Here is a 57,671-nt window from a genome sequence, read left to right as displayed (position 1 = left end):
CTAATAATAAGTCACTTGACTGAACTCCTGAAATGCTTATTTTTTCACTTGCATTAGGATCAGTTGTTCCTCCTGTAGTAGTGTTTGTTACTGAATTGTCTGTGTTGTTGATAATAATATCAGCTGTGTCATCTTCTCCACAAGAGATAAATAATGCTGAAGCTATAGCCAAAGTTAAAAATGTATTCTTCATCGTTTTTAAATTATTAATGTTCATATTTTGTTTTAAAAGTTATATTTGAATTGAAGGCCTATGTTTAAACCTTTTTTGTAGCTTTCTAATACTACTTCTTGGTTATTAGATAATTCTCTGAAAATTTCTATTTCTGGATTTAAAATGTTTTTTGCACTGAAGTTTATTTCAGTTTTCTCTCCAATTTTATTTTTCCAAACAAAATCTAATGTTGCAAATCCTTTTTCTATTTTGTTTCCTAATTGACCAGAACCTAATGCGAAAATTCTATCAGAAAAATAGTTGGCTACTAAGTTTATTGTTGGCTCAACCTTTTCACCAAAATTTGGTCTAAAGTTTAAATCTGCATTTACTAATAACGGAGATGCTCCTTGAAGCTCATCACTATCTCTATTAAATGCTGTACTGTATGTACCTTGAATTGTATTAAATAAGTCTTGTTTTGTATGCATATAAGAAATGTTGAAACCTCCAGATAATTTAGCTTCATCATCTTCATTCATTAAAATATCTTTTTTCACTTCAACCTCAACACCATATACTTTTGCTTTATCTCCAGTTCTAAAAAAACGTTGAGTACCTGTTGCATCATTTGCAACAACTAAGTTTACAGGATCTTTAATTTCTTTTGCAAATGCACCTAATGAAATAATTTCACCTCTTGAAACAAACCATTCGAATTTAAAATCTACATTTAAAATATCTGAGTAAGAAACATCTTTAACATTTACATAGTTAACACCTTCTTGATGACCTAATAAATCTGGATTACCACCAATTCTTTGTGTTACACTTTCGTATACATAAGGCGCCATTTCTTTAAATTCTGGAAATGAAACTGTATTACTAACTGAAAAACGTAAGTTAATATCATCATTCAGCGCATATTTTACATTTAATGTTGGTAATAACAACTCTTCGGTTACCTCAGCAACTCCCGGGTTTTTAATTAAGTTTACAACATCGTAGTTAATTGTTTGGCTAAACCATTCAGATCTTACACCTGGAACTATTAACCATTTTTCGCCTAAATTAATTTCTGCTGAAGTATACATAGAATAGGTTTCTAACTCTCCTTTATAGGTGTTCTCGTATTTACCAGGAAAATTTGTTGGCCCTATATGAAATACGCCTTCACCTTCAGGATATAAAGCTTTAAACACATCAGTATCATACAATCCATCTGCCCAGTTATTGTAATTAAAAATTGCGTTGAAATTATTAGGGTCTACATTAAAAGAACTATCAATGTTTTTGTAACCGTATCTAATATTCTTAAAATTACGCTCCTTTGCTCTATGGTTTGCTCCAAAGTTTAATTTAAAATCATCCGAAACCGTATACTTTAAATTAAAACGACCATTTAATTCTTCATCTATAATTTTTTCGAAATAACGTTGGTTGTCAAAAGAGTTATTTGTGTATAAAGTTGCATATGTATTTGGATCACTATCTAAATGGTTGTAATATTCCTCTAAAGAAATTCTTTTTCTATCTGGTTCGTGAGAGTACACATTGTTATAACCTAATCCCCAATCTAGTTCCAATTTATCTTCAACTAACGTATGTTCTCCTAATAATTGGTTTACAAATACTAAATCTTGATTAAATTGTACATTCATTTGGTAAAAACCAGCATCTGTATCAATTCGAGCATCACGATTAGATCCTAAACCTTTTACACCATAGTAACCAACCTCATCACTAGAACTATTAATAAATAATGAGTTATAAGATATTTTGTTGAAATCGTTAATTTTATAAATAGCACTTCCCATTACTGTAGAATTAGTTGAGTAATTGTAACGATCTACATTTGGAAAAGATTTTTTCTCAACATTTGTATAATCAGTTTCTCTACCTTCAAAAAAAGTATAATTATTATCAAAGCTTCCAGTTATAAATAAACTTAACCTTCCTGCATCACCAACATCAAATGATTTTCCTGCAGATAAACTTACACCCGTATTAATTGGCGTTTGTGCAGAAATTGGATCAACACCGTGAGATAATACCACTGCATAAGGATTATGTTCGTATCTACCGTAGAACCCAAAAAATCCAGTTCCATCACTTTTTACAAAATCTTTATCAGCTGCATTTGTGTTAACACTTGTAGAAACCGATACATCTAAAAAGCTATCGCCTGTAAACTCTTTTGAAGTAACATTTACATTACCTGCAGCAAAATCTCCGTAAAAATTAGCAGCGTATGCTTTACTTACAGAAACATTTTGAATAACATCTGAAGAAAATAAATTTAAATCTATATTCTTTTTATTAATGTTATTAGAAGGCATTGATAAACCGTTTAAAGTAGTATTTAAATATCTATCTCCCAATCCACGAACGTATACATTACTCGAACCTTCTTTAGAAATACCTGATATTTTTGTAATTGCAGCAGCTGCATCACTTACACCTTTTCTATTTAACTCATCAGCACCAATACTTTGCTTAATTTCAACAGCTTTCTTTTGCTCCGTTAACAAAGCAGTTTCAGATTCTTTTTTAGTAGTACCTGTAATAAGTACCTCATCTAAAGAAACTCCTTGACTAGCATTTAATGTTTTATCAATTACCGTATTCCCATCTGCTGTTACAACAACATTTGGTACTTCTATAGTTTGATAACCTATAAAACTGAATACCAAAGTGTATGTTCCAGGGTCTACTTGTAAAGTATAAGTTCCTTCAAACTCTGTAGTTACCCCAATGGTAGTATCTTTAATAAATACATTGGCAAATGGTAATGGTGCGTTTGCAGCTTCTTTATCATAAACTGTTCCGGTAATAAGTCCTTTTGATTGACTAAATGCAACCGCACTTATAAGGATCAAAATTGCTGTTATTATTCTTTTCATTTTTTGTTTTAATTTCTTGCTGCAAAGAAACTGTTACAACGTAAATGAAAAGTTAACCCGTGTTTATAAAAACTTAATTATAACGTTAATTAAACGTTACTAGCATTTTTCGGTTATTTTTCTGAAAGCGTAATCGAAGACATTGAGCTTACCTCTAAAGCTTTTAATTTTTGATTTTTTACTGTAGTTAAATTAGAGCTTACTTCAATCTTACTAACCACAACAGAGTCGTAACCAATAAAACTAAACTCCAATGTATAAAAACCTGGCTTTAAGTTAAATGAAAAAGTACCATCTAACTCTGTTTTAATTGTAGTGTTTGTTTCCTTAATGGTTACAGAGGCAAAAGCCAAAGGCTCGTTACTAACCTCGTTATCTAGAACAACACCTTGTAGTACACCGTTTGTGTTTTCTTTAATTAAAGATTCCATTTCAAATGTTTGACCAAATGAAAACGTACTTACCATTAAAAATAAAACAACTAAAAACCTCATAACTACTATTATTTTTTATGCTACAAATATCTATTCTCAATGTTAATTAAAGGTTATTATAGCTTTACACTTATGTAACTCAATTGTTAAATTTATTCCCTTAACTAAAATTATAATTTAAGTATATTGCGATACTTAATATTTCTGAAATAAATTATGAACTGGATTCAATTATTATCTCTTAAAAGACATGGAGATACACAACCAAGACCAAGAATAAATCAAAACGAAACTCGATTAGGTTTTGAAGTAGATTACGACCGTATTATTTTTTCTGACTCTTTTAGAAGTCTTCAAGATAAAACACAAGTTGTACCATTATCTAAAACAGATTTTGTTCATACTCGTTTAACTCATAGTCTAGAAGTAAGTGTTGTTGCCAGATCTTTAGGTAGAAATGTTGGTGAAAAAGTATTAGAAAAACACAGTAATTTAATTGAACACGGTTATAAAATGAATGATTTTGGTGCTATAGTTGCCACAGCAGCTTTAGCACACGATATTGGAAACCCTCCTTTTGGTCATAGTGGAGAAAAAGCAATTGGTGAGTATTTTGCAAACAACAAAGGGCAAAAATATAAAGAGCATTTAACCGATAAACAATGGCAAGATTTAATTGATTTTGAAGGAAATGCCAACGGATTTAGAATTTTAACACAAAGTAAACAAGGTTCTATAGGTGGTTTACGATTATCGTATGCTACTTTAGGTGCATTTATAAAATACCCAAAAGAATCTTTACCGAAAAAACCAACATCAAATATTGCAGATAAAAAATATGGTATATTCCAATCCGAGGTTCCATATTTTAATGAAATAGCCAATGAGTTAGGATTAATTTCAACAGGAAAAAATGGAGATATTGCATATAAAAGACACCCATTAGCTTATTTAGTTGAAGCTGCAGATGATATTTGCTACACTATTATAGATTTTGAAGATGGAATAAACCTTGGCTTAATTGATGAAGAGTTTGCTTTAGAATACCTTATAAAATTAGTAAAAGATACTATAGATATTAAAAAGTATCATCAACTTCAATATAAAAAAGATAGACTTAGTTATTTAAGAGCCTTAGCAATTGGAACATTAATTAATGAAGCTGCAACCATTTTTCTTGAAAACGAAGATGCAATTTTAAAAGGTGAATACCCCTATTCCCTTCTAGACAAGTGCAAATATGAAGCTCAAATAAACGACATTATTAAAATTAGTGTCGAAAAAATATATAGATGTAGAGAAGTTGTTGAAAAAGAAATTGTTGGATATTCTATTATTTCAAAACTTTTAGATGTGTTTCTAAACGCTTCAAACAATAAGTATAACAATACAATGTCTAATTACGATAAGCTTATAATTAACTTACTTCCAGAAAGTTTACAACTTCCAAAAGATAATTTGTATGATAGACTTATAACAATTTGTGGTTTTGTAGCAAGTTTAACAGATGGCTATGCTTTTCAATTATATAAAAAAATTAACAGCTAAATACCATATAATTTATAATAAAACAGTCATTTAATTACGAAAACGTATATTTGTGTTATTCAATTCAATTTATAATAACATGAAAAACAAAATTACTTTTCTATTAGGTTTATGCTTAATACTAGGTATAGGTTTATTTGTTTTTAACAAAAAACAAGAATCTAGCAATGGTAAAATGGCTGAGTTAAGAAAACAACACGAGTATTTCTTAAAAAACAGTCCTTTTAAAAAAACTCTTTTACTTTCTAAAAAAGAAAGAAAAGCAATGGGGTTATCTCCCAACAAATATTACGAGCGTGAATGGGAATTAAACATGGATCCTGCTACAGGAAAACCACACCCAGAGCGCTTATTTAAATTACAAGAAACTTTAAATGCAAACAAAGTACCAGGAGAAAATGGCTTAGCTTGGGAAGAAAGAGGCCCTAACAATGTTGGTGGTAGAACAAGAGCCGTAATGTACGACCCTAATGATTCTACGCATAAAAGAGTATTTGCAGGTGGAGTTAGTGGTGGTTTATGGGTTAATAATGATATTACTAGTGCATCATCTGCTTGGAGTTTAGTTGATATGCCAAATAATTTAGCTATTAGCTGTATTACTTACGACCCAAATACGCCAACTACTTTTTATGTTGGTACAGGAGAATCGTATGTTCAAGGAGATGTTAATGGTAATGGTGTATGGAAATCTACAGATGCTGGTGTTACTTGGACAAAAGCTTTTGGTGGTGTAACTGGCGAAACTACTTTTGAATCTAACGCTAAACTTACTGTAAACTCACCTGGGTCAATTGCTGGTGAATATGTAATTACTACAGCTGCTTTTGGACCTGATTTAACAACAATAACGGACGATTTAATATTAGCAATTGATAATACTGGAGATTCTGATGCTTGTACAGCTATTACAAATAACCTTACAGGCAAAATTGCTGTTGTTAGACGTGGAGATTGTACGTTTGTTGAAAAAGTAAACTTTGCACAAACTGCTGGAGCAATTGCTGTATTAGTAGTTAACAATGTTGGTGGGTCGCCAATTTCTTTAGGTGGTGACGATGCTGGTATTACAATTCCAACTGTTATGATAGCTAAAGATGAAGGGGAAGCAATTATTGCTCAAATTTCTAGTGGTGTAAACGTAACTTTAGAAGCTACAGACTCTCCTTTTCAAGGAAACTTTGTTACTCCAGGTATTCAACATATAAATGATATTAAAATAAGAGATAATGGAGGAACTTCTGAAGTTTATGTAGCTGTAGGAGAAACTGGATATTTCGATTCTAGTCCTGCAAGTATTTTAGGTTCTCAAGAACATGGTTTATATCGCTCTTTAAACGGAACAAGTTGGTCTAAAGTTTCCCTTCCCCTTACTGCAGATGGAGCTGTTTACGTTCCAAATGATATTGAAATTAGTGCTGATAATACTATTTGGGTAGCCACTACGGGAGACCTATTAGAAGGTGATGGAGGAGGAACAATTCTTTCTTCAACAAACGGAAGAGATTTTACCGTTAAACATACTATTACAGATGGGGATAGAACACAAATTGCAGTTTCATCATCTAATCCAAATAAAATTTATGTACTAGCGCAAATTAATACGGGTGTATTGGAAGAACCTGTACCAATTACAATGTTTAGAACTGAAAATGGATTTACTAGTACAACTGCTTTAGCTCTACCTGAAGGTACAGGTGTTCCTGCAGATGATTTTACAAGAGGACAAGCATTTTACGACTTAATGTTAGAAGTTGACCCTAGTGATGATACTATCTTATATGCTGGTGGAATTGATTTATTTAGAGGTGTAGGTTCTGGAATGATTTGGTCTCAAATTTCTGAATGGACAGGATCAGGATTTAGCTATGTTCATGCAGATCAGCATGCTTTTGTATTCCATCCAACAAATTCTAATACCGCTATTGCAGGTACTGATGGAGGTTTGTTTTTATGTGAAAATAAACTTTCTACTGCTGCTACAAACAGCAATGCCTTTGTTGAAAGAAATAAAAACTACATTACTACGCAATTTTATAAAGCTGCAATTGGGCAAGAAGAAGCTTCTGAGAAATTATTAGCAGGAGCTCAAGATAATGGATCCCACTTAATAAATAATGCCTCTGCAGGCGTTAACAGTTCAAATAGAGTTACTGGTGGAGATGGTGCTTATGTTTTTATTGATAAAGACAATGAATATATGATTTCTTCATATGTATACAATGTTTTCTATTATTTAAATTACACTACGGGCTCACAACAATATACAATTGTAAACAACCAAAATACTGGAAATTTTATAAACCCAGCGGTACTAGATAGTACTGAAGATGTATTATTTACAAATGGGTCTTCTGGTACAACATACCAAATTAATAGATACTCGCTTGGTAATAGTTCTGCATCTGCAGGTACTGTTACAGACCCACTTTTAACTGGAGCTCCTTCGGCTTTTAAAGTTTCTCCATTCCCTGGTGATACTCCATTTGGTGGTTCAATATTATTTGTTGGAACTGACAATGGAAAACTTTTTAAAATTACTAATGCGAATACAGCCTTTAGCAGTTGGGAAGAATTAACTGGTAATGAGTTTTATGGAAGTATTTCTTGTGTAGAATTAGGTGAAAATGCTAATGAAATTTTTGTTACTTTCCATAACTATGGTGTAACCAACATTTTTTACACTGAAGATGGAGGTACGACTTGGTTAAACAAAGAAAATGATTTACCAGATTTACCTGTAAAAGCCATTTTACAAAATCCTTTAAATAGTAATGAAGTAATTATTGGTACTGAACTAGGTGTTTGGGGAACTAAAAACTTTAATGATGCTAATCCAAACTGGCACAGATCTCAAAACGGAATGAAAGATGTTAAAGTAACTAGTTTTGATTTAAGAACTTCAGACAATACTGTTGTAGCTTCTACTTACGGTAGAGGAATGTTTACAGGTCAATTTACATCTGACGCAAGTACTCTTGCCGTTGATAATTTCACTAAAAACAACTTAGTTAAACTTTACCCAACTGTTTCTAACGGAGAAATTAATATTTCTAAAGCAAGTGATGTTTTAGAAGGTACACTAGTTATCTACGATTTAAATGGAAAACAAGTTTACAATACTAATGTTAATTTTAATAATGGTTCTACTAAACAATTAAATCTTAATTTATCTAGCGGAGTTTATATTACTAAATTTAATAGTGAACAACAACAATCAACACAGAAAATAATTATAAAATAAATAGCTGTTTTATAAATTAATGCATAAAAAAAGAGGCTTTTAAAAAGCCTCTTTTTTTTATTTTATATTATTAAAAATTATACGAAAACCCGACCCCTAATAATTGCTTTATTTGAACTTTAGGCCCCAAAATATCTAACGTTCCATCATTATCAACATCTTCTTTATGTAAAATATCATCATCAAATCTTAAATGAGAACCAACATTTGCTGTTACGTGCTTATTAATAGTCAAATCAAAATTAATCTCCCAGTTAATATCTACATTTCCATAGTCGTGTAAATAATCTGAATATAAGATAAGCTTATTAGCCATTTTTATATTCTCCATTACATTAGTTTTCCATTCACCAGTTAACAATGTCCCAAACTCCATTTTAGTTTTTTCTCCTTTTTCAATTATATTACCTTCATCATCTTTAACTGCTGCATCCACACCAAAAGCTCCTTCATCTGCTAAAACTTCACTAAAAACAAACGTTGTTTTATTTGTTATTGGTGATAAATAAAATTTTAATGATTTTTTCTTTGATGAATATTCAGATCCAACTCCAAGAAACAAATATGCAGGAGCAAATAACCTAGAAATTGGTTTATCTGTATTCGGATATTTATATCCATTGGTAAACTGTGTTCTAAAGTTAAATTTAGCAGAAGTATACCAATTAGACTCTGTATTTTTTCTGTAACCAAAAGTAGAGTTTACTTCAAATCTATCCTCTGTTTTTCTTAATTCTCTAGATTCTTCTTTGTTTAAACCGTAGTTTCCTTTTAACTCATTAGACCAAACAGTATGTTCATTTTTGTAGTTACGTTGTAAATACAATTTAATTATTCCAGAAATAGAGTTATTACCCCCTGCACTCCAATTTACAAATGAGTTTTGTGTAAATAATAAACTAACATTGTTTTTCACTTTCCAATGACTTATAGAATCTGGCTTAACAACAGCCAGAGAATCTTTACTAAAAGTAGGATTTGCAAAAGAATTTAAACTGATTAATAGCGTAAGGAGTGCAACTAATTTAATTTTCATTTTTTCTAGTTTTATAACCAACTAATAATTCCTTTATTTATTCAGTAAGAATATCTAACAATACACTTTTTATGTGTTTTTTAGATAAATAAACTTCATTTAATAACTCGTTCATTTCTCCATGCTCAATAAATTTATCTGGAATACCTAATTGCTTAATGGGTTTGTTTTTATAATTATGTTTACTTGAAAACTCTAAAATTGATGAACCAAAACCTCCAAAAATTGTGCCATCTTCAATTGTAACTATATTTTTATACTTTTTAAATATGCTATGTAACTGTTTTTCATCTAGTGGTTTAATAAATTTCATATTGAAATGACCTACCTCATTTTCAGGTAATTCGGCAATAACACTATTAATTGCATTGCCTATTGTACCAATGCTTAACACTGCTATTTTTGTTCCTTCAAATAGTGTTTTAGCCTTCCCAATTTCAACTTTTTTAAATTCTTTTTTCCAGTTTAAGGTTACACCTCTTCCTCTAGGGTAACGGATTGCTAACGGGTAATTAATACCTAATTGAGCTGTGTAAAGAATATTTCTTAAATCAATTTCATTCATTGGAGCATAAATTACCATATTTGGTATGCTTCGTAAATAAGCAATATCGAACACACCGTGATGTGTAGCTCCATCTTCTCCAACTAAACCTGCTCTATCTATACAAAAAACAACAGGTAGATTTTGCAAAGCAACATCGTGTATAATTTGATCGTATGCTCTTTGTAAAAATGTTGAATAAATATTACAAAAAGGAATTAATCCTTGAGTAGCCATACCAGCAGCTAAGGTAACCGCATGTTGCTCAGCAATACCAACATCAAAAGCTCTATCAGGAAACTCTTCAATCATATATTTTAAAGATGAGCCTGTAGGCATTGCGGGTGTTATACCTACAATTTTTTTGTTTTTTCTTGCTAGCTCTACAATAGTATCACCAAAAACATCTTGATATTTTGGAGGTTGTATTACATTTTTCTTCGGAAGAATTTCGCCAGTAATTTTATCAAATTTTCCAGGCGCATGATATTTTACTTGATCTTGTTCTGCTTGCTCTAGACCTTTTCCTTTAGTAGTAATAATATGTAAAAACTTAGGGCCTTTTACATTTTTTAATCGTTCTAACTCTTTAACCAATGCATTTAAATCATGACCATCTACTGGCCCTGAATAATTAAAATTTAATGCTTTAATTATATTGGTTTTGCTAACAGCTTTACCTGCTTTAACATTTGTAAAATAGTTTTTTAAAGCTCCTACACTTGGGTCAATTCCCATAGCGTTATCATTTAAAACTATTAACAAATTAGCATCAGTAACACCCGCATGATTTAAACCTTCAAAAGCCATACCGCTAGCAATTGAAGCATCTCCAATAACAGCAATATGGTTTTTAGCTACATCTCCTTTTATTTTTGAAGCAATAGCCATACCCAAAGCAGCCGAAATTGATGTTGAAGAGTGTCCCGTTCCAAACGCATCATATTCACTTTCGCTCATTTTTGGAAACCCAGAAATTCCACCAAACTGCCTATTTGTATCAAACTTATCTCTTCTTTCAGTCAAAATTTTATGTCCATATGCTTGATGGCCAACATCCCAAATTAATAAATCATTTGGTGTGTTAAACACGTAATGCAGTGCAATTGTTAATTCTACAACTCCTAAACTAGCACCTAAATGCCCTTCTTTAGTTGCCACAACATCAATAATAAAATTGCGCAGTTCTTTAGCAACTATTGGTAATTGTTCTAACGGAAGTTTACGTAAATCCTTTGGATTGTATATTTTAGAAAGCAAGTTTTGCATTGCTACAAAACTACAATATTTAAATTGTTCGTTGTTTAAAATTAATTACTTTTGGTTTATGATGAATCCGTTTGACGATAATTACTTTATGAAGCGAGCTTTACAAGAAGCTGAACTAGCTTTTGAAAAGAATGAAGTTCCTGTAGGTGCTGTAATTGTTATGAATGATCAAATTATTGCTCGTGCTCACAATTTAACTGAAACGCTAAATGATGTTACTGCTCATGCAGAAATGCAAGCTTTTACGGCTGCTGCAGATTTTTTAGGTGGTAAATATTTAAATAAATGTACGTTATATGTAACACTAGAGCCTTGCCAAATGTGTGCTGGCGCTAGTTATTGGACTCAAATTGGCAAAATAGTTTATGGTGCTTCCGAAGAAAAAAGAGGTTTTAAAGCTATGAATACAACGTTGCATCCAAAGACTAAAGTTGTAAGTGGAATTTTAGAAAATGAATGTAGCTTGCTATTAAAAAAGTTTTTTATTGAAAAACGAAATTTAAATTAACCGTCTTTCTTTTTTTCTTTTTCTAAGTGTTCTTCTAAATCTTTTCGGTAATTGTCGAATTTAAAATCTTCAATATTTTTGTTTTTATACCTATGGTAAATAAATAAAGGCATAAATATAAAAGCAATAGCCAATACGCAAATACCAATAACAACATCAGCCTTAGGGTTACCCGAACTTTTAACATAAAAACCGTAGCCTAAACCACCTAAAATTGCAATCAAAATTACTGTTATAATATACTTCATCTTCTTTCTTTTAAATTAAATTTTATGCAGTTACGTCTATCAATTTTCTTCTATAAGCTGTTAACAATCTAGACTTTGAAATAAATCCGTGATACTTTCCATCTTTTATTACAGGTAAATTCCAAGCAGCAGTGCTTTTAAATTTATTCATAATTACTTCCATAGTATCCTTATCATAATCAATTACCTCAGGTGCTGTTTGCATTAAACTTCTAGCCTCAACTTTTTTATAAAGTTTCTTTTCAAACATAATACTTCTAATATCGTCTAACCTTAGTATACCTAAAAACTCATTTTCATTATTTACTACAGGAAAATGATTTCTGCTAGATTTTACTACGGCCTTTTGAACAATATCACCTAAATTCATACCTGGGTAAAGTATAATAAAGTTGGTTTCAATAACTTTATCAACATCCATTAACATAAGTACATTCTTATCTTTATTATGCGTCATTAATTGTCCTTTTTTGGCCAATTCGGTTGCATATAAATTATGAGGTATATAATATCTAGTTATTAAAAACGAGATTGAAGCAACAATCATTAACGGTATAAACAGCTCATAACCACCCGTAAGTTCTGCAATTAAAAAAATAGCTGTTAAAGGCGCTTGTAAAATACCCGCCATTAAACCTGCCATACCAACCATTGCAAAATTGGTTGATGATAGTTGATGACTAAATAAATTACTATTGTTTATAATTAAAGCTAAAACATAACCCGAAATACTTCCTGTAAAAAGTGTAGGGGCAAAAACACCTCCAACACCTCCAGCTCCAAAAGTTAATGCGGTAGCTATTACTTTTAACAAAACTAAGCCTAATAAAAATGCAATTATAACAAGTATGTTATCTACTTCAATATTAAATATATTGTTAGAAATAACACCTTCAACATTACCTTTTAAAATATTATTTATGGTTGAATACCCTTCTCCAAATAATGGTGGCACCAAAAACACCATAACTCCTAATAAAATACCTCCAAAAAGTAATCGTTTATGCGCTCCTTTAAAATCTCTAAAAAATGCGCCAATACCTAAATATATTTTACTAAAGTAAATTGAGACTCCTGCAGAAAAAACACCAAGTAAAACATAAAAAAACACATCATTTAATTGAAATTTATCTTCAATATTAAAGTGAAGCAATACATCATCTCCAAAAAAGAAATACGATGTTAGTACTGCTGTTATTGATGCCAACAATAACGGAATCATTGATGCTAAAGTTAATTCTAAACTAAATATTTCAACAGCAAAAACAATTGCTGCAATAGGTGCTTTAAATATCGAAGACATTGCTCCTGCAGCAGCTGCACCAATTAATAACGTTCTAGTAGTTTGATTTAAGTGCATTAAACGTGCAAAATTAGATCCCAAAGCTGCACCAGTTGCAACTGTTGGACCCTCTAACCCAACCGAACCTCCAAAACCAACTGTTAAAGGAGCCGTTATAATCGAAGACCACATTTGATGCCGTGGAAGAATACCTTTTAGCTTAGAAATTGCAAATAAGGTTGAAGGTATACCATGGCCAACTTTCTTTTTAATCACATACCTTTTAATCATACGTACCAAAAACAACCCAATTAATGGAAAAATAAAGAAAAAGGCAATATGCACATCCTTTATAAATTCTAATTCTAATAAATGCTGGATCCAGTGTGTAAAGTTTTTTAACAATACGGCACCTAAACCTGCTAATAAACCAATTATTGCACTTGCAATACGTATAAATTGTTTATCGGAAATGTGTTGATATTTCCAAATAAGGAATTTTTTTAGTAATATTTTAAATCTCTTAGACATCATCTATTTTTTGTAAAAAAGAAGTTGCAAATTATTGATTTAAAGAAAATCACTAACGGTTAGGACAACTTTTACATTTTTTTTCACCCTTCTTTTTATATTTTTCACAACAAACATCCTTAACCTTTTTCTTTGATTTTTTTTTCAGAAGTTTCTTCCAATCAAATTCGTAGTTAAAAATATCCTTAGCCAATTATAAAGTTGAGTTTAAATTTTAAGTGCGCACAAAAATACAAATTGTTTCATTAAGAATTATTGTAAATAAAAACAATAAACATCTTATTTTAAATAAAGTAACTATTTCTAGAAAAAAATATTTTGTAACTTTAACCAACCAAGCTTATTAAAAAACAAAAATTAGTTTAAAAGTTAACTGTACACATTATGGAACTTTCAATTTTTATAGCAAAAATAATAGCTGTTATTTATTTAGCTTTTGGTGTTGGTTTAATTGTAAATAGCAATTACTATCGAAAAGTAATTCTTAAACTTTTAAATGATGCTACTTATATTATTTTAGGTGGTATAATTGCCATTATTATTGGCTTTTTTATTGTTGAAAATCATAATTATTGGGTAAAAAATTGGACCGTAATTATTACAATAATTGGTTGGGTAGCATTAATTAAAGGGGTTTTACTTTTAGCATTTCCGAGTACAATCACTTTTTTTAAGCCTTTATTTAATAATGGAAACGTAACAAAAATATTAACCCCATTAGTGCTAATTTTTGGGTTAATATTTGCCTATTTTGGTTTTGTAAACTAACTATAAATTTCACATTTGACAAATATCATAGGAATCTCTAATTCTCTAATCTACTTTTGAGTTAAAATTGCTAAACTTATGAATAGAGAATACCACTTAACGTTTTGTAAAGCGTGTAACCACCAAAATTTTGATTCGAATAAAGGAATTATTTGCGAACTTACCAATGAAATTGCAGACTTTGAAAAAACTTGCGAAAACTATATTGAAAACCCAGAATTAAAGAGCAAAATTGAAGCTTCTTCAAAAGAGAATTTTATTGTTAATAAATCTGCAAGTCAATCTAAACGATTTGTAAATCATATTATCGATTTATTTTTTCTGTATTTATTTGCGTTTGCATTTGCTTTCTCATTAGGAATTATTATATCTATTTTTTCTCCAAGTTCTGCTCACATCTTCGATACCAATGCATTTGGTTACATTATTGCATTTACGGCAGGTATGGTATATTTTCTGTTTTTTGAAGGTGTTTTTGGTCGTTCAGTTGGAAAATTTGTTACTAAAACCAAGGTTGTAGATGAATTTGGAAACAAACCAGATTTTAAAACAATTTTTATACGTTCAATTTGTCGTTTTATACCTTTCGATGCTTTTTCTTTTCTATTTGGAGAAAACGGTGGTTGGCACGATACAATTTCAAATACAACAGTTATAGAAATATAGTAATCTTTTAAAACTCTATTTATTGGTTTATAACTAAAAAAGTTAAATTTGCCATATGGAGAAATTAAGCGGAAAATACCGTAAAAACATTCAAATAGGTAGCGAAGTTGAAATTGTTCAAAAACACCATCAACGTTCTGGCGAATTAACCGAAGGATTTGTAAAACGCCTTTTAACTAAATCACCAACGCATCCGCACGGCATAAAAGTTTTATTAGATACTGGTGAAGTTGGACGTGTAAAATGGGTACTACTTAATTCTTAAAATTAAACCTTACATTTACATGTTATTTTTAAATACATTTACAAAATGTTATCTCCTAAAATTCCTAAAAATGAAAAAGAAAGAATTAATAAATTAAATTCTTTTTCAATATTAGATACAATTTCAGAATCGGATTACGATAACTTAACAGCTATTGCTTCAGAAATTTGCAATACACCAATTTCTTTAATTAGTTTAATTGATAAAAATAGACAATGGTTTAAATCAAACCACGGACTCAATGCTACAGAAACAAAAAGAGAACATGCGTTTTGCGCTCACGCCATAAATGAGCCAGAAGAAATATTTATTGTAAAAGATGCTAGAATAGATGAAAGGTTTCATGACAACCCCTTAGTTTTAGGAAATCCAAATGTTGTTTTTTACGCAGGTGTTCCCTTAACAACTTCTGATGGTTTTTCTTTAGGTACATTATGTGTTATAGATAACAAACCTAAATCTTTAACTAAAAAACAACTAAAAACACTTAGAGCTTTATCTAATCAAGTAATGAATTTACTTTACCTTAGAAAAAGTAAAAGTGAATTGGAAAAATCTCTTTTTATATTAGAAGAAAAAAATAAAACCTTAGAAAAATTCGCATCAATAACAGCGCACGACCTAAAATCTCCATTAATAGGAATTTCAAGTTTAACAAAATTGTTTACTGAAAAATACGCAACAAAAATTGACAAAAAAGGAGTTTCAATGTTAAATGTAATTGAGAATGCATCAAACAAACTAACTCGATTAATTGATGGTTTATTAGAAAATAGTAAAAGTGAAAATTTCCTAAAAAAGAAAAAAACTGATTTAAGTTTAACAGTATTAATAGATGGTATTAAAACTATTTTCTCTTATGAAAAAAACTTAAAAATCAATATAAAATCTAACCTTACTAAAATTCACATAAATAGAGTTGTTATTGAACAAATTTTAGTTAACCTTATTTCAAATGCTATAAAATATAGTAATAAAAAAGTAGTTGAACTTGAAATTGGTATTCAAGAAAACGATTTATTTTATAATTTTTATATTCAAGACAATGGTCCAGGTATAGAATTTAAGCACCATAAACAAATATTCAAAATTTTCGAAGTTGTTTCATTAAAAGATAAATTTGGAGTGTCTGGCAATGGTATTGGCCTAGCAACTGTTAAAAATTTAGTTGAAAAAAGTGGAGGAGAAATCAAAGTCCAATCTGAAATTGGTAAAGGAGCTAAATTTATATTTACAATTTCAAAATAACTAAACGCTTCTATTTATTCAAAAAATTATTGCTCCTATCAACATCAGCCATTAAACCTGATACATCTATTTCTACAGTTTTAATTTCTTTTTTAGTGACAAAAGAATAGGTAGGTTTTCCCCAAGCCCAATCTTTTAAAATAGTTGCTGAAGTTGGTTTTTCTCCACGCATTAAATTTAACGGAATGTAAAAATCTTCGCTACTACCATCAACATAAGTAACACTAACATCTATTGGCATTGGCATTTGTCCAACTCTAGCTAATTTAACACTGTTTTTATCAACTTTTGCAACAGCATAATCTATTGTGTTCACAGTTTCAATCCATTCGTTTAAATACCAATCTAAATGCAAGCCAGAAACCTTTTCAGCAGTACGTTTTATATCGTTTGGTGTTGGGTGCGTAAATTTAAAATCTGAATAGAATTTTTTTAGTGTATTTGCAGTATTTTCTTCACCAATAATATAATTTAGCTGTGTTAAAAACATGCTTCCTTTTGTATAACTACCAATGCTAAAAGCAACATTTGTATTAAACCTATCTGCGTGTGTAGTTAAAGGCTCTTCAATATTATTTTTTACGGCATAGAAATACCCTAAATAATCATCATTTGTTGGCTTATCAGAACCTTTTTTTATTATTTTATTTGAAGCTAAAGTTGAAATATAGGTAGTAAAACCTTCATCCATCCACGAGTGTTTACTTTCATTTGAAGCTAATAATTGCTGAAACCAAGAATGCGCCAACTCGTGATATAATGTACCAACAATATGGCCTAATTTTTCACCTCCAGCCAATAAAGTGCACATAGCATACTCCATACCTCCATCTCCACCTTGAATTACAGAATATTGCTTCCAAGGATACGGGCCAATATGTTCATTAAAATAATCTAAAGCTTTCTCTGTATAAGGCTGCACTTCTTTCCAAGCCTTTTTATATTTACCTTCATTTTTATAAAAGAAATGAAGAGTTACACCACACTTTGTTTCTCTAACATCGTGTTTATAATTAGCATCTGCAGCCCACGTAAAATCATGAACTTTAGGTGCAACAAAATGCCACGTTAATTTATTGCCTTGCTGTTGTTTTATAATTTTTTTTGAAGTGTCTTCGTATCCGTGTCCAATTTCTTGTGGGTTTTGTAAGTAGCCTGTACTAGCAATGGTGTACTTTTTATCTATTGAAATTTTTACATCAAAATTACCCCAAACACCCTGAAACTCTCTACCAATATATGGGTGCGCTTGCCAACCTTCAAAATCATACTCCGCCATTTTTGGATACCATTGCGCCATAGAAAGTGCAATACCATCTTCGCTATTTCTACCAGCTCTTCTAATATGGCTAGGTAATTGACCTTCAAACTCCATATTAAATGTTACTATTTCGCCTGGCTCTATAGCTTTATTTAAAGTTACTTCTAAAACGGTACCTTCAACAAAATAATCAACCTCTTTTCCGTTTTGTTTTAACGATTTCACTTTCAAAAAACCAATTTCATTTTGTTTTAATTTTGCTATTCTACTTTCGTAAATTGGATTTTCTTTAGTACCAATATTAGTAACCATTCTATAGTCAGGATCAACTATATTTTGAAGCCTTAAATCCATTTCACTTCCGGGTTGAAATGCATTAAAATATAAATGATAGAATACCTTATCTAAAACATCTGGTGAATTATTTGTATATACTAATTTTTGAGTTCCGGTATATTGATAATTTTCAGCATCTACATCAACATTCATTGTATAATCTACATGCTGTTGCCAATAATTTGGATTGGTTTGTGCTGTTAAAATTGTTGTTGAAATAAATAGTAGTAAAAATAACTTTTGCATAAATTTTTTATTGTGGTTGCAATATAAAAAATGGTTCTAAAACAAAAAAAGCGCTCTTACAATAAGAGCGCTTTTTAACAGAATATTATAAATATTATTTTCCGTTTACCATTTTATCAGCTAAAACTAACGCATTGTATGCATTAACTACCTTACCTGAAACAGATAAACTTGAGAATTTTACTTTTTTACCATCACCGCCTGGAAGTAATACATCCATATCAATTTCAGTACCTGAATTCATAATAATGTGTTTTACTTGACTTGCAGAAAGTTCTGGGTAATAACTTCTTATTAAAGTTGCAACACCAGCAGCTTCTGGCGATGCCATTGAAGTACCATTGTAACGAGCGTATTCGTTTTTAGGAACCGTAGAATAGATTTGCACACCAGGAGCAAAAATATCTACATTTCTTGCACCGTAGTTACTAAATGTAGCAGGAATGTTTTCGTTATAACTAGAACTCATTGCTCCAATAGTTAATACGTTATCGCATAACTCATTAATTTTATCATTCGTATCATTTGGCCAGTTTTCTTTAACATCAATATCTTTATGATCGTTACCTGCAGCATGTACTAATAATACATCATGTTTTTCAGCATATTTAAAAGCGTCAAAAACCCATTCTGGATTTGGAGACCAGCTTTTACCAAAACTCATATTAATTACTTTTGCTCCATTATCTACAGCATATCTAATTGCTAAAGCAACATCTTTATCACGCTCATCACCATCTGGCACAGCTCTTACAGACATTAATACAGCGTTATTTGCAACACCATCTAATCCAATTCCATTTCCTCTTTCAGCTAAAATAATACCAGAAACGTGTGTTCCGTGAGATTCAACATCTTTAGAACCAATAACATTTCCGTTACCGTAAACAACATCATTAATATCGTTTGGATTATCACCTACAATGGCTCTACCATCAAAATCTAAACTATAGTTTTTGTTTTTCTTTTGAGAATCATAGTACTCATTAAACGCATCTTCAGTTAAACCTCGGTTAAACATACTTAAAACATCTCCAATTTGAGCTTGTAACTTTTTATCTCCTGTTTTTACTGCTTGTAAATCTTTAAGTTCGATTTTGTCTTTACCTAAAAACTTTTTAACAGCTGTATAATTTTCTTCTATTTGCTTTAAACGCGTCATAGTACCAAAAAATCTTTTTGAAGAAGCTTCGTAGCCTTTTTCGTACTTTTTAAACATTTCGAAATCTGCTTTTTCATCTGCACTAACAGTTTCTAAAGTTTTACCTTCAAAACGTTTTTTAGCTTTTGCATATAAACGAGTAATTTCTAATTGTTCTGGAGCATCTACACTGTCACCTCCTAAAAAGTTCCATCCATAAACATCATCTACATATCCATTTTTATCGTCATCAATATTGTTTCCAGCAATTTCTTTTGGGTTTGTCCAAAGTACATTTTTTAAATCTTCGTGCTCAATATCAATTCCAGAATCAATTACACCAACAATTACTTGTGTACTTTCTTTTCCTTCAATAAATTTATATGCTTTTGCCAAGCTCATTCCTGGTACAGTGTCTGAAACTAAGTCTCTGTGCGCCCAGTGATTAAAATCTTTATCGCTTAATTCTACTGTTTTTGCAGATTTTAAAGCAACTGAAGTGTCCATAGCAGGTACTGCCATGTTTTTAAGTGAACTACAACTTGCTAATGTAGCTGTTGCTAAAACTGCAACAGAAACTGATTTTAAAATTCTCATTTCTATTAAATTATTTAGTTAAATACTTCGTTAAATTTATATGTTTCGTTCAATCGAACGCCTTTTTCGGTATGTTTAAGTGTACACAACTCGTTATGTGCATCATGCTCTAAAAATAGCAAGTAGTTATTATCTGCTGCTTTGTTTAAAAACGTTGCTTTCTCGTCCATAGTTAATAACGGACGTGTATCATAACCCATTACGTATGGTAATGGAATATGACCAACTGTTGGTAACAGATCGGCCATAAAAACAATGGTTTTATTTTTATATTGAATGTGTGGAATCATTTGCTTTTCCGTATGTCCATCTGCAAATAAAATATCGAAACCAAGTTCTGTATTTTGCGCAAAATCTCCATTAGGAATATTTACAAAGTTTAATTGCCCACTAGCCTCAATAGGGTTTATGTTTTCTTTTAAAAAAGATGCTTTTTCTCTAACATTAGGTTCTACAGCCCATTGCCAATGGTTTTTATTAGACCAAAATTTAGCATTTTTAAATGCAGGCTCGTAACCCGTACGGTCTTTATTCCATTGAATGGCTCCACCACAATGATCGAAATGTAGGTGTGTTAAAAAAACATCGGTAATATCATCTCTATGAAAACCGTGTTTTGCTAATGATGTGTCTAAAGAAAAATCTCCAAAAAAGTAATAATATCCAAAAAACTTGTCTGATTGTTTGTTTCCTGTTCCTGTATCAATTAAAATTAACCTATTACCGTCTTCAATAAGCATACTTCTCATACTCATATCTATTAAGTTATTGCTATCTGCAGGGTTAGTGCGTTGCCAAAGTGTTTTTGGCACTACTCCAAACATTGCTCCACCATCTAACTTAAAGTTTCCGGTTTCAATAGGATAAATTTTCATGGGCTTATTCAATTTTAAGTTAAAAAGATGACTAAAACGTTAATTTTTATACTGTTTTTAGTTAAATTTTTTACTTTTTCACAAATATACAAGTTTTTATACTTAACAAAATGTTAAAGAAAACAAAAAACCAAAGCTAATGCTTTGGTTTTGTTGAGGCGTCGAGCGGATTCGAACCGCTGTAGGAGCTTTTGCAGAGCCCAGCCTAGCCACTCGGCCACGACGCCTTAATTGGATTGCAAATTTAATTAATTTTAATAAGTTGGCAACTTTTTTTTTAATTATTGTTGCATCTACTTATTTTACTTCAAATCTTTTCGTCGTTTTATCATTTCTATAGTAACCATTGCTACGTTACCACCTATGGGCGGGTTTATTTTTGAAACTTCAACTTTTGCTACGTTAACAATTGCTATTTCGCTTAAAATTCTATCTAAAATACGTTTGGCTACTTCTTCTAATAGTTTGGAACGTATAGCCATTTCTTCTTTTACTATTTTGTTTAAGTGTACATAATCTACAGTGTCTTCTAGCTCATCTGAAACTGCAGATTTTGACAAATCGGCTTTTACGGCTACATCTACTCTATAATCTGAACCTATTTTTCCTTCTTCAACTAAACAACCGTGATAGGCATATACACGTATGTTTTTTACTTTTATTGTTCCCATTATTGTGTTTTGTATTGCAAAGTTAGAGTTTTAATTATGAATTAATCATTATTTAAAAATGAAACTAAACACTATCTACCAAAAACTAACAACTGCTAACATTGCGTTAGGGATTGAACGGTTTGTTTGAGCTCTTTTTTTGGTGCCTTTTTGCACTTAAAAAAAGCGAGTAGTGAAAGCCCGACCTGAAAGGTAACGCCTAAAAAATTGTATAAAATAGTTTATTTACCATTTGTTGGCTTGTTTTCTAGTGGTTTTGCAGAAAAAATCGATATTTTTGTGGCTTAATTAGTTTTTGAAATTATGAGTGAAGAAAAAAAATCGCTGAATTTTATTGAGCAAATTATTGAAGATGATTTAGCAAACGGATTATCGAATGACAAATTACGTTTTCGTTTTCCGCCTGAGCCAAATGGGTATTTACACATTGGGCACGCTGCATCTATTTGCTTAAATTTTGGGTTAGGTTTAAAATACAATGCGCCTGTTAACTTGCGTTTTGATGATACAAACCCTGCAAAAGAAGAACAAGAATATGTTGATGCCATACAGCAAGATGTGCAATGGTTAGGCTTTCAATGGGATAAAGTTTTGTATTCTTCTGATTATTTTCAGCAATTATTTGATTGGGCTGTAGAATTAATTAAAGAAGGTAAGGCTTATGTTGATGACCAAACATCTGAAGAAATGGCGAAACAAAAAGGTACGCCTACTGAGGTTGGAACTAATAGTCCGTTTAGAGATAGATCTGTTGAAGAAAATTTAGATCTATTTATGCGTATGAAAAATGGTGAGTTTGATGAAGGAACTCACGTTTTACGTGCCAAAATTGATATGGAACACGTGAATATGCATATGCGTGATCCTATTATGTATAGGGTTCTAAAAAAACATCATCATAGAACTGGTAACGATTGGTGTATTTACCCAATGTACGACTGGACACACGGTGAAAGTGATTATTTAGAACAAATTTCGCATTCTATTTGTACGTTAGAATTTAAGAGTCATAGAGATTTATACGATTGGTATGTTGATCAAGTTTATGACACTTCTCTTTTAAGACCAAAACAACGCGAGTTTGCTAGAAGGAATTTGAGCTATACTGTAATGAGCAAGCGTAAATTATTACAATTGGTAGAAGAAGGTGTTGTTAACGGTTGGGATGATCCGCGTATGCCTACAATTTCAGGTTTGCGTAGAAGAGGTTATACTCCAAGCGCTATTAGAACTTTTAGTGATACTGCTGGTATTTCTAAACGTGATAATGTTACCGATGTGGCTTTATTAGAGCATTGTATTAAGGATGATTTAAATAAAACTGCCCCAAGAGTAATGGCGGTTTTAGATCCTGTTAAAGTTGTAATTACTAATTATCCTGAAGATAAAGAGGAGTTTTTAGATGCTAATTATAACGATTATGCTGAAGGTTTTGGTAGTAGACCTGTTCCTTTTTCTCGTGAAATTTATATTGAAAAAGAAGATTTTAGAGAGCAAGCTAATAAGAAATTTTTCCGTTTAAAATTAGATAAAGAGGTTCGTTTAAAAAATGCCTACATAATTAAAGCTAATAGCTGTGTTAAAGATGAAAATGGAGAGGTTACAGAAATACACTGTACTTATGACGAGGATTCTTTAAGTGGAAGTGGTTCTGAGGCTAGTAAGCGTAAAGTGAAAGGAACTTTACATTGGGTTTCTGTAAAACACGCTGAAAAAGCTGAAGTACGTGTTTATGATCGTTTATTTACAGACGAGGCTCCTGATGGACATAAAGACAAAGATTTTAAAGAATTTATTAATCCAGATTCTTTAAATGTAATTAATGCTTTTGTTGAACCTAGTTTAAAAGATGCTAAAGAATTAGATAGATTTCAGTTTCAACGTTTAGGTTATTTCTGCGTTGATAAAGATACTACTGAAAGTAATTTAGTTTTTAATAGAACCGTGCCTTTACGTGATAGTTGGGCTAAGATGGAGAAGTAATGTTTTGAATAAAAGAATTGAATGGATTGATCAAGTTAAAGGGTTTGGTATTTTTTTAGTTGTATATGGTCATAATTTTCCTATTACTGAAAAATATATCTACTCTTATCATATGCCCCTATTTTTTTTATTAGCAGGTATATTTCATCCTTCAAAACAGAACTACTCTCATATTATTAAAAGAGCAAAATACTTATTATTACCTTATTTTTTATGGGCAATAATGTTATATTTATTTTGGTTTTTTATTGGTAGGTTTTATGGAGATAGTAAACTGTATGATTTATCTCCAATAAATAATTTTATTGGAGTTTTTTATGCTCAGGGAGGTAAAGAATATATGAATTGGGGAATTCAAATGTGGTTTATTCCTTCAATCTTTTTAACTTTTTGTTTCTTTTATATAATTAGATTTCTAAAGCTTCTTTATTTACAATTAATACTTTTATTTTCTTTTATTTTAATTGGCTTTCTACTTCCTTACTTAAGTGAAAAATCGTTTGTTTGGAGTTTAGATGTTTCACTTGTAGCTCTAATTTTTTATTCTTTGGGGTTTTATTCAAAAAACACTTTAATTAATTTGAATAAGGTTAAATCTTGGTTTGCACTAATTATATTTGGAGTACTACATATAAGTTGCTATAGTTTTAATGGTAAGGTAGATATGTATAATTCAATTTATAGGAATGAGTTTATATTTATATTAAATGGAATTTCAGGAACTTTGTTTTATTTGTTTTTATTTAAAAATATTCCAATTTTTAGTTTTTTTAGTTTTCTTGGAAAGTCTACTATTCCAATACTAGCTCTACACTTAAGAGTATTAACCCTAATTAAAGCAGTACTACTTGTTATTTTTGGAATTACCTTATTTAATTTCTCAGAATTACAAAAACTTGTAATTTCAATTTTTCAAATTTTAATGTTAGTTCCAATAATATTTATAATAAATAAATATGTTCCTATTTTAAATGGAAAAATTACTTCAAAAACCAATAATTGCTAATTAATATGATTAATAAAAAAAAACTTGTTTTAGTTTTATCTTTTCTGGCATATTTTACTATTAACAGTCTTTTTCTGTATAAATATGGAAGCAGACAAAACTATATTAGTGTATTTCTAATTTTACTTCTATACCCTGCATTTCAATTTTTAACATTTTACTTTTTAAAGATTACTAACTTTAAAGAACAAGTATATAAAATGTTGTTTTTTATTATTGTGTTTACATTTTTTATTTTTACCATTGTATTAAACAACTTTGTTGATGGAAATACTCTAATTGTTGATAGGTGGTCCGCAATAGACGTATCAGTACATGCTGTATTGAACGGAGAATATCCTTATTCAATTCCAAATCATCTAGGTCAATACAGCTCTAATTTGCCTTCATTAGTAATAATTGGATTACCTTTTTATTTATTTGGTGATGTTGGCTTTCTACAATCATTTACTTTTTTATTCTTTGCTTATATTCTCCATAAATCCTTTACTAATTATAAGGTAAAACTTCTTGGAATTTTATTATTGATTTCTTCTATTTTTTACTTGTGGGAAGTTTATACAAAAAGTGAATTAATGAGTAACTTTATTTTTGTTTTAGGATTTATTGTTTTATGGAGTAAAAAGTACTCCAAATCACTTTTTAAAAAATCATTCTTACTTGGAGTTATTACAAGTTTTATAGCACTTACAAGAATTCCTGTATTAATTCCTTTAGTAATATTTTTATTTAAAGATTTTCTAAATACATCAATTAAAAAGAAAATTTATTTTATAATTTCATCAATGGTTGTAACCCTTTTTCTAGGCTTTGTTGTATTGAAAGATTGTCCAAACATTGAAGTTTTAAAAAACTATAACCCATTAACATTACAAGGCAATAAAACACCTTTATTGATTAGTTTAATTAGCTTATTATTACCGTTTTTCATTTCATTTAAAGTAAAAAATGAAGCTATTAATACTGTACTTTATAGTATTCCTATTATACTTATACCTATTCTTGGTCATTTTTTAAGTAGTTGGTTTAATTATGGGTTTGAAAAAACAATTTTTAACTCATTTGCTGACATAAGCTATTTTAACATGGTTTCTCCTTTACTAATTTACTACATAATTTATTCATTTAATAAAGAAGTATTCAAACCTATTGAAGAAAAGGGTACAGAATAAAATTATTATAAAAAATTAAACTTTTCACAAAAAAAACAGTCTTAGATCTAAACAAACATTTAGATTATGAAGACTGCTTTTTATTTTATACTTATTTTATTATTTACAACAACAGCTAGTTCTTGCGCAACTACAGTTAAAAATACACCTTCTAAAGTTGTAGTAATTAAAAAACTACCCAGAACTCACAAAATTGTTCGTATTAAAGGTGTTAGGTATTACAAATTTAATGGTAAACATTACCGAAAAACTAGAAAAGGATATGTAGTTGTTAGAGTTTAATTAATAACCAACGTTTTTAATATAGCTTCAATTTCGAACATATAATCACGTTTATTAGCTCCTGGTGCATAAGTTAACCCTTCAACAACAATAAGTCTGTTATTTGGTTTATCTACTACTGTGTAGCTTAAAAACGGACCTGCCATCCAAACTCCTTTAACTTCCCATTTACCTCTTGTTTCAAAAGCTTTACGCTCTTTAAAATTTATAGGAAAAACGTGTGGCGTATATGCTTCTTCTGTAATCATATAAGAACCTTCTACTTCTCCAGGAATGTATTTTTTACCAAAAGCATTTCTTGTAGCTACAATATTATTTCCATTTTCATCATCTTCAGAAGTAATTGGTACCGAATATGCAAAAATCTCCATACTTTCTCCTTTGCTAATTTTATGCCTGTACCAAACAATATCTCCATCATCTTCTACAACACTATATGTTTTTGGTATTTTTATTGAATATCCTTGTTTTGAAAAAGTAGCGCTTTTAGCTGGATCCCAATATTTTTTTAATATTTTTCGTTGAATAGAAACTAAATCGGCGCTTCTAAAAGAAGTAATAATTTTTGTGCTATTATCTTGAATAAGTTTTACTAAATCTTCTTTAGTTTTACCAATAACAGTTATTACTTTTTGTGGAGAAGCATATACATCGGTTGCTATATTAAATGAATTTTCTTCACCAACACCAATATTTAAAATACTTCTAGTTGCTCTAAACATACTACCAAGATTTTCTGGTGGTATTTGAGAAATTTCGAACTTAGCTTCAGGTTGTGGTAAACCTAAAACTGGCTCTGCAACAATTTTACGTAACTCATCTCCTATTTCACCTTGCCACTCACTATTTTTAATAACAACTAGTACGTTATTAATACGTCCGTTTGCATTTTTCAACACTCTTTTTTGTGGTCCTGATTCACAGGCCACAAACATTGTTAATACCGCGATAATTACTCCTAACTTTTTCATTTACTAAATATTTTTAATTTGGTACCAGGTTTTAAATTTTTAACCCCCCAATTATCATTCCAATCTTTAATATTCTGGACAGAAACATTTGGAAACTTTTGAGCAATTACCCATAATGAGTCTCCATTTTTAACTGTATACAATTGATGTGGACCAGTTGGCAAAGGTGGTTTTATTCTATTTTCCTCTTTTTTTGTTGAAGTTTTTTTAACGTTTGAAGTTAACTTATCTAACCTTCGTGGATAAACAGTTAAACGCTGACCTATTTTAAGTCTAGAGCTTCTCATATTATTCCAACGTTTTAAACTACTAACAGAAACTCCATATCTATTTGCAATTTTACCAAGAAAATCTCCACTTTTTACTTTGTATCTAATTCTATCATTTAGCTCAGTATACTTTGGTAAAGGTTTTTCTCGTTTCGCTTCTTCTTTCTCTACAAAAGCATATATCTCTTTTTCATTTGTAACAAAATTACCGATAGATTCTACCGGTAACGAAAGCGTATAATTTCTTCCTTTTATATATGGAATAATGTCTAATTTATATTGAGGATTTAAAAATTGAAGCAATTCAATATCTACACCCAATGTTTCGTGAATTTGTTCAAATGTCATTTGGCGTTTTACCTGAACAGTGTCTGTTTTAAAAAAAGGTAAAGCGCTTTTTTTTGCTACAATATTATGCTCTTTTGCATATTCAAAAATGTATAACGTTGCATAAAAAGCAGGTACATAGCCAGCTGTTTCTCTAGGTAAATTATGGCGAATATTCCAATAATTTTTACTCCCATTCGATCTTCTTATTGCCTTATTTACATTACCTGGGCCAGAATTGTAAGCTGCTAAAGCTAAATCCCAATCGCCAAAAATCTTATACAAACTAGCTAAATATTTACAAGCGGCTTCTGTAGCTCTATACGGATCTTGACGCTCGTCTACATAAGAGCTAACCTTTAAATCGAACATTTTACCAGTTGGATACATAAATTGCCACAAGCCTGTTGCGCCAACTCTAGATTTTGCTCTTGGTTTTAAAGCTGATTCTACAATTGCTAAATATTTCATTTCTAACGGAATGTCATACTTATCTAATTGCTCTTCAAACATTGGAAAATAGTACCTGGCTTTTTCCATTAACCCAGAAAAAGAAGATTTCCTTCTTTTTAAATATGTTTTAATAATAGACTCCAGCGAAGAATTATATTCAATATGAAATGGCGTTTTACTATTCAATACTTTTAAACGTTCCTTTAATAAATCGGTTGGTAACTCTTCCAATTCTGTTACCATACGTTCATCATCTCTTAGAACATATTGAATAGTATCATACAACGGTGATTTAATTAATTCGTTTAACCATAAACTATCAATTAACGCTGCTTCTTTATTTATTTTTAAAGTAATTAATGAGTCTAATCGCTTTAAAACAATAGAATCTCCATCTGAAAACAATGCCTTTGTATCTTCAATTGGTTCTAACTTAATCGTATCATTTTCTACCTGCGCATATCCTAAGCTTGTTAGAATTAAAAATATAAAGGCTAGTTTTTTCATTTAAGTATTAATCGTTTAGTAGTTTCGAGATTTCGTCTAAATTTGGCGCTAATATAATCTCAATTCTTCTATTTTTAGCTTTTCCTTTAGCAGATTTATTAGAATCTATAGGTAAAAATTCACTTCTACCTGCTGCTGTTATTTGTGTTGGATCTACACCTTTGTTTTGTAAAATACGTACAATTGCTGTTGCTCTTTTAACAGATAAATCCCAGTTATCAATTAACGTAGCTCCTTTGTAAGGCACATTATCTGTATGACCTTCAATTAAAACATTTATGTCTTTATTTTCTGATAACACTTTAGCTAATTGTTGAACTGCTTTTTTACCTTCAGCACCAACTGCCCAACTTCCAGATCCAAATAATAATTTATTTTCCATAGAAACATAAATTTTACCATTTTTCTGAACCACAGTTAAACCTTTACCTTCAAAATTATGCAAAGCTTTAGAAATAGCATCTTTTAATTTTTGCATTTGGGCTTCTTTAGCATTAATCAATGCTTGTAATTCTGCTATTTGATTAGAGCGTTCTTCTAATTCTTTTTGAAGTTTTTCTAGCCTTGTACTTTCAGCAAGTAATGTTTTTTCTTTCTCTTCTAATTGTTTTAGTAACTCTTGATTCTTTTTAGCTTGATCAGCTAATTTTTGAGAACTTTGAGTAGATAAAGCTGCGTAAGAAGCATCTAATTTATTGTATTTAGACTTTAAAGCTGTGTACTCATTATCTAAATTTTGTTTTTTAGCTAATAAAGCATCATACTCCTTTTGAAGTTTGGCTAAATCTAATTCTAAGGCTTTTTTAGCACTTAATAAACTTTGCTTTTCTTTAATTAAAGCTGAATTTGAAGCTCTTAATTTATTAAATTTTGTTTCTAACTCCTGGTATACTTTTTTTGAAACACAAGAACTTAGTGTAAAAAACACTACAACTAAAAGGGTTACTTTTTTTAACATAATACTATCTTATTTTTATTCTATTTCTACTACTATTGGACAATGGTCAGAATGTTTTGCTTCAGGTAAAATATAGGCTCTTTTAATTCTATCTTTTAATGGTTCACTTACCATATTATAATCTATACGCCATCCTTTATTGTTGTTACGAGCATTTGCTCTATAACTCCACCAACTGTAATTGTGGGGTTCCTTATTTAAAAAACGAAACGAATCTATAAAACCACTATCTATAAAATTTCCAATCCATTCTCTTTCTACTGGTAAAAACCCAGAAACACCTTTCATTTTTGGATTATGAATGTCAATTTCTTCGTGACAAATATTGTAATCTCCACAAATAACTAAATTCGGTAAATCCTTTTTCAACTCATTTACATACTCTTGAAATTCAGCCATATAATTTAGCTTAAAATCTAAACGAGCATCATTAGTTCCCGATGGTAAATACAAACTCATTACCGAAACATCATCAAAGTCAACTCTCAAATTTCTACCTTCGAAGTCCATTGACTCAATTCCCGTGCCATACTCTACATGTTTAGGTTCTATTTTCGATAAAATTGCAACACTACTATATCCTTTTTTTTGAGCCGAAAACCAATAATGATACGGATAACCAGCTTCTTCAAACAAACTTAAGTCTAATTGCTCTTTATGCGCCTTTGTTTCTTGAATACAAACCACATCTGGATTTGCAACTTCTAACCACTCTATAAAACCTTTTTTTAAGGCTGCTCTAATTCCATTTACGTTATACGATATTATTTTCATACTTTATTATTGAATTGAAAGTTTGTAAAGTTAACTGAAAGATTTAACGATTAAAAATTAAAAGTAAAAAGCTGTTTAATAACTATTTTTGTTAATTAAAAACGCTCTATATCTTCTCATATTACTTTAAAACATTAATTATCATTATTACTGAAGCCACTATTTGTGTGCCTGCAAACAAATATTTTAAATTTTTAGGCTTTGATTTTAGCGCCATTTTTGCACCTGCAAAACCACCAATTACACCACCAATTGCTAAAGGAATTGCAATATTAAAATCAAATAAACCTGCTCCAAAATGGCCAAAAAAACCTGCTGCAGCAGATATAAACACTAAGGTTGTCGATGTACCAATTGCAACTTGCATTGGAACTCCCATAGTCAAAATCATTAGTGGTACTAAAAACGATCCTCCAGAAACACCTACCATACCCGAAATAAATCCAGTTAATAAAACAATTGGCACAGTTACTAACAAATTAACCTGATAACTTTCATTGTTAGAAGAAAGAGAAACCACCCATTTTCGATCACTTTTTAGCTTTTGTTTTGGTTTTTTTAACATAAAAATTGCCGCTATTAACATAACTACAGCAAATACTATTTTTAATATTTTTTCATTAAAATACTGACCTAAAAATCCACCTGCCATAGCAGACACAAAAATCATAACACCTAACAATAGTGTTAATTTCCAATGATTCATTTTTTGCTTACTAAAAAGAATTGCCGCCATAAACGATGAACACATCAATACAAATTGCCCTGTTGAAGCCGATATATTCATACTTACACCAGCAATAACTAGTGTTAGCACATAGAAGTTTCCGCCACCTCTTCCTGTCATTGTCATTACAAATGCAATAAGCATTATTATAATGGCCAATATCCAAATATTCATAACTAAGTTTTGTTGTTTTTATATAATTTATTCAGGTAAATACTAGGTTATAACAAACCTTATTCACCCTCATATAAACTCCTTAATTTTCTTCTCATTATTTTGTTTGAAGCCGTTCTAGGCAATTTATCAATTCCAACTAAATCAATTAACTTAAATAATGGATTTAATTGTTTTTTAATACTGCTTTTTGCTTCAATATATTTTTCTTTTGAAGTTTTTTCTGAAGAAATTTCAACAAAATAAACAACCAATTCACTTGGTCCACCACTTTTTGGTGAAACTGCAATTGCTGCGGACTCTTTAACAAAATCTAACTTATTTATTACAGCTTCAATTTGAATAGAACTTACTTTTATTCCACCCAAGTTCATAGCATCATCAACTCTACCTTGCGCTTTGTAAAAACCATTCTCTAATTGTTGCATTTGATCACCGTGTTTTCGAAGTAGTTTTCCTTTATAACTAGGAGTACCTTCGTAATACACTTTAAAATGATCTCTATTTATTAACTTATTCGACAATCCTAAAATTGGAGGTATTAAAAACACTTCACCTTTAGAATTTTCATTACTATCTTCATCTAACAACACAAATTCTCCACCCAAAGCTTGGCTAGAAAAAGTACTTGCCATATTTTCCTGAACAACTGTGCTTGTAATATAACCTCCGCCAATTTCCGTACCTCCACAATATTCAATAACCGGTTTGTTATTTGCCAATTGCATTAAATATTCCATTTCTGTTGGATTAGAAACTTCGCCTGTAGAACTAAAACATTTAATTGTACTCCAATTAAATTGCTCCATACATTTAGAGGTTTTCCAATAATTTACAATGCTCGGAATTACACCCAACATAGTAACCTCTGCATCTTGAACAAATTTTCCAAAACTCTCAGTAGTTGGAATTCCGTAGTATAACCCAATTACAGCTTTATTTATTAATGAAGCAAAAACCAGCCAAGGTCCCATCATCCAACCTAAATTTGTTGGCCAACACACCACATTATTTTTTTGAATATTTTGATGATAATAACCATCACTAGCACTTTTTATGGGCGTAATATGTGTCCACGGAATAGCTTTTGGCTCACCAGTAGTTCCCGACGAAAAAAGAATAGTAATTACATCTTCAGGTTTTTGAATTACTGAACTAAAAAAGGTGTTATTAGAAAGAAAATCATTCCAAAAAACATCGTTTTCTCTTAACTCTACAGCTTTATTTATAGTTTGAATTACAATTGCTTTTGGAGCATTTGCTTCCACTACCTTTTCAAATAATGGAATTGTTTTTCCTCCTCTATGCAAAAAATCTTGTGTAAAAATTACTTTAGGTTTTGCAATATTTAAACGGACTTCAATTTCGTTTGGCGTAAAACTATCAGCAACGGTAACAATTGGCATTCCTGCTTTAATTCCTGCTAAATAAACAGCAACAGCTTCCAAAGTCATTGGCATATCAATTGCTATAGCATCACCAGTTTTCAAACCAATTTCAACTAAAGAGTTTGCTATTCTATTAACTAACTTTTGAAGTTCTTTTTGAGTTATTTTTTGAAGTTGTTTCCCTTCTTCCTGAAAAATTACTGCAACAGCATTATCTTCATTATTAAAACAAGCATCTACAATATTAAATTTAGCTCCTTTTAACCATTCAGCATTTTCTACTCCTTTAGAAGTGTCTACAATTTTATTAAAATCTTTTTGAAAAGGAATTCCTATATTTTCTACAGTTTGTGTCCAAAAATCTTCTTTATTATCAACAGACCAACGCCAAAAATCATTATAATTTTGGAAACCATTCTTTTGCATCATTTTAAAAATGTTGCTTTGCTCAATATTCCTATCAGTTGGTTTCCAAAAAGGTTTTATCATAAATTAAAATTCAATTTCATCATCCAGCGTATCATCTACATCATTATCTGCCTTTTTAGAACAATCAACTTCAATAGATAAATCTTCAGGTTTTTCAAATTCATCTTTGCTAATTTTCAATTTACTATCTGCGTACATTTTTTTGTAATATAATCCCCAAATTGGTAACGCCATAGAAGCTCCTTGACCTTTTCCAATGCCGTAAAAGTGTGCAGCTCTATCTTCAGCCCCAACCCAAACTCCTGTTGCTAAATTAGGTACAATTCCCATAAACCAACCGTCAGATTGATTTTGAGTAGTTCCTGTTTTACCTGCAATAGGGTTTGTAAATTTATAAGGGAAACCAGTAACAACATTATCAGGGTAACTTCCCCAAGAAGTTCTTAATCTAATACCAGAACCAGCTTGAGTTACACCTTCTAATAGATTTAAAACAACATAGGCAGACTCTTCACTTAAAACCTCTTTAGATTTTGGTACAAATTGTTCTAAAACCGTTCCGTTTTTATCTTCAATTTTTAATACCATCATTGGTTCTATTTGTAAACCTTTATTTGCAAAGGTACTGTAAGCACCAACCATTTCGAATAATGATAAATCTACCGAACCTAATGCAATTGAAGGGTTGGCTTCAATATCTGATTTAATACCTGCACTTTTTGCTAAACTCACTACATTTTGTGGGTTTACCATATCTATTAACTGTGCAGTAATAACATTTACAGAGCCTGCTAAAGCTTCTTTTAACGTTAACTCACCACCGTATTTTTCGCTAGAATTTTTTGGAGTCCAATCTTTAGGCATTCCATACTTTTCTTTAGGAATTGTATATAAAGTATTTGGAAATTTTTCGCAAGGCGAAAGGTTTAATTGGTTTATTGCCGTTGCGTACACAAATGGCTTAAATGTAGAACCAACTTGACGTTTTTGTTGTTTTACAGCATCAAACTGAAAGTGTTTATAGTTAATACCACCAACCCAAGTTTTTACATGGCCCGTTTGTGGTTCTATAGATAAAACACCAGCTCTTAAAAAATGTTTGTAATAGAAAATAGAATCTCTAGGCGACATAATTGTATCAATATCTCCTTTCCAAGAAAACACCTTCATCTTCGTTTTTTTAGTAAATGAAGCTCTAATATCTTTTTCTTTTTTTCCGTTTTTCTTCATTCTTTTCCAACGGTTAGAACGCTTCATTGCCTGCTCTATAGTTCTTTCGATTTGTTTTTTATCTATATCGTAAAAAGGTGCTGTTTTATTCTTTTTGTGTTCTTTAAAAAAGGCACGTTGCAAATTAGACATGTGCTCTTTCATAGCCTCTTCTCCATATTTTTGCATACGAGAATCTAAGGTTACAAATATTTTAAGTCCATCACGGTGTAAATTATATGCTTTACCATCTGGTTTTGGATTGTTTTTAATCCAAGTTTTCATAAAATCACGTAAATACTCTCTAAAATACGTTGCAGAACCATCACTATGACCTTCTTTATGAATATCTAAACCTAAATCTTTTTTCTGAAGCGAATCTTTTTGAACTTCGGTAATAAACCCATTTTTAAACATTTGCCCCAACACCGTATTTCTACGATTTTTAACTCTTTCGGCTCTTCTTAATGGATTGTATAACGATGCATTTTTAAGCATACCAATTAACATAGCCGATTCTGACACAGTTAATTCTTTTGGTTCTTTACCAAAGTAAATACGAGATGCTGAACGAATACCAACTGCTAAATTCAAAAAATCGTACTTATTTAAGTACATTGTTAAAATTTCTTGCTTGGTATATTGGCGTTCTAATTGAGTAGCAATAACATACTCTTTTACTTTTTGTCCAATACGTTGAATGATGTTTTTAGACCCTTCACCATGAAATAATAGTTTTGCTAATTGTTGCGTAATGGTACTTCCTCCACCATCTCTTCCCATTTTAACAACGGCACGTAAAGTTGCTTTAAAATCGATACCAGAATGCTCGTAAAAACGTTCATCTTCAGTAGCAACTAAAGCTTTTACTAAGTTTTTTGGTAAATCTTTATATTTTACTGGAGTTCTATTTTCAAAAGCATATTTACCCAACGTTTTTCCATCTATAGAAATAACTTCGGTAGCCAAATTATTTTCTGGATTTTCTAACTCTTCAAATGTTGGAAGAGGTCCAAAAACTCCCCAAGAAGCTAATAAAAATATTAAAACAATTGCAAGTGTACCACCTAAAATAGTTACCCAAAACCATTTTATATATTTTAAAAAATTAGGTGCTTCTGTTTTTTTTGTTGCCATTTTATTCTTTTTCTATGCTAATTCCTACGTCTGTAATTCCTTGTAAAGGCTTATTACCTTCAATATCGCTAATACCTCGCGTTGCGTTTTCTATATTAAAAATATAGTCTCCTGTTTCATTAAAAACTACTTGTTCTTTATAAAAAAGTTTGTTCTCTTTAACATCAGTAAAACCTGTACCTAACCAATTACCCGCAGCGTCAGTCATTTCATACTCAAGTGTATCTACAACTTTTATTCCGCTAGGAAATTCTATTTTACCAATTAAAAATATTGAACTGAATTCGTAATTTTTATTGTTTCTAATATTTATAAACACATTTTTTGAAGAAATAGTATCTGCATTATTAACAATAAATTCAATTTTATTTTTTGAACTCCATTTACCATTCTCAATAGATTTATAAGTATTATAATCTTCTTTTGAATTGCATGAAATAACCAATAAAGCACTAAAAATAACTACTAGTTTACGCATTACTATTATTGTTATTATTTTTTTTAGGTGGTCTTCTACGTTTATTATTTTTATTTTGCGCAGGTTTATTTGCAGAAGCATTTGGATTATTACCCTTATTAGGTTGCGCTTTTTTATTGCCTTGCGGATTCTGGTTACCTTGCTTATTTGTTGAATTACCAGCTTTTTTTGGCCTATTTGGCTTCTTTCTTATTGGTCTCTTTTTAGAATCTGCTTGCTGATTTTGCTGTCCTTGTTTATTTTGGTTATTTACCTTTTTTTGATTCGGGTTTTTCCTTCTGTTTTTACGCTTTCCTTTATTCTTACGCTTAGGAGCATCAAACCTTGTTAAACTATCTTGCCCTACAACATCTTCAAATTCAACTTTTTGAACAACAGCCTCTTCGGTTTCGTAATCTTCTAAAGACGAAATTACCTCATCATTTTTGTTAGCTTCAATAATTTCTTTAACCTGATCTAATGTTAATTTAAACCATTTAGCACGTTCATTTTTATAAGTATACCATAGTAACTCTTTAAAAATGTCCATTTTAATAAAAACAGCAGGGCCTTTTTCGGTATTTAAAACAACATCGTGCTTTGGAAAACCAGTTAAAGCATCTAAATATGTATCTAGTTCAAAATTTAAACAGCACTTTAATTTACCACATTGACCCGCTAATTTTTGTGGATTTAGAGACAATTGTTGGTAACGTGCTGCTGCAGTATTTACCTTACGTAAATCTGTTAACCACGTTGAACAACATAACTCTCTACCACAAGAACCAACACCTCCTAAACGAGCAGCTTCTTGACGTAAACCAACCTGTTTCATTTCAACACGAATGCTAAACGCACCTGCTAAATCTCTAATTAATTGTCTAAAATCTACACGATCGTCTGCCGTGTAATAAAAAGTAGCTTTGTTACCATCTCCTTGATATTCAACATCAGACAGTTTCATTTTCAACCCTAAACGGCTAATAATTTCTCTTCCTTTATATTGCGTATCGTATTCTTTATCTCTAACCGATTTCCAAATATCAATATCTTTTTGTGTGGCTTTACGGTATATTTTTTTTATATCTTCACTATCTATACTAACACCTTTTTTCTTTAACTGAACTTTAATTAATTCACCTGTTAAAGAAACAGTACCAATGTCGTGTCCTGGATTACCTTCTACGGCCAAAACATCACCAATAGAAATTTTTAATCCATCATTATTACGGTAAAAGTGCTTTCGTCCGTTTTTAAAACTAACTTCAACAATATTTAACGGTTTGTGTCCTGTAGGCATTGCCATATTAGAAAGCCAATCGAAAACAGTTAGCTTATCGCAGCTTCCTGTAGAACAGTTTCCATTACTTTTACATCCTTTTGGTACGGTATTTATATCTGAAGAGCAACTATTACAGCTCATAAGTTTCTTTGTTTTATTGTATTACGAAAAATTGAATTTTTCAATTTTACAATCCTCACTAATTTGTAAAGATATAATTAAATTATGAAGATTAAAACGTTAAAAAATGAAATTTAAGTCTGCTTTACATCTATTATTTTAACAGGGCACGCTTCTTTAGCATTCATACTTTCGTTAAAAATAGTTTCATCTGGTGATTTTATTGTGAAAAAGCCTTTTTTTTCTTTAGAGTGTAACAATACAGATTTTCCGTCTTTTTTAGACATTTGAAACTGATTTGGAGCCAACTCTACACAGTAATTACAGCCAATACATTTGGCTCTTTGTAAGGTTATAATTACCATTTATGCCTCTACTTTATTTTCAACAATTTTATATAATTTATCTGAAGGCCTTATTCTAAATTCTAATGGAATAGTTACTGAATCTCCTTTACTACCTTTTTCACCTTTCTCATCATTCACGTACATTTCCTTTACTTCCATTTCTTGTGCTCCAGTAGTAGGACCAGTAATTAAAATAGTATCACCAATTGAAATATCGTACGCTTCAATTTTAAATTCTCCAATATTTGCCTTCGGAAAATAATGCATTCCTTTACCTAAATACACTTTCTTTTGCGTTGCATGACTTCCTGAACCGTTGCTCCATTCACCTAATTTTTGACCTAAATAATATCCACTCCAAAAACCTCTGTTATAAACTTTTTCAAGCTCTTGCATCCAACCAATTACTTTCTCTTTTGTGTATGTTCCTTCATCAATACTATCAATAGCATCTCGGTAACATTTAATTACTCTAGCAACATATTCTGGAGCCCTTCCTCTACCTTCAATTTTTAATACTTTTACACCAGCATCAACAATTTCATTTAAAAAATCGATAGTACATAAATCTTTTGGAGACATAATATACTCATTATCCAACTCCATTTCAACACCAGTTTCTTGATCTATAACTGTATATTTTTTTCTACAATTTTGCTTACAAGCGCCTCTATTTGCTGAAGAATTGTGGTTATGCAAACTCATATAGCACTTCCCTGAAACTGCCATACATAAAGCTCCGTGACCAAATATTTCTATCTCAACCAATTCTCCAGAAGGTCCACGAACATCATCTTTTACAATTTGCTCTGTAATTTTTTTAACCTGACGTAAACTTAACTCTCTACTTAATACCATAGTATCTGCAAACATGGCATAAAACTTAGCCGTTTCGAAATTGGTAATATTTATTTGAGTTGAAATATGAATTTCCATCCCTATTTCTTTAGCCGTCGCAATTACCGCTTGATCCATAGCTATTACAGCAGTAATATCTGCATCTTTTGCTTTTTGAATTAAGGTTTTAACAATGGTTAAATCGTGATCGTATACAATAGTATTTAAAGTAAGATATGTTCTTACGTTTTTAGCTTTACATCGGTCGGAAATTTCTTGTAAATCATCTAACGTAAAATTGATAGATGCTCTTGCTCTCATATTTAATTGCTCAACACCAAAATATATAGAATCTGCTCCGTTATCTAACGCAGCTTGCATTGATTCAAAATTTCCGGCAGGAGCCATTAATTCTATTTTTCCTGTAGTAGTCATACTTTAATTTTTTGCAAAAATACGTAATTTAGATTAATTCTGAATTACTTGGGTTTTCAAATATTAAATTAAATATTTAACCAAAAAATTAATTTAAAAATTACAACACTTTAGATTTTATAACTCTAGTTGTTTGAAACTCATCCACATCAACACAGTAAAACCTTTTAGACGGATAAATAGAGTATTCTTTTTCGATATAGCCACCTAAAATATATAACTTATTATTTGCATAAAAAAGCTTTGCAGATTTAACAGCAAGATCAATATTATAGGTTTTTAACTTTTTACTTTTTGTATTGAAAGTAGAAATTTGCCCATTATTATATAAAAATATAGTTTCATTGTTTGAAGTAATTCCTTCAGAATTAAAATTAAAATTTAGTTCTCCAACATGCTCCCACTTTCCTGTTTTTAAATCAAAAGTTTCAACAGCTCTTAAAGGTTTTTTATTATAACCTCCTATTAAATAAATTTTATCATCTACAACAACACCATTTGTTTCTTTAGGAGTTGGCATATCTCCAATTTTATACCACAAACCTGTTTTTGTATCAAATGAATGAACTTTACTTATGTACTTTTTAATTCCTTGACTGTTTCTTTTTATAGAGCCGCCTATTAACACTAATTTATTGTCAACCGAAAACGAAGCAAAATTAACAGCTTGGTGTGGATTGGTGCCATCAACTTTAATAGAATTATTTTTTAAGTTAAAAACTTCAATTTTATCATCTAAATATTCCTTCCTTTTATTTTTTGATAAACGCTTACCGCCTAATATATAAAGTTGATTATCTATATAATTAATATTATGATATGCTCTTTTTCTAAATTTTAAATTTGATGCTTCCCAAGTATTGTTTTTCAAATTAAATATTCTCACATCACCTTTATAATTAGTGCTAGTATAATTACGAATTTTCCCCTCCATCATTTTTGCATAAAGAACTTCCGGCTCATATTCCAATACTTTCTTAAACGCATTATAATCATAAGAAACATCACCTCCAACAATAAAAATTTTATTATCCACAAGCTCAGCCCCATAAAAATACCTTCCGTCTTTCATAGACTCTAATTTTTTGTAGCTTATATTTTTCTTTAATGTTTTGGTTATTTGAACTTCTCGCAAATTAGTTACATCCTCAACCAAATACACCTTATAATTTTTCTTTTTATTTGTAAAATTTACTTTTTGCTCTTTATATTTTAAATGTGAAAATATTAATACCCCAGATTTTATAATTTTAGTAGGAAATTTTAAATAAAAAACTCCTTTACTATTTGTGGTTGTTCCTCTATCAATTTCATCCATATAAACTGAAACATTTTCAATTGGTTTATGAGTTTTTGAATCTAAAACAATACCTTCAACATACTGCGAATAAGTTTGAATATTAAATAATAAACCTAATAATAGTAGAAATTTTCTCATAATAAAGTTTTCCCCTTTATGCATCAATAACTATTCCATTATAAGTACTATTAAATTTTGTTATTTAACAAAATGTTTAATATTTAAATTTATTTTAACAAAATGAGTTTTATTTGTTATTTTCTATAACTTCTATTGGTCAAGTCAGTTTTTTTCTAAAAATTTGTAGTGTTATTAAAAATTAAAATAAAATAAAAGATGAAAGTAGCTGTTGTAGGCGCTACCGGTATGGTAGGAAACGTAATGTTACAAGTTTTAGCGGAAAGAAATTTTCCAATTACTGAATTATTATTAGTTGCCTCAGAAAGATCAAAGGGTAAACAAATGGAATATAAAGGCGAAACTTATACCGTTATAGGTTTACAAGATGCTGTAGATGCTAAACCAGACATTGCTTTATTTTCTGCTGGTGGAAGTACTTCTGAAGAATGGGCTCCAAAATTTGCTGAAGTTGGTTGTACTGTGGTAGATAATTCTTCTGCTTGGAGAATGGACCCAACTAAAAAATTAGTAGTTCCTGAAATTAACGGGAGCGAATTAACAAAAGAAGACAAAATTATTGCAAACCCTAACTGTTCTACTATTCAAATGGTATTAGCATTAGCTCCTTTGCATAATAAATACAATATGAAACGTTTAGTTGTTTCTACTTACCAATCTGTTTCTGGTACAGGTGTACAAGCTGTTGCTCAATTAGACAACGAAGAAAAAGGAATTGAAGGAGATATGGCGTATAACTACCCAATCTACAGAAATGCAATTCCACATTGTGATGTATTTTTAAAAAACGGATACACGAAAGAAGAAATGAAATTAGTAAAAGAACCTAAAAAGATTTTAGGTGACGATTCTTTCTCTGTAACTGCAACTGCTGTTCGTATTCCAACTGCTGGTGGACACTCTGAAGCTGTGAATGTTCAGTTCGAAAATGATTTTGATTTAGCTGAAGTACGTCAGTTATTAAGCGATATGCCTGGTGTTATTGTAAGTGACGATTTAGATAATAACGTTTACCCAATGCCAATTCACGCTCATAATAGAGATGAAGTTTTTGTTGGACGTTTAAGACGTGATGAATCTCAACCAAACACTTTAAATATGTGGATTGTAGCAGATAACCTACGTAAAGGTGCAGCAACAAACACAATTCAAATTGCAGAGTACTTAATAGAACAAAACCTAGTATAATTTTCCTCTATATTTGTTGATTAAAATCAACTAACTATACTTTACAAAAAAGCCGCACAAATTGTGCGGCTTTTTTGTAAAGTATAGTTTTTAAAGACAAGTTTTAATCGTAGAGGTGTGATAATTATCAGTTTTATTATTAAAAACTGTGAGTATTTTAGCCTTAAAAAATTATGAAAAAAATTCTAATCATATTTATAAGCTTTTGCTTATTATTTTTTAATTCTTGCAACAAAAAACTAGAAGAGGAAATAGATGAATTAAGAGACGAAATTAACCTGAATAGAAATCTAATAAACAAATTAAGCGATAACCTTTTCATTAATTTTATTGAGAATATTGAAAATGGATACAAAATCTATTTCTCTGATGATTCATCAATAACAATAAAAAATGGAGAAATTCCAGTTATTTTTATTGGAGAAAATGGTAATTGGATCATCAATGGAGAAGATAGTGGTAACCAAGCCCAAGGATCAATTGGTGAATCTCCGGATATTATAATTGGAGAAAGTGGTAATTGGATCATCAATGGAGAGGATAGCGGGGTTAAAGCATTAGGAGAAGATGGGCAAGATTCAACCGAAATCATAAGTATTTCTTATTCCGAATTAATGTTTTCTTTTTATTTTAATGATGGATCAATAATAGAAGTTCCTGTTGATTTAAATTTTAAAAGAATAGCTTGTTGGGGAGACAGTTTAACAGCTTGGAATAATTATCCTATTTATTTAAGAGAGTTATTAGGTAATAATTACGAAGTAATAAACTGTGGTGTTGGAGGAGAGAATTCAATAACAATTGGCGCAAGACAAGGAGGAATTCCAATGTATTTAAAAAATTCAATAGAGCTACCCGAAACTAAAGAACCTATTAATATTGGATCTTTAACTGACTCAGGCTTATATTCTATTTATAATGACAAACGTGTTTATCCACTGCTTCAAGGTGGGTTTTCAACTATTAATAATTGCACTATTGATGGTGTTCAATGCCTTTTAAGATGGACAGGGGCTAATCATTTCGATCTAAATGGTAGATATACCGTGGAAAGAAGTTCTTGTGGTAAAAAACATAAAATTCCTGAAAATTCTTTAATATTTACCTCTTCAATGAATAAATATAGAAACCTATATGCTAATATATATTTTATTGGGCAAAATGGTGGATTTTTGGATGCAAAAGATTTAGTGAATCAATATAAAAAAATGGTTGAATTTAGTGGCTGTTCAAATTATATTATTATTGGACTGCATAAATACAGTTCTGTAGAATATATGAAACAGATTGAAAACCTTATGATAAAAGAATTCGGTGCTCGATTTATAAATTTAAGGGAGTATTTATCTACAAATGCAATAGAAGACGCGAACTTAAAACCAACAAAGGAAGATATTATTGCAATGCAAAATGGTGAGTGTCCTCCCCAACTATTAAGTAGCGATGGTATTCACTTTAATTCAATATCATCATCATTAATTGGTAATTTAGTTTATGATAGACTCTTAAATCTAGGAATAGTTGAGTAAAATATATATTGGGCTAATTCCATACTCAAAAAAGCCGCACAAATTGTGCGGCTTTTTCATCTTTGGGCTGAGGTTATATATTATTTATCCACTCCTAACACATCTTTTATAATTTCTTCAAATTGGTGCTTTGGTAAGGCGCCTTGAGCCATTTGTGGTTCTCCATTTTTAGGCACAAATAAAATTGAAGGAATACTTCTAATTCCAAAAGCTGCGCCTAATTCTTGCTCAACTTCAGTATCAATTTTATAAATATTTACTTTTCCTTTATAATCTTCTCCTAGCTCTTCTAAAACAGGTGCTACAGCTTTACAAGGTCCACACCAGTCTGCATAAAAATCAATTACACAAGGTAAATCACCTTCAAACTTCCACTCTTTATTTTTTTCGAAATTAAAAACCTTTTCTAAAAACGTTTCTTTTGTTAATAATTCTGTCATTCTATTTATATTAATTTTAGTTTGTATAGCAAATTCTATACCGCTAAGTTAGACGGCAAAGTGACATAAAAACTTACACATTTTAAGTAACACAAGTTACATGTGCTTACAAACTATTAAGTTACAATTTTTTACGTATTTTATCTTATTTTAACTCAATTCTTTTAGTTTTTGACTAAAGATTCACAAAAAAATATTGCTTCCATTAGAAGAATTGTTCTTTTTTGTTAATTTTGAAACACTTAAAACAATCAAAATGAAAAATTTATTTTTATTAACACTTGTTGGAGTTCTTATGGTTGCATGTAATTCTGACTCAAAAAAAATTGTTGACTTGAAATATCCTACAACAAAAAAAGTTGATACTGTTACTAATTATTTTGGAACAGATGTAAAAGATCCATACAGATGGCTAGAAGATGATATGAGCGAAGAAACAGCCTTATGGGTTGGTGAACAAAACAAAGTTACTTTCGATTATTTATCTAATATTCCTTACCGAGATGAATTAAAAAATCGTTTAGAAAAATTATGGAATTACGAAAAAATTGGTTCGCCTTTTAAAGAAGGAGACTATACTTATTTCTATAAAAATAACGGACTTCAAAACCAATATGTTTTGTATCGTTCAAAAGGTGATGAAAAACCTGAAGTATTTTTAGACCCTAATACTTTTTCTGAAGATGGAACAACTTCTTTAAGCGGTATGTCTTTTTCTAAAGACGGAAATACAGTTGCATATTCAATTTCAGAAGGCGGAAGCGATTGGAGAAAAATTATTATTATGGATGCCATTTCAAAAGAAATTAAAGAAGATACTTTAATTGATGTAAAATTTAGTGGTTTATCTTGGAAAGAAAACGAAGGTATTTACTATTCTAGTTACGAAAAACCTGAAGGAAGTGAGCTTTCTGCTAAAACAGATCAACACCGTTTATTTTACCATAAACTAGGAACAAAACAAGCCAACGATCCTATTATTTTTGGAGACAAAGATAAAAGGCGTTATGTTGGTGGTAGCGTTACTGACGATGGAAAATATTTAATTATTAGTGCATCGGTATCAACCTCAGGAAACGAATTGTATTACAAAGACCTTTCTAATCCAAATAGCCAAATTAAACCTATTATTTTAGGGTTTGATAATGACACTAATGTAATTGACCATAAAAATGGTTATTTCTACATGACAACAAATGTTGATGCTCCAAACAAACGCGTAGTAAAAGTTTCAGTTAAAAATCCAAGTAAAAAAAATTGGGTAGATGTAATTCCTGAAACTGAAAATGTACTAAGCGTTTCTGATGCAAGTGGATATATTTTTGCAAAATATATGGTAGATGCAGTTTCTAAAGTAATGCAATATGATTTTAATGGAAAACTAGTTAGAAATATTGAATTACCAGGTGTTGGATCAGCTGGAGGATTTAGTGGTAAAAAGGATGCCGAAACTATCTACTATTCATTTACAAACTACATAACGCCAGGTTCAATTTATTCATTTAAACCAAAAACTGGAGATAGTGAACTGTATAAAAAACCTGCAATTGATTTCAACTCAGAAGATTTTGAATCTAAACAAGTATTTTATACTTCAAAAGATGGTACAAAAGTTCCTATGATTATTTCGTATAAAAAAGGAACTGTTTTAAATGGTAAAAACCCAACTATTTTATATGCTTATGGAGGTTTTAATATTAGTTTAACTCCTAGTTTTAGCATTGCAAATTCTGTATGGATGGAGCAAGGAGGAATTTACGCAGTACCTAACTTACGTGGTGGTGGAGAATATGGTAAAAAATGGCACGATGCTGGAACTAAATTGCAAAAACAAAATGTATTTGATGATTTTATTGCTGCTGCAGAATACTTAATTGCTGAAAAATATACTTCTTCTGAATATTTAGCAATTAGAGGAGGAAGTAATGGAGGTTTATTAGTTGGTGCAACTATGACACAGCGTCCAGAATTAATGAAAGTAGCTTTACCTGCTGTTGGAGTAATGGATATGTTACGTTACCACACATTTACAGCTGGTGCTGGTTGGGCTTACGATTATGGAACTGCTGAAGATTCTAAAGAAATGTTTGAATATTTAAAAGGTTATTCGCCTGTACATAATGTAAAAAAAGGTGTTCAATACCCTGCAACAATGGTTACTACTGGTGATCACGATGATAGAGTTGTACCTGCACATTCATTTAAATATGCTGCTGAATTACAAGCAAAACAAGCTGGAAACAATCCAACATTAATTAGAATTGAAACAAATGCTGGTCACGGAGCTGGAACTCCAGTTTCTAAAACTATTGAGCAATATGCCGATATTTTCGGATTCACATTGTACAATATGGGTTATAAAGAATTACCTAGCAAATCTAAAATTAAAGGTTAACCTCACCTAAATAGTACAAAAACCACTCAAAATTGAGTGGTTTTTTTGTTTCTATTTGGTAAAAAACAGTTAAAACAAAGAGGGCTTGATAAAAGTCATTTTAATTGAAACCTCCATTTCTTAATTTCGAACCAAATTTAAACTCTCTTATGGAAGATACAATTGTAGAAGTAAATTACGGACCGTTAAAAGATTTAATTGGTGTTTGGAAAGGTGATAAAGGAATGGATGTTTCACCAGAATCTGATGGAATAGAAGAAAATCCATACTATGAAACAATAACAATAACAACTGATGGAGATACAAGCGTAACTAATGCTGAATCTCAAAAACTATCAACGTTACATTATCGTAGACTTGTTAGAAGAAAATCTAATAATAATATTTTTCACGATCAAACAGGTTATTGGATGTGGGATGCTGAAAACAATGTTATTATGCATTCTTTAAACATTCCAAGAGCTGTAAGTTTATTAGCTGGAACAAAATTATCAGAAAACAATTTTAAAAATGGAAAACTATCTTTTGAAATTGAAGCAGGAATTGACAATAAAGATTGGGGTATTATTCAATCTCCTTTTATGAAACAAAAAGCTTTAACAAAAAACTACAAGCTAAAAATAGAAATTGAAAATGGTAAGTTAAAATATGAAGAAACTACCCTTTTAGATATCTACGGAAAAGAATTTGAACATACTGATACTAACGAATTAACTCTTCAGTAAAAACAACCTTAAAACTTGTTATTCTGAATGTAGTGCTAACGGAATTAAGAATCTTTAAAACTCAACAATGCTTGAGATTCCTCACTATCGTTCAGAATAACAAATTAATATTTATTATTAAAATACTTCCAAAACCTCTGCTTTATTAAAAGGAATAATTGCTCCAACTTGTTTTCCAAGTAATTGTTTTCCTATTGGAGATTTTGAAGAAACTACAAAATAAGTATTGTTTTTAACCTTAACTTGCCCAACGCTTACCGCTAAAAAATAAGTGCCTTTGGTTGTTTTAATAAGACTTCCAAGTTTTATAATTTCAGAAGAATCTTCAATAACAATTTTTTGTAAAATTTCGTTCATTTCATTTACAATACTCAATTGCTGACCCGCTTTTTCCATTTCTAACTGAATCATAGCTCTACCTGTTTCGTGTTTATCTCCTGCAGAACTTTTAGTTTCAGAAAACAAATCGTATTTATTAGAAGCAATAGATTTAGAAATAGTATCACATTTTTTTTCAACAAAAAGTAAACACTCTTTTAATAATTGACTCTTTATTTTTAAATAGTTCTTCATATAGGTTGCTGTAAAAATAACAATTCATAATTTTGCAACACAACTATTTTTAATGAAAATTACAGGAAAACGATATCTAGATTATAGCTCTTTTATTAAATTACACTTTGGTGAACGTGTACAAAAAATATCTTTAGATATTGGTTTTACGTGTCCAAATAGAGATGGAAGTAAAGGTTTTGGAGGTTGTACTTATTGCAATAACAATACATTTAATCCAGATTATTGCGAGCCTCAAAAAAGCATAAAACATCAGTTAGAAGAAGGTGTAGAATTCTTTTCAAGAAAAGGAAAAAACAATAAGTTTTTAGCTTATTTTCAAGCCTATACAAACACGTATGGAGATTTTGAAGATTTAAAAAAAATGTATGAGGAAGCGTTAAGCGTTTCAAAAGTGGTTGGTTTAGTAATTGGAACTCGTCCAGATTGCATTTCAGAAGATATTATTAATTATTTAGATGAACTTTCTAAAGATTACTTTATTTCATTAGAATTTGGAGTAGAAAGTACCAACGAAAAAACACTTTTAGAAGTTAACCGCTGCCACACTTTTAAAGAAACCAAAGCAACTTATGAATTATGCCGAAACAAAGGATTTCATTTAGGTGCGCATATAATTTTGGGCTTACCTGGAGAAAACAAAGAAGACTTACTACAACACGCTTATAATTTATCAAAACTACCAATAAACACACTAAAATTACATCATTTACAAATTGTAAAAAATTCGGTAATGAGTGTACAATACAAACGTAATCCAGAAAAATTTAATTTATTTACTTCGGAAGATTATATAAACTTTGTTTCAGAATTTATAACTCATCTTAGACCTGATATTATTATAGAACGTTTTATTAGTGAAGCTCCAAAAGATTTGCTAATTGCTCCAAAATGGGGAGGTTTAAAAAACTTTGAGATTGTTGCAAAAATTGATAAAAACCTAATTGAGAAGAATCTTTGGCAAGGGAAAAATTATTAGATTTTTATAAAATGTCATTCTCAAAGTAACAACGTGAAATGAAGAATCTTGCACTTATCAATACGTGAGATTTTTCGCTTTCGTTCAGAATGACAGATATTTAATGTTTTTATAAATTTATTTGCCAATTAAAAATATTGCATTACATTTGTTGAGTGATTAGTCAATTAAGAAATGGATAAAAGAGAATTATTATTAGAAGCTGCCACTAAACTTTTTGTAGAAAGAGGTTTACACGCAACACCAACTTCGGCAATTTCAAAAGAAGCAGGAGTAAGTGCTGGTATTTTATTTCATTACTTTAAAACGAAGGACGATTTAATTGATAAATTATACGTTTCTATAAAAAAAGAATACACAAGTTATATTCTACACGATTTAGAAAAAGTGAATTCAGATCTTGGAAAATTACGTTTACTTTGGTCAAATTCTTGGAATTGGGCGTTAGATAACTCATTAAAATACAAGTTTTTAATGCAGTTTGATAATACAAGTGCATCGGAACGTGTAAAAAATCACCCAGAAATTATTGCCAAATACGAAATGTTTGGAACTTTAATTCAAGAGTATATTAATAAAGAGCTGATTAAGAATGTTGATTTAACATTTTTAATGGCTTCAATGATGGGTTTAATAACATCAATGGTTACCTATTTAACTCAATTTCCAGAAAAAAGACAAGATCAAGTATTTATTGAACAAGCTTGGGAAATGTATTATAACTATCTAAAACCTTAAAAAAATTTAAACAATATATTGATTGAACACTCAATCAAAAAAAACTAGTTAAAATGAATAAAGCAGCATTAATAACAGGAGCCTCTAGCGGAATTGGAAAAGAATTAGCAATTATTCACGCAAAAAAAGGTGGCGATTTAATATTAGTAGCTCGTAGAGAAGATAAATTAAACGAGTTAAAACAAGAAATAGAGCAAAAATTCAACGTAAATGTTGAAGTGATTGCCAAAGATTTAAGTAATTTAAAAGCGCCACAAGAAGTTTACAATGAAGTTAAACAAAAAGGATTTCAAATTGAATATTTAATTAACAATGCTGGCTTTGGTGCATTAGGTAAGTTTCATGAATTATCATTAGAACGTCAAGTTTCAATGATAAACTTAAACATAACAGCACTTACCATTTTAACACGTTTATTTTTACCTGAATTTGTAAAAAGAAATAACGGTAAAATTCTAAACACCTCATCAACGGCAAGCTTTATGCCTGGTCCATTGCAAGCAGTTTACTTTGCAACAAAAGCGTATGTAACATTTTTTAGCAATGCACTATCTGAAGAGTTACACAACACAAATATTACTGTTACCAACCTTATGCCTGGAGCAACCGAAAGCGAATTTGGTTCAACTTCGGGAATGGATAAAACAGAAATGTTTCAAAAAACTGTAACTGCTCATTCGGTGGCTTTAGACGGTTACAACGGAATGCTAAAAGGAAAAATTGATGTGATTTCTGGATTAACAACTTCACAAAGTATAATGATGAAAATGATTCCTTTTATGCCAAAAAAAATGATTTTGAAACAGGTTAGAGAAATGCAGGAAGTTAAGTAGCGTTTATTGAAGTGAATATAGAATATAGACAAGAGAAAAGAGACACAAAATGGACAAAAAAATAATCATAGTAACAGGAGCTTCTTCAGGAATTGGAAAGGCAACTGCTCTTTATTTAATAGAGGAAGGACATAAGGTTTACGGTTTAGCACGTAGACTTGAAAAAATGCAGGATATTGAAAATGCAGGAGGAAATTCAATGAAGTTAGATGTAACAAATCATAAACAAATTAAAGAAGTTGTTGCTTCTATTTATAAAAAGGAAGGCAGAATTGATGCTTTAATAAATAATGCAGGTTTTTCTCATTGTGCTCCAATTGAAGAAGTGAGCTACGAAAAAGCAAAGTATATATGTGATGTTAACTTATTTGGTTTAGCTGAAATGACTAAAGCAGTGCTTCCAATAATGAGAAAACAAAAATCTGGAACTATTGTTAATTTAAGTTCAATGGGAGGAAAAATTGTTACACCTTTAATGGGTTGGTATGGTGTAACAAAATTTGCTGTAGAAGCTTTTAGTGATGCATTAAGAATGGAAGTGAAGCAATTTGGAATTAATGTAGCTATTATTGAACCTGGTAATGTGCAAAGTGAATTGGCTGGAAATACTGTCATCGAACATATTCCTAACAGCGCTTATCAAGAATTAAAAGATGTGATGGAAATAGGACTTAAAAATACTTTTGAAAAAGATCCAGGAAGTAATCCTATAGTAGCAGCCAAAGCAATTTCACATTCAATAAATGCAAAAAAACCAAAAACAAGATATCCTGTCGGAAAAATGGCTAAAGCTGCTTTAACAGCAAAAAAATGGTTGAGTGATAAGCAGTTTGATAAATTGGTAATGAGTCAGTTGGAAAAAGCAGCTAAATAAAATTTAAAAATATGAAAGTAATTATCACAGGTTCTACAGGAATGGTTGGAAAAGGCGTTTTAATGGAATGTTTAAAACACCCTAAAGTTGAACAAGTTTTGGTTATTAACCGTTCTTCTTTAAATATGGAACATCCAAAGTTAAAGGAAATTTTGTGTAACGATTTTTTAAATATTTCGTCTATAAAGAACGATCTTAAAAATTACGATGCTTGTTTTCATTGTATGGGAGTTTCTTCGGTTGGCAAAAATGAGGAGGAATATGCTAAATTCACCTATTCCATAACCAAAGAATTGGCAGATTCAATCTTTTCTGTAAATCCAAATTGCGTGTTTAATTATGTCTCAGGAACAGGAACCGACTCTACCGAAAAAGGAAAAGTAATGTGGGCAAGAGTAAAAGGAAAAACTGAAAATATGGTGTTAAACAAAGGTTTTAAAGATGCGTATATGTTTCGTTTAGGAGGAATTATTCCAGCAAAAGGTATCAAATCAAAAACTGGTTGGATAAACATACTATTAATACTATTTAAACCTTTATATCCTTTAATGAAGAAAATGAAATCTATAACCACAAGTGAACAAATTGGAGTTGCAATGATAAATTCGGTTTTGTTTCCTTCAGAATTAAAAGTTTTAGAAAATCCAGAAGTTAACTTGTTAGCTGGAAAAAGAGAATTATAGAAAAGAGAATAAACTACGTCATTGCGAACATAGTGAAGCAATCTCATAATAGAAACAAATTTAGTCATTACGAACGCAGTGAAGTAATCTGCCAATCGATAAACAGATTGCTTCGTCATACTTCCTCGCAATGATGAATAAACAAGAAAAATGATAAAAACACTTTTAAAAATATTAAAGAAAATGTTGTACGGAATTTTAGGAATCATCCTATTAATAGTAATTGTAGGCGCAATATTTATGAATACAAGTCCGCAATTTGGAGGAAAACCTTCCGAAGAAAGTTTAGTAAGAATTGAAAATTCACCAAACTATAATGGAGAAGGTGCGTTTAAAAATGCAGAATTAACCTTGGCAACTACGGGAATGAAATTAAGTAGTTTTCCGAAGTTTTTTACCAATGGAGATAACAAAGTTCCTTCAGAAGAATTACCTCAAAATAAACTAACAAAAGACTATTTTGAAAATGAACCAAATCAACCAAGAATTACTTGGTTCGGACATTCAGCAATGTTTATTGAGATGGAAGGAACAAACATTTTTATAGACCCAATGTTAGGTGATGTTCCAGCTCCTCATCCTCTTTTAGGAAATCCTAGGTTTAATAAAGAATTACCTATTTCAATAGAAAACTTGCCAGAAATTGATTTGGTTTTAATCTCACACGATCATTACGATCATTTGGATTATGGCTCTATTCAGCAATTAAAAAACAAGGTAAAACAGTTTTATGTTCCATTAGGAATTAAAGCACATTTAACCGAATGGGGAGTTCCTTCAGAAAAAATAAAAGAGTTTGATTGGTGGGAAAAATCTAGCATAAACGGAATTGAATTTGTTTCAACACCTGCACGCCATTTTTCAGGAAGAGGTTTTACAAGAAATAATACATTGTGGTGTTCTTGGGTGCTAAAATCTGAAAACAACTCAATTTTCTTTAGTGGAGATAGTGGTTACGGAAAACACTTTAAAAAAATTGGCGAAAAATACGGTCCGTTTGATTTTGCAATGATGGAATGTGGACAGTACAACGAACAATGGGCGCACATACATATGATGCCGGAAGAAACTGTACAAGCAAGTGTAGATGTGCAAGCAAAAACTATGATGCCTATTCATTGGGGAGCATTTAAATTAGCATTACACGAGTGGACAGATCCAATTGTTAGAGCAAGCAATAAAGCAAAAGAATTAAACGTTAAAATGGCAACACCAATTATTGGAGAAGCTATAATTGTTGAAGAAAAATATCCATCATCTAAATGGTGGACAAGCAAATAAATAAAATTATGGTATTAGTTTTTAAAACAAACATTTTCTATCAAATGGAAATTCATGTAAGAGCAATTTTAGATAGCTTTCACATTATAAATGCAGTAGATTTTGACTTTGAAGATTGTGATAATATTTTAAGGGTTGAAGCTTCAAATAACATAAGCCCAGAAATTGAAGCATTGCTAAACTCCAAAGGTTTTGAATGTAAAGAATTAGAATAAATAAAGTATTCTTGTTTCTATTGTTTAGACACTTTTAGAGTCTGAGATTTTTCGACTTTGCATAAAGAAATTAAAGCTGTATTTCTAAGCCAGAACGAAGAATTCTACCTAGTGTTTATAACAAGATCCTTTAAGTCTATTTTTCTTCTTTAAAAACAGTAATTAAATACAAAAAGCCGTTGCAGTTGCAACGGCTTTTTCCCCTTTTGTTAAAACCAATTAATTCAATTTATTTATTTTCTATTAGTTATCAGATAATGTATATGTGATAGTTAATGTTGTAGACTCATCGAAGTTTAAGTTTGCATACGCATCTTTATCATCGCTTTGAGTTATTCTGTAGGTTAAGTTATGTCCTTTTTTAGCGCCATTTCCAGTATAAGCACTTCCTATTCCTTTAATAATGTTTGTTGCTTTTTTATTGTTTAAAACAATACTTTTCTCAGCAATTTCTCCCATTGTTCCTTCACCGTCACCTTCGTATTTGTTTGCAGATACTGTTAAGTCAATTCCGCTTGGTACATCACCATCTGTAATTTGTACCGTAATTGCTCTTGAAGATTCGTTACCAACTATTGAAGAGTAGTTTAACCATAAATCACTGTTAGATTGGTTGAATTCTACTTTTTCACCTGCTTCTGTTGGTGCAGTTGCTTTTAATGAAATTGCTTTAGCTGCTGTAGATTCGATATCTAATAATGCTACTTGTGGAATTCCAATTGTTAATGAGTGTGCATCTTTTTCAGTGTCTTGTGCAAAAGCATTTGAAGTTGCGATAAATAAGACTGCTGCGATTAGTAATTTAGAAATTTTCATAATTTTAAGCTTTTAATGTTTTATATATTTTGTTAAATAAGTGTCTAACTTTGTTGTTATTTACACTGCAAATATATGGCGAGATAATAGCCTAAAACTTAAAATTAGATTAGTGAAATTTAAGTGTCGACCAATGGTAAATCATTGTCGATTAAAGAAGAAGGTATCACTTATCGAGTACTTGAAATATAACTCTGAGTAAGGTTTTCGACTTCTCAAACGTAAAATTCTTCACTATGGTTCAGGATGACAAAGACAAAAAAGAGGCTCGAAATGAACCTCTTTTTTATTCTAAAATTTTCTACCAAGGATTGGTTTCTAAAATTTCATTCTTTGTAACAGGATTTGTTTCTATTTCTTTATTAATTTCATTTATAAAAGCATCTTTTGCATTTGGAAAAGGTCCTCGCATTGGTGAAATATTGTTTCCGTGATCTCCCCAATAATAAGTTTCAAAGTCCATATTTTCAAGTAAATATTTTTCTTCTTCTAATATTTGCATTGGTGATGCTTGTACAAATTCTCCTGCATTTACTTCTCTTTCCAACTCTGTTCCTGGTTGAATTGCCAATGCCATTGGAGCAATTTGCTCAGGTTTTATAATATTTAATAATCGTACGGTTTCTTCAATATGTTCTTTTGAACGGTATTTTCCACCTAAACCAAATATAAATGAAGCTAAAACCTCAATTCCGGCTTCTTTTGCTTTTGCAGCTCCTTCAACAGCTTGCTCAAAGGTCATTTTTTTCTTTATGTTTTCAAGAACAACTGAATTTCCAGATTCTAACCCAACATAAGCCATATCTACACCTGCTTCTTTTAGTTGTTTTAATTGATCCACTGTTTTTCTTCTAAAATCATTATACTCGCTGTACAATGCCAATCTTTCTAATTCAGGAAATGTTTCTTTAATTTTTGTTACAACTTGTAATAAAAATTCGGTTTTTAAAACCATTACATTTCCATCTATTAAAAATATTGATTTTACTGAAGGGTAAACTCTTCTTGCCTCTTCAATATCTTTAGATATATCTTCAAAACTTCTTCTTCTAAATTTTTTATCTGTGAACATATCACAAAATGTGCAATTATTATTGCTACAACCTATAGATACTTGTATTAGTAAGCTATTAGCTTCCATCCAAGGTCTGTATACTTTTCCTTCGTAATTCATTTTCTTTTCTGTTTTTATTAATTGTCATTCTGAATGAAGGGAAACGTAATGAAGAATCTCTAATGTTGAATTATAAGATTCTTCGCTATCGCTCAGAATGACACGTGTTTATTTAACGTTCCATATTTATTATGGAAAGCTTTGATGAGATCCTGAACCAAGTTCAGGATGACGAATTTCTATTTGTAATTATTAAGCTAAAACTTTTTCAGTTAACTCAATAAGTTGTTCAATTTTTGCTTCATTATAAGCATCAGGATGTGCATTTGCATAGGAACCTTTGTCATTGTCAAAATACTTTCCTGAGTTGTTTTTATGGTTTTCAGAAATAGCCAAATCATATAAAATATCTGCTCCTTTATCTGCTGATGACCACGAGTTTCCGAAAGCTTCTTTTACCATTTTTGTAGCCAATAACGAACCTGGATTTACAGGAATTACAACAATATTTGGCTCTTTAGTTGCTAAATAAAAATTCCACATTAATAAAGCTAATTTACTTTGAGCATACGTTGCACCATCTATTTCATTAGTTTCACCTAATAAAGTATCCGCTTTTATTGGAGCTTGTGCAGCAGAACTTAAGCTAATAACTCTTGGTGTTTCACTGTTTTTTAATAAAGGCAATAACATATTAGTTAATAAATATGGTGCAAAGTAGTTAACTGCATAACGCATATCTAAACCATTTTTGTTGGTAACAGCATTACTTTTATAAACACCGGCATTATTAATTAAAACATCTAATTTTGAAATCTTTTCTTGTACAGCTATTGCTAATTGTTTTACCTCATCAAAATTGGATAAATCCGCTACAAAACCATCAATATTTGAATTGTTGGTTGTTTCTTTTATTTCTGAAATTGTTGACTTTAATTTTTCTGAATTTCTCCCATGAACCAATACTGTATGCCCTTCATTTGCTAACTTTATTGCAGTTAGTTTTCCTATACCATCTGTGCTTCCTGTAATTAATATTGTCTTTGCCATTTTATTAATTTTTACTTTTCTAATTTAATATATTTTGCTGAATTAAAGAGTTATCTAAAAACTTGAACTACCAATAATTTAATAGCGTTCAAATTTTTAGAATACTCTATTGTAATTATAGGAATATTAACTAACCAATAAAAATTTCTTTAACATGGATAGTATCCATATACTCTTTAATTTTTACAATTTTTCCGTTTGAAATTTCAATAAAAAAATGATATAAGTTATTGTATACTTTTCCGTTTGTTAACTCTCCATACGATTCAACTTCATTTGCAACACGATTGTCTTCTGCTGTTAAACTTAACGTTTTTAATTCTAAACCATTAGGCATCATTTCTTTTACAGTCTTTATCAAATCTCCAATTCCATTTTTATCCATTATTCCAGATACAGGAAGTTCTCCTTTAACTCCCATTGCTCTCCATTGAACATTATCATCTAAATAACTAAATGCTTTTTCTACATCTGCATTGTGAAAACTTGCCCAAAAATCAAGAACCAACTGTTTATTTTGTTCTGTATTCATTTTCTTCAGTTTTAATTATCTTCCCATTGAAAAGAATTGATCGTCTGGTCTAACAGCCGCAAAATTCATCATACGATTAGATAAATTAAAGAATGAAGTAATTCCTGCTACATCCCAAATGTCTTCATCATTTAAACCAAAACCTTTTAACACTTCAAAGTCATTTTCATTAACAGTTGCAGGTTCTATAGTTAATTTCATTGCAAAATCTATAATTGCTTTTTCTCTTGGAGTAATATCCGCTTCGTGATAATTAACTGCAATAGGTTCAGCTATGTAAGGATTTTCAGTAATTCCTCTTAAAGCAGCTCCGTGAGACATTACACAGTAAGTACATCCGTTATAATTTGAGTGTGCAATAATTAACATTTCTTTTTCTGCAGGTGTTAGTCCACTTTCTTTGTTCATTAAAGCTTCATTGTATGCTAAAAAAGCACGCAATTCAGCAGGTCTGTGAGCCAATGCAAAAAATACATTTGGCACAAAACCAAATTGTTCTTGAACTGCCAAAAATGTTTCTTTTAAATCTTCTGGTAGCGAATCAAATTCTGGAACTGGGTATCTGCTTATATTTTTATCTGGTTGTTTCATAATTCTTTTTTTTAGGAGTGTATAGTTTTTTTCACTCCACATTTTATTATTTAGTTTTTTACAACTACTTTACCAATTGCTTTTCCGCTTTGTAAATGTGCGTGTGCTTCACCTACTTGTTGTAAAGAAAAACTACGTTCATCTACAATTGGGTTTAAATTACCTGCTTCACTAATTTGTGCTAGTTTACTTAAAATATTACCGTGGATTTCTCTTTTATAGTTGTGTAACATTGGAATTAACATAAATACTACGTGTAACGATAATCCTTTAAAATGTGCTGTAGTTAAATCTATTTCACATAATGAAACTGTAGTTGCAATATGCCCATTTAATGCTGCTGCATTAAAAGAGTTTAATAAATTAGGGCCTCCAACAGAGTCGAAAACAACATCAAAGCCAGCATTGTTTGTATACTTTTCTACATACTGTTCTACTGTTTCGGTTTTATAATTAATTGGTGTTGCGTTTAGTTGTTTAATTACTTCTAATTGTTCATCTGTTCCGCCAGTAGCATATACTTCTGCTCCAAAATAGTTAGCCAATTGAATAGCAATATGACCTACACCTCCTGCACCACCATGAACCAATACTTTTTGACCTTTAGAAACTCCTGCACGTGTTAAACCTTCGTAAGCAGTAATTGCTACTAATGGTA

53 protein-coding genes and 1 tRNA gene (2 of these 54 running past the window's edge) are annotated in these 57,671 nt (G+C 30.5%); 22 read left to right on the top strand and 32 right to left on the bottom strand.

Going from position 1 to position 57,671, the window contains the following annotated elements:
- From BLU40_RS00735 to BLU40_RS00725, 3 genes are all read right to left on the bottom strand, one after another.
- Positions 1-193 carry the 5' end (the start) of a multidrug transporter gene (locus BLU40_RS00735; RefSeq protein WP_090118711.1) on the bottom strand. It extends 992 nt beyond the left edge of the window, so only the first 193 of its 1,185 coding nucleotides appear in the window; the start codon lies at positions 191-193; its stop codon lies off the left edge, out of view.
- Between the two features lie 32 nt (positions 194-225).
- Positions 226-3,057 carry a TonB-dependent receptor gene (locus tag BLU40_RS00730; RefSeq protein ID WP_090118709.1) on the bottom strand — a complete coding sequence of 944 codons (2,832 nt, stop codon included), beginning with the start codon at positions 3,055-3,057 and terminating at the stop codon, positions 226-228.
- 113 nt (positions 3,058-3,170) lie between these two features.
- Positions 3,171-3,551: a carboxypeptidase-like regulatory domain-containing protein gene (locus BLU40_RS00725; protein ID WP_090118708.1), complete on the bottom strand. Its 381-nt coding sequence runs from the start codon at positions 3,549-3,551 to the stop codon at positions 3,171-3,173.
- Between the two features lie 156 nt (positions 3,552-3,707).
- Here BLU40_RS00725 and BLU40_RS00720 point away from each other — a divergent pair, with 156 nt between their 5' ends.
- A complete protein-coding gene (locus tag BLU40_RS00720) occupies positions 3,708-5,039 on the top strand; it encodes a deoxyguanosinetriphosphate triphosphohydrolase (protein ID WP_090118706.1) in 1,332 nt (443 codons plus the stop codon).
- Positions 5,040-5,118: 79 nt separating this feature from the next.
- A complete protein-coding gene (locus tag BLU40_RS00715; protein WP_090118704.1) occupies positions 5,119-8,283 on the top strand; it encodes a T9SS type A sorting domain-containing protein in 3,165 nt (1,054 codons plus the stop codon).
- 70 nt (positions 8,284-8,353) lie between these two features.
- Here the strand turns inward: BLU40_RS00715 and BLU40_RS00710 are convergent, their stop codons facing one another.
- Positions 8,354-9,319, bottom strand: a complete 966-nt coding sequence (locus BLU40_RS00710; RefSeq protein ID WP_090118702.1) for a DUF3078 domain-containing protein — start codon at positions 9,317-9,319, stop codon at positions 8,354-8,356.
- A gap of 37 nt (positions 9,320-9,356) precedes the next feature.
- Entirely contained in the window at positions 9,357-11,132 is a 1,776-nt protein-coding gene (dxs, locus tag BLU40_RS00705; protein WP_090118699.1) for a 1-deoxy-D-xylulose-5-phosphate synthase, read from the bottom strand.
- Positions 11,133-11,190: 58 nt separating this feature from the next.
- Here dxs and BLU40_RS00700 point away from each other — a divergent pair, with 58 nt between their 5' ends.
- Positions 11,191-11,640 carry a nucleoside deaminase gene (locus tag BLU40_RS00700; RefSeq protein ID WP_090120266.1) on the top strand — a complete coding sequence of 150 codons (450 nt, stop codon included), beginning with the start codon at positions 11,191-11,193 and terminating at the stop codon, positions 11,638-11,640.
- Here the strand turns inward: BLU40_RS00700 and BLU40_RS00695 are convergent.
- Positions 11,637-11,888 carry a hypothetical protein gene (locus BLU40_RS00695; RefSeq protein WP_090118697.1) on the bottom strand — a complete coding sequence of 84 codons (252 nt, stop codon included), beginning with the start codon at positions 11,886-11,888 and terminating at the stop codon, positions 11,637-11,639. The genes BLU40_RS00700 and BLU40_RS00695 overlap by 4 nt on opposite strands.
- Positions 11,889-11,910: 22 nt before the next feature.
- Complete coding sequence (locus BLU40_RS00690; protein WP_090118694.1) at positions 11,911-13,701, bottom strand: chloride channel protein; 1,791 nt, start codon at positions 13,699-13,701, stop codon at positions 11,911-11,913.
- A gap of 384 nt (positions 13,702-14,085) precedes the next feature.
- On the opposite strand from BLU40_RS00690, the gene BLU40_RS00685 reads away from it, so the two are divergent.
- The 4 genes from BLU40_RS00685 to BLU40_RS00670 all read left to right on the top strand — a co-directional run bounded on the left by BLU40_RS00685 (position 14,086) and on the right by BLU40_RS00670 (position 16,648).
- A complete protein-coding gene (locus tag BLU40_RS00685) occupies positions 14,086-14,469 on the top strand; it encodes a hypothetical protein (protein WP_090118692.1) in 384 nt (127 codons plus the stop codon).
- 78 nt (positions 14,470-14,547) lie between these two features.
- Positions 14,548-15,135 (top strand): RDD family protein, encoded by a 588-nt coding sequence (locus tag BLU40_RS00680; RefSeq protein ID WP_090118690.1) that lies wholly within the window; start codon positions 14,548-14,550, stop codon positions 15,133-15,135.
- 55 nt (positions 15,136-15,190) lie between these two features.
- The gene (locus BLU40_RS00675) at positions 15,191-15,400 is read left to right on the top strand and encodes a YwbE family protein (protein WP_090118687.1); all 210 of its coding nucleotides are present in this window, start codon (positions 15,191-15,193) and stop codon (positions 15,398-15,400) included.
- Between the two features lie 45 nt (positions 15,401-15,445).
- Complete coding sequence (locus tag BLU40_RS00670; protein ID WP_090118685.1) at positions 15,446-16,648, top strand: sensor histidine kinase; 1,203 nt, start codon at positions 15,446-15,448, stop codon at positions 16,646-16,648.
- A 10-nt stretch (positions 16,649-16,658) separates the two neighbouring features.
- Here BLU40_RS00670 and BLU40_RS00665 read toward each other — a convergent pair whose 3' ends face one another.
- From BLU40_RS00665 to folB, 5 genes are all read right to left on the bottom strand, one after another.
- Positions 16,659-18,491, bottom strand: a complete 1,833-nt coding sequence (locus tag BLU40_RS00665; RefSeq protein ID WP_090118683.1) for a M1 family metallopeptidase — start codon at positions 18,489-18,491, stop codon at positions 16,659-16,661.
- Between the two features lie 94 nt (positions 18,492-18,585).
- Positions 18,586-20,229, bottom strand: coding sequence for a S8 family peptidase (locus tag BLU40_RS00660; RefSeq protein WP_090118681.1), 1,644 nt, complete (start codon positions 20,227-20,229; stop codon positions 18,586-18,588).
- A gap of 14 nt (positions 20,230-20,243) precedes the next feature.
- On the bottom strand, positions 20,244-21,104 hold the full coding sequence (locus BLU40_RS00655; protein WP_090118679.1) for an MBL fold metallo-hydrolase: 861 nt from the start codon (positions 21,102-21,104) through the stop codon (positions 20,244-20,246).
- Positions 21,105-21,260: 156 nt separating this feature from the next.
- Positions 21,261-21,331: transfer RNA gene (locus tag BLU40_RS00650), tRNA-Cys, on the bottom strand.
- A 75-nt stretch (positions 21,332-21,406) separates the two neighbouring features.
- Positions 21,407-21,775 (bottom strand): dihydroneopterin aldolase, encoded by a 369-nt coding sequence (folB, locus tag BLU40_RS00645; protein ID WP_090118676.1) that lies wholly within the window; start codon positions 21,773-21,775, stop codon positions 21,407-21,409.
- Positions 21,776-22,078: 303 nt separating this feature from the next.
- Here folB and BLU40_RS00640 point away from each other — a divergent pair, with 303 nt between their 5' ends.
- From BLU40_RS00640 to BLU40_RS00625, 4 genes are all read left to right on the top strand, one after another.
- Positions 22,079-23,758, top strand: a complete 1,680-nt coding sequence (locus BLU40_RS00640; RefSeq protein ID WP_090118675.1) for a glutamine--tRNA ligase/YqeY domain fusion protein — start codon at positions 22,079-22,081, stop codon at positions 23,756-23,758.
- Between the two features lie 4 nt (positions 23,759-23,762).
- Complete coding sequence (locus tag BLU40_RS00635; protein WP_175454720.1) at positions 23,763-24,764, top strand: acyltransferase family protein; 1,002 nt, start codon at positions 23,763-23,765, stop codon at positions 24,762-24,764.
- 200 nt (positions 24,765-24,964) lie between these two features.
- Positions 24,965-25,936: a hypothetical protein gene (locus BLU40_RS00630; protein ID WP_090118670.1), complete on the top strand. Its 972-nt coding sequence runs from the start codon at positions 24,965-24,967 to the stop codon at positions 25,934-25,936.
- 66 nt (positions 25,937-26,002) lie between these two features.
- Positions 26,003-26,218 carry a DUF6515 family protein gene (locus tag BLU40_RS00625; RefSeq protein ID WP_090118668.1) on the top strand — a complete coding sequence of 72 codons (216 nt, stop codon included), beginning with the start codon at positions 26,003-26,005 and terminating at the stop codon, positions 26,216-26,218.
- Here BLU40_RS00625 and BLU40_RS00620 read toward each other — a convergent pair.
- The 12 genes from BLU40_RS00620 to BLU40_RS00565 all read right to left on the bottom strand — a co-directional run bounded on the left by BLU40_RS00620 (position 26,215) and on the right by BLU40_RS00565 (position 40,457).
- The gene (locus tag BLU40_RS00620; protein ID WP_090118667.1) at positions 26,215-27,189 is read right to left on the bottom strand and encodes a DUF4837 family protein; all 975 of its coding nucleotides are present in this window, start codon (positions 27,187-27,189) and stop codon (positions 26,215-26,217) included. The genes BLU40_RS00625 and BLU40_RS00620 overlap by 4 nt on opposite strands.
- A complete protein-coding gene (locus tag BLU40_RS00615) occupies positions 27,186-28,745 on the bottom strand; it encodes a lytic transglycosylase domain-containing protein (RefSeq protein WP_090118664.1) in 1,560 nt (519 codons plus the stop codon). The genes BLU40_RS00620 and BLU40_RS00615 overlap by 4 nt, the downstream gene beginning before the upstream one ends.
- Positions 28,746-28,752: 7 nt before the next feature.
- On the bottom strand, positions 28,753-29,703 hold the full coding sequence (locus BLU40_RS00610; RefSeq protein WP_090118662.1) for an OmpA family protein: 951 nt from the start codon (positions 29,701-29,703) through the stop codon (positions 28,753-28,755).
- 15 nt (positions 29,704-29,718) lie between these two features.
- Positions 29,719-30,477, bottom strand: a complete 759-nt coding sequence (locus BLU40_RS00605) for an exodeoxyribonuclease III (protein ID WP_090118660.1) — start codon at positions 30,475-30,477, stop codon at positions 29,719-29,721.
- Positions 30,478-30,598: 121 nt separating this feature from the next.
- Positions 30,599-31,378 carry a sulfite exporter TauE/SafE family protein gene (locus tag BLU40_RS00600; RefSeq protein WP_090118658.1) on the bottom strand — a complete coding sequence of 260 codons (780 nt, stop codon included), beginning with the start codon at positions 31,376-31,378 and terminating at the stop codon, positions 30,599-30,601.
- A gap of 59 nt (positions 31,379-31,437) precedes the next feature.
- Complete coding sequence (locus tag BLU40_RS00595; protein ID WP_090118656.1) at positions 31,438-33,255, bottom strand: AMP-binding protein; 1,818 nt, start codon at positions 33,253-33,255, stop codon at positions 31,438-31,440.
- Between the two features lie 3 nt (positions 33,256-33,258).
- Complete coding sequence (locus BLU40_RS00590) at positions 33,259-35,541, bottom strand: transglycosylase domain-containing protein (protein ID WP_090118654.1); 2,283 nt, start codon at positions 35,539-35,541, stop codon at positions 33,259-33,261.
- Between the two features lies 1 nt (position 35,542).
- Entirely contained in the window at positions 35,543-36,019 is a 477-nt protein-coding gene (locus BLU40_RS00585; protein WP_175454719.1) for a gliding motility lipoprotein GldH, read from the bottom strand.
- Positions 36,012-37,421, bottom strand: a complete 1,410-nt coding sequence (locus BLU40_RS00580; RefSeq protein ID WP_090118651.1) for a PSP1 domain-containing protein — start codon at positions 37,419-37,421, stop codon at positions 36,012-36,014. Before BLU40_RS00580 ends, BLU40_RS00585 begins: the two co-directional genes overlap by 8 nt.
- A gap of 113 nt (positions 37,422-37,534) precedes the next feature.
- The gene (locus BLU40_RS00575) at positions 37,535-37,765 is read right to left on the bottom strand and encodes a ferredoxin (RefSeq protein ID WP_090118649.1); all 231 of its coding nucleotides are present in this window, start codon (positions 37,763-37,765) and stop codon (positions 37,535-37,537) included.
- A complete protein-coding gene (locus tag BLU40_RS00570) occupies positions 37,766-39,019 on the bottom strand; it encodes a peptidase U32 family protein (RefSeq protein WP_090118647.1) in 1,254 nt (417 codons plus the stop codon).
- 100 nt (positions 39,020-39,119) lie between these two features.
- Complete coding sequence (locus BLU40_RS00565; RefSeq protein WP_175454718.1) at positions 39,120-40,457, bottom strand: Kelch repeat-containing protein; 1,338 nt, start codon at positions 40,455-40,457, stop codon at positions 39,120-39,122.
- 198 nt (positions 40,458-40,655) lie between these two features.
- Here BLU40_RS00565 and BLU40_RS00560 point away from each other — a divergent pair, with 198 nt between their 5' ends.
- Positions 40,656-41,645, top strand: coding sequence for an aspartate-semialdehyde dehydrogenase (locus tag BLU40_RS00560; protein WP_090118644.1), 990 nt, complete (start codon positions 40,656-40,658; stop codon positions 41,643-41,645).
- A 173-nt stretch (positions 41,646-41,818) separates the two neighbouring features.
- Entirely contained in the window at positions 41,819-43,174 is a 1,356-nt protein-coding gene (locus BLU40_RS00555) for a PL29 family lyase N-terminal domain-containing protein (RefSeq protein WP_090118642.1), read from the top strand.
- An 80-nt stretch (positions 43,175-43,254) separates the two neighbouring features.
- Here the strand turns inward: BLU40_RS00555 and trxA are convergent, their stop codons facing one another.
- Complete coding sequence (gene trxA / locus BLU40_RS00550; protein WP_090118640.1) at positions 43,255-43,614, bottom strand: thioredoxin; 360 nt, start codon at positions 43,612-43,614, stop codon at positions 43,255-43,257.
- 256 nt (positions 43,615-43,870) lie between these two features.
- Between trxA and BLU40_RS00545 the strand changes: the two genes are divergently transcribed.
- Positions 43,871-46,009, top strand: a complete 2,139-nt coding sequence (locus BLU40_RS00545; protein WP_090118638.1) for a prolyl oligopeptidase family serine peptidase — start codon at positions 43,871-43,873, stop codon at positions 46,007-46,009.
- Positions 46,010-46,158: 149 nt separating this feature from the next.
- Positions 46,159-46,734 (top strand): heme-binding beta-barrel domain-containing protein, encoded by a 576-nt coding sequence (locus tag BLU40_RS00540; RefSeq protein WP_090118636.1) that lies wholly within the window; start codon positions 46,159-46,161, stop codon positions 46,732-46,734.
- A 117-nt stretch (positions 46,735-46,851) separates the two neighbouring features.
- Here the strand turns inward: BLU40_RS00540 and BLU40_RS00535 are convergent, their stop codons facing one another.
- The gene (locus tag BLU40_RS00535; protein WP_090118634.1) at positions 46,852-47,307 is read right to left on the bottom strand and encodes a 3-oxoacyl-ACP synthase; all 456 of its coding nucleotides are present in this window, start codon (positions 47,305-47,307) and stop codon (positions 46,852-46,854) included.
- Between the two features lie 52 nt (positions 47,308-47,359).
- Between BLU40_RS00535 and BLU40_RS00530 the strand changes: the two genes are divergently transcribed.
- From BLU40_RS00530 to BLU40_RS00500, 7 genes are all read left to right on the top strand, one after another.
- A complete protein-coding gene (locus tag BLU40_RS00530; protein WP_090118633.1) occupies positions 47,360-48,286 on the top strand; it encodes a tRNA modification radical SAM protein MnmL/YtqA in 927 nt (308 codons plus the stop codon).
- A 174-nt stretch (positions 48,287-48,460) separates the two neighbouring features.
- The gene (locus tag BLU40_RS00525) at positions 48,461-49,024 is read left to right on the top strand and encodes a TetR/AcrR family transcriptional regulator (RefSeq protein WP_090118631.1); all 564 of its coding nucleotides are present in this window, start codon (positions 48,461-48,463) and stop codon (positions 49,022-49,024) included.
- 53 nt (positions 49,025-49,077) lie between these two features.
- Positions 49,078-49,857 carry an SDR family NAD(P)-dependent oxidoreductase gene (locus tag BLU40_RS00520; protein ID WP_090118629.1) on the top strand — a complete coding sequence of 260 codons (780 nt, stop codon included), beginning with the start codon at positions 49,078-49,080 and terminating at the stop codon, positions 49,855-49,857.
- Positions 49,858-49,906: 49 nt separating this feature from the next.
- Positions 49,907-50,731, top strand: a complete 825-nt coding sequence (locus BLU40_RS00515; RefSeq protein ID WP_090118628.1) for an oxidoreductase — start codon at positions 49,907-49,909, stop codon at positions 50,729-50,731.
- A gap of 11 nt (positions 50,732-50,742) precedes the next feature.
- Positions 50,743-51,414, top strand: coding sequence for an NAD-dependent epimerase/dehydratase family protein (locus tag BLU40_RS00510; protein WP_090118626.1), 672 nt, complete (start codon positions 50,743-50,745; stop codon positions 51,412-51,414).
- A gap of 150 nt (positions 51,415-51,564) precedes the next feature.
- Positions 51,565-52,695: an MBL fold metallo-hydrolase gene (locus BLU40_RS00505; RefSeq protein WP_245729869.1), complete on the top strand. Its 1,131-nt coding sequence runs from the start codon at positions 51,565-51,567 to the stop codon at positions 52,693-52,695.
- Between the two features lie 44 nt (positions 52,696-52,739).
- Positions 52,740-52,910, top strand: a complete 171-nt coding sequence (locus BLU40_RS00500) for a hypothetical protein (protein ID WP_175454717.1) — start codon at positions 52,740-52,742, stop codon at positions 52,908-52,910.
- Between the two features lie 243 nt (positions 52,911-53,153).
- Here the strand turns inward: BLU40_RS00500 and BLU40_RS00495 are convergent, their stop codons facing one another.
- The 6 genes from BLU40_RS00495 to BLU40_RS00470 all read right to left on the bottom strand — a co-directional run.
- Entirely contained in the window at positions 53,154-53,726 is a 573-nt protein-coding gene (locus BLU40_RS00495; RefSeq protein WP_090118622.1) for a hypothetical protein, read from the bottom strand.
- Positions 53,727-54,027: 301 nt separating this feature from the next.
- Positions 54,028-54,900 (bottom strand): radical SAM protein, encoded by an 873-nt coding sequence (locus BLU40_RS00490; protein WP_090118620.1) that lies wholly within the window; start codon positions 54,898-54,900, stop codon positions 54,028-54,030.
- A 192-nt stretch (positions 54,901-55,092) separates the two neighbouring features.
- Entirely contained in the window at positions 55,093-55,890 is a 798-nt protein-coding gene (locus tag BLU40_RS00485) for an SDR family NAD(P)-dependent oxidoreductase (RefSeq protein ID WP_090118617.1), read from the bottom strand.
- 130 nt (positions 55,891-56,020) lie between these two features.
- Complete coding sequence (locus BLU40_RS00480; RefSeq protein ID WP_090118615.1) at positions 56,021-56,422, bottom strand: nuclear transport factor 2 family protein; 402 nt, start codon at positions 56,420-56,422, stop codon at positions 56,021-56,023.
- 15 nt (positions 56,423-56,437) lie between these two features.
- Positions 56,438-57,013: a peroxidase-related enzyme gene (locus BLU40_RS00475; RefSeq protein ID WP_090120261.1), complete on the bottom strand. Its 576-nt coding sequence runs from the start codon at positions 57,011-57,013 to the stop codon at positions 56,438-56,440.
- 50 nt (positions 57,014-57,063) lie between these two features.
- A protein-coding gene (locus tag BLU40_RS00470; protein WP_090118613.1) for a zinc-dependent alcohol dehydrogenase family protein crosses the window boundary here: on the bottom strand, positions 57,064-57,671 show its 3' portion. The gene runs 379 nt beyond the window's last position; 608 of the gene's 987 nt are visible here — the last part of the coding sequence; its start codon lies off the right edge, out of view — the gene reads right to left on this strand; its stop codon occupies positions 57,064-57,066.

Origin of the sequence: Lutibacter oricola (assembly GCF_900106565.1) — a bacterium.
In the GTDB taxonomy this organism is placed as follows: domain Bacteria; phylum Bacteroidota; class Bacteroidia; order Flavobacteriales; family Flavobacteriaceae; genus Lutibacter; species Lutibacter oricola.
This window is presented reverse-complemented; position numbering and strand designations above follow the sequence as displayed.

Coding starts and splice junctions, on each gene's coding strand:
- BLU40_RS00660 (WP_090118681.1), bottom strand. CDS start 20,229: ATGAGAATTTTAAAATCAGTTTCTGTTGCAGTTTTAGCAACAGCTACA.
- BLU40_RS00615 (WP_090118664.1), bottom strand. CDS start 28,745: ATGAAAAAACTAGCCTTTATATTTTTAATTCTAACAAGCTTAGGATAT.
- BLU40_RS00605 (WP_090118660.1), bottom strand. CDS start 30,477: ATGAAAATAATATCGTATAACGTAAATGGAATTAGAGCAGCCTTAAAA.
- BLU40_RS00520 (WP_090118629.1), top strand. CDS start 49,078: ATGAATAAAGCAGCATTAATAACAGGAGCCTCTAGCGGAATTGGAAAA.
- BLU40_RS00535 (WP_090118634.1), bottom strand. CDS start 47,307: ATGAAGAACTATTTAAAAATAAAGAGTCAATTATTAAAAGAGTGTTTA.
- BLU40_RS00610 (WP_090118662.1), bottom strand. CDS start 29,703: ATGTTAAAAAAAGTAACCCTTTTAGTTGTAGTGTTTTTTACACTAAGT.
- BLU40_RS00555 (WP_090118642.1), top strand. CDS start 41,819: ATGAAAAAAATTCTAATCATATTTATAAGCTTTTGCTTATTATTTTTT.
- BLU40_RS00490 (WP_090118620.1), bottom strand. CDS start 54,900: ATGAATTACGAAGGAAAAGTATACAGACCTTGGATGGAAGCTAATAGC.
- BLU40_RS00485 (WP_090118617.1), bottom strand. CDS start 55,890: ATGGCAAAGACAATATTAATTACAGGAAGCACAGATGGTATAGGAAAA.
- BLU40_RS00630 (WP_090118670.1), top strand. CDS start 24,965: ATGTTGTTTTTTATTATTGTGTTTACATTTTTTATTTTTACCATTGTA.
- BLU40_RS00480 (WP_090118615.1), bottom strand. CDS start 56,422: ATGAATACAGAACAAAATAAACAGTTGGTTCTTGATTTTTGGGCAAGT.
- BLU40_RS00725 (WP_090118708.1), bottom strand. CDS start 3,551: ATGAGGTTTTTAGTTGTTTTATTTTTAATGGTAAGTACGTTTTCATTT.
- BLU40_RS00540 (WP_090118636.1), top strand. CDS start 46,159: ATGGAAGATACAATTGTAGAAGTAAATTACGGACCGTTAAAAGATTTA.
- BLU40_RS00625 (WP_090118668.1), top strand. CDS start 26,003: ATGAAGACTGCTTTTTATTTTATACTTATTTTATTATTTACAACAACA.
- BLU40_RS00685 (WP_090118692.1), top strand. CDS start 14,086: ATGGAACTTTCAATTTTTATAGCAAAAATAATAGCTGTTATTTATTTA.
- BLU40_RS00720 (WP_090118706.1), top strand. CDS start 3,708: ATGAACTGGATTCAATTATTATCTCTTAAAAGACATGGAGATACACAA.
- BLU40_RS00560 (WP_090118644.1), top strand. CDS start 40,656: ATGAAAGTAGCTGTTGTAGGCGCTACCGGTATGGTAGGAAACGTAATG.
- BLU40_RS00575 (WP_090118649.1), bottom strand. CDS start 37,765: ATGGTAATTATAACCTTACAAAGAGCCAAATGTATTGGCTGTAATTAC.
- BLU40_RS00640 (WP_090118675.1), top strand. CDS start 22,079: ATGAGTGAAGAAAAAAAATCGCTGAATTTTATTGAGCAAATTATTGAA.
- BLU40_RS00710 (WP_090118702.1), bottom strand. CDS start 9,319: ATGAAAATTAAATTAGTTGCACTCCTTACGCTATTAATCAGTTTAAAT.
- BLU40_RS00670 (WP_090118685.1), top strand. CDS start 15,446: ATGTTATCTCCTAAAATTCCTAAAAATGAAAAAGAAAGAATTAATAAA.
- BLU40_RS00680 (WP_090118690.1), top strand. CDS start 14,548: ATGAATAGAGAATACCACTTAACGTTTTGTAAAGCGTGTAACCACCAA.
- dxs (WP_090118699.1), bottom strand. CDS start 11,132: ATGCAAAACTTGCTTTCTAAAATATACAATCCAAAGGATTTACGTAAA.
- BLU40_RS00730 (WP_090118709.1), bottom strand. CDS start 3,057: ATGAAAAGAATAATAACAGCAATTTTGATCCTTATAAGTGCGGTTGCA.
- trxA (WP_090118640.1), bottom strand. CDS start 43,614: ATGACAGAATTATTAACAAAAGAAACGTTTTTAGAAAAGGTTTTTAAT.
- BLU40_RS00655 (WP_090118679.1), bottom strand. CDS start 21,104: ATGAAAATTTATCCTATTGAAACCGGAAACTTTAAGTTAGATGGTGGA.
- BLU40_RS00475 (WP_090120261.1), bottom strand. CDS start 57,013: ATGAAACAACCAGATAAAAATATAAGCAGATACCCAGTTCCAGAATTT.
- BLU40_RS00695 (WP_090118697.1), bottom strand. CDS start 11,888: ATGAAGTATATTATAACAGTAATTTTGATTGCAATTTTAGGTGGTTTA.
- BLU40_RS00590 (WP_090118654.1), bottom strand. CDS start 35,541: ATGGCAACAAAAAAAACAGAAGCACCTAATTTTTTAAAATATATAAAA.
- BLU40_RS00565 (WP_175454718.1), bottom strand. CDS start 40,457: ATGAGAAAATTTCTACTATTATTAGGTTTATTATTTAATATTCAAACT.
- BLU40_RS00515 (WP_090118628.1), top strand. CDS start 49,907: ATGGACAAAAAAATAATCATAGTAACAGGAGCTTCTTCAGGAATTGGA.
- BLU40_RS00580 (WP_090118651.1), bottom strand. CDS start 37,421: ATGAGCTGTAATAGTTGCTCTTCAGATATAAATACCGTACCAAAAGGA.
- BLU40_RS00585 (WP_175454719.1), bottom strand. CDS start 36,019: ATGCGTAAACTAGTAGTTATTTTTAGTGCTTTATTGGTTATTTCATGC.
- BLU40_RS00620 (WP_090118667.1), bottom strand. CDS start 27,189: ATGAAAAAGTTAGGAGTAATTATCGCGGTATTAACAATGTTTGTGGCC.
- BLU40_RS00525 (WP_090118631.1), top strand. CDS start 48,461: ATGGATAAAAGAGAATTATTATTAGAAGCTGCCACTAAACTTTTTGTA.
- BLU40_RS00690 (WP_090118694.1), bottom strand. CDS start 13,701: ATGTCTAAGAGATTTAAAATATTACTAAAAAAATTCCTTATTTGGAAA.
- BLU40_RS00600 (WP_090118658.1), bottom strand. CDS start 31,378: ATGAATATTTGGATATTGGCCATTATAATAATGCTTATTGCATTTGTA.
- BLU40_RS00700 (WP_090120266.1), top strand. CDS start 11,191: ATGATGAATCCGTTTGACGATAATTACTTTATGAAGCGAGCTTTACAA.
- BLU40_RS00495 (WP_090118622.1), bottom strand. CDS start 53,726: ATGAAAATTTCTAAATTACTAATCGCAGCAGTCTTATTTATCGCAACT.
- BLU40_RS00570 (WP_090118647.1), bottom strand. CDS start 39,019: ATGACTACTACAGGAAAAATAGAATTAATGGCTCCTGCCGGAAATTTT.
- BLU40_RS00595 (WP_090118656.1), bottom strand. CDS start 33,255: ATGATAAAACCTTTTTGGAAACCAACTGATAGGAATATTGAGCAAAGC.
- BLU40_RS00510 (WP_090118626.1), top strand. CDS start 50,743: ATGAAAGTAATTATCACAGGTTCTACAGGAATGGTTGGAAAAGGCGTT.
- BLU40_RS00530 (WP_090118633.1), top strand. CDS start 47,360: ATGAAAATTACAGGAAAACGATATCTAGATTATAGCTCTTTTATTAAA.
- BLU40_RS00500 (WP_175454717.1), top strand. CDS start 52,740: ATGGAAATTCATGTAAGAGCAATTTTAGATAGCTTTCACATTATAAAT.
- BLU40_RS00505 (WP_245729869.1), top strand. CDS start 51,565: ATGATAAAAACACTTTTAAAAATATTAAAGAAAATGTTGTACGGAATT.
- BLU40_RS00665 (WP_090118683.1), bottom strand. CDS start 18,491: ATGCAAAAGTTATTTTTACTACTATTTATTTCAACAACAATTTTAACA.
- BLU40_RS00545 (WP_090118638.1), top strand. CDS start 43,871: ATGAAAAATTTATTTTTATTAACACTTGTTGGAGTTCTTATGGTTGCA.
- folB (WP_090118676.1), bottom strand. CDS start 21,775: ATGGGAACAATAAAAGTAAAAAACATACGTGTATATGCCTATCACGGT.
- BLU40_RS00675 (WP_090118687.1), top strand. CDS start 15,191: ATGGAGAAATTAAGCGGAAAATACCGTAAAAACATTCAAATAGGTAGC.
- BLU40_RS00715 (WP_090118704.1), top strand. CDS start 5,119: ATGAAAAACAAAATTACTTTTCTATTAGGTTTATGCTTAATACTAGGT.